This is a genomic window from Mesorhizobium sp. CNPSo 4670, assembly GCF_057784235.1.
In genome coordinates, this window is record NZ_JBWJFQ010000020.1 from 57,672 (window position 1) to 115,342 (window position 57,671).

49 protein-coding genes and 2 tRNA genes (1 of these 51 only partly in view) are annotated in these 57,671 nt (G+C 62.5%); 24 read left to right on the forward strand and 27 right to left on the reverse strand.

What is annotated here, in order from left to right:
- Nucleotides 1–230: 230 nt before the first annotated feature.
- Nucleotides 231–929, reverse strand: a complete 699-nt coding sequence (locus tag AC0ZT5_RS27355; RefSeq protein ID WP_184872102.1) for a GntR family transcriptional regulator — start codon at nt 927–929, stop codon at nt 231–233.
- 109 nt (nt 930–1,038) lie between these two features.
- On the opposite strand from AC0ZT5_RS27355, the gene AC0ZT5_RS27360 reads away from it, so the two are divergent.
- Both AC0ZT5_RS27360 and AC0ZT5_RS27365 read left to right on the forward strand, forming a co-directional pair.
- Nucleotides 1,039–2,598, forward strand: a complete 1,560-nt coding sequence (locus AC0ZT5_RS27360) for an amidase (protein ID WP_488498969.1) — start codon at nt 1,039–1,041, stop codon at nt 2,596–2,598.
- Nucleotides 2,549–3,685: an alpha-hydroxy acid oxidase gene (locus tag AC0ZT5_RS27365; protein WP_488498970.1), complete on the forward strand. Its 1,137-nt coding sequence runs from the start codon at nt 2,549–2,551 to the stop codon at nt 3,683–3,685. The genes AC0ZT5_RS27360 and AC0ZT5_RS27365 overlap by 50 nt, the downstream gene beginning before the upstream one ends.
- Nucleotides 3,686–3,745: 60 nt before the next feature.
- On the opposite strand, the gene AC0ZT5_RS27370 is transcribed toward AC0ZT5_RS27365, so the two are convergent.
- The 7 genes from AC0ZT5_RS27370 to AC0ZT5_RS27400 form a co-directional block, all read right to left on the reverse strand.
- Nucleotides 3,746–4,474, reverse strand: coding sequence for a GNAT family N-acetyltransferase (locus tag AC0ZT5_RS27370; RefSeq protein ID WP_488498971.1), 729 nt, complete (start codon nt 4,472–4,474; stop codon nt 3,746–3,748).
- A gap of 121 nt (nt 4,475–4,595) precedes the next feature.
- Complete coding sequence (locus AC0ZT5_RS27375; RefSeq protein WP_488498972.1) at nt 4,596–5,336, reverse strand: class I SAM-dependent methyltransferase; 741 nt, start codon at nt 5,334–5,336, stop codon at nt 4,596–4,598.
- 33 nt (nt 5,337–5,369) lie between these two features.
- Nucleotides 5,370–6,287, reverse strand: a complete 918-nt coding sequence (locus AC0ZT5_RS27380; RefSeq protein ID WP_488498973.1) for a ketopantoate reductase family protein — start codon at nt 6,285–6,287, stop codon at nt 5,370–5,372.
- A gap of 161 nt (nt 6,288–6,448) precedes the next feature.
- On the reverse strand, nt 6,449–8,185 hold the full coding sequence (locus tag AC0ZT5_RS27385; RefSeq protein WP_488498974.1) for an adenylate/guanylate cyclase domain-containing protein: 1,737 nt from the start codon (nt 8,183–8,185) through the stop codon (nt 6,449–6,451).
- 256 nt (nt 8,186–8,441) lie between these two features.
- A complete protein-coding gene (locus AC0ZT5_RS27390) occupies nt 8,442–8,735 on the reverse strand; it encodes a GYD domain-containing protein (RefSeq protein ID WP_142869763.1) in 294 nt (97 codons plus the stop codon).
- 112 nt (nt 8,736–8,847) lie between these two features.
- Nucleotides 8,848–10,998 carry an alpha/beta fold hydrolase gene (locus AC0ZT5_RS27395; protein WP_488498975.1) on the reverse strand — a complete coding sequence of 717 codons (2,151 nt, stop codon included), beginning with the start codon at nt 10,996–10,998 and terminating at the stop codon, nt 8,848–8,850.
- 720 nt (nt 10,999–11,718) lie between these two features.
- Nucleotides 11,719–11,793: transfer RNA gene (locus AC0ZT5_RS27400), tRNA-Thr, on the reverse strand.
- Nucleotides 11,794–11,954: 161 nt separating this feature from the next.
- On the opposite strand from AC0ZT5_RS27400, the gene AC0ZT5_RS27405 reads away from it, so the two are divergent.
- The 9 genes from AC0ZT5_RS27405 to yacG all read left to right on the forward strand — a co-directional run bounded on the left by AC0ZT5_RS27405 (nt 11,955) and on the right by yacG (nt 17,576).
- Nucleotides 11,955–12,131 carry a hypothetical protein gene (locus tag AC0ZT5_RS27405; protein WP_488498976.1) on the forward strand — a complete coding sequence of 59 codons (177 nt, stop codon included), beginning with the start codon at nt 11,955–11,957 and terminating at the stop codon, nt 12,129–12,131.
- Between the two features lie 128 nt (nt 12,132–12,259).
- The gene (gene murA, locus AC0ZT5_RS27410; protein ID WP_477225412.1) at nt 12,260–13,552 is read left to right on the forward strand and encodes a UDP-N-acetylglucosamine 1-carboxyvinyltransferase; all 1,293 of its coding nucleotides are present in this window, start codon (nt 12,260–12,262) and stop codon (nt 13,550–13,552) included.
- A gap of 194 nt (nt 13,553–13,746) precedes the next feature.
- Nucleotides 13,747–14,181: a DUF2948 family protein gene (locus tag AC0ZT5_RS27415; RefSeq protein WP_488498977.1), complete on the forward strand. Its 435-nt coding sequence runs from the start codon at nt 13,747–13,749 to the stop codon at nt 14,179–14,181.
- A gap of 7 nt (nt 14,182–14,188) precedes the next feature.
- Entirely contained in the window at nt 14,189–15,481 is a 1,293-nt protein-coding gene (gene hisD / locus AC0ZT5_RS27420; RefSeq protein ID WP_488498978.1) for a histidinol dehydrogenase, read from the forward strand.
- Between the two features lie 6 nt (nt 15,482–15,487).
- Nucleotides 15,488–15,973 (forward strand): UPF0262 family protein, encoded by a 486-nt coding sequence (locus AC0ZT5_RS27425; RefSeq protein WP_457151821.1) that lies wholly within the window; start codon nt 15,488–15,490, stop codon nt 15,971–15,973.
- Nucleotides 15,961–16,425 carry an arsenate-mycothiol transferase ArsC gene (locus AC0ZT5_RS27430; protein WP_488499021.1) on the forward strand — a complete coding sequence of 155 codons (465 nt, stop codon included), beginning with the start codon at nt 15,961–15,963 and terminating at the stop codon, nt 16,423–16,425. The genes AC0ZT5_RS27425 and AC0ZT5_RS27430 overlap by 13 nt, the downstream gene beginning before the upstream one ends.
- An 87-nt stretch (nt 16,426–16,512) precedes the next feature.
- Nucleotides 16,513–16,731: a translation initiation factor IF-1 gene (gene infA, locus AC0ZT5_RS27435; protein WP_006200926.1), complete on the forward strand. Its 219-nt coding sequence runs from the start codon at nt 16,513–16,515 to the stop codon at nt 16,729–16,731.
- 21 nt (nt 16,732–16,752) lie between these two features.
- A complete protein-coding gene (locus tag AC0ZT5_RS27440; protein ID WP_488498979.1) occupies nt 16,753–17,382 on the forward strand; it encodes a Maf-like protein in 630 nt (209 codons plus the stop codon).
- Entirely contained in the window at nt 17,379–17,576 is a 198-nt protein-coding gene (gene yacG / locus AC0ZT5_RS27445) for a DNA gyrase inhibitor YacG (RefSeq protein WP_095088647.1), read from the forward strand. Before AC0ZT5_RS27440 ends, yacG begins: the two co-directional genes overlap by 4 nt.
- Nucleotides 17,577–17,587: 11 nt before the next feature.
- Here the strand turns inward: yacG and melA (AC0ZT5_RS27450) are convergent, their stop codons facing one another.
- From melA (AC0ZT5_RS27450) to melA (AC0ZT5_RS27475), 6 genes are all read right to left on the reverse strand, one after another.
- Nucleotides 17,588–18,958 (reverse strand): alpha-galactosidase, encoded by a 1,371-nt coding sequence (gene melA, locus AC0ZT5_RS27450; protein WP_488498980.1) that lies wholly within the window; start codon nt 18,956–18,958, stop codon nt 17,588–17,590.
- A 19-nt stretch (nt 18,959–18,977) separates the two neighbouring features.
- Entirely contained in the window at nt 18,978–20,645 is a 1,668-nt protein-coding gene (locus tag AC0ZT5_RS27455) for an ABC transporter ATP-binding protein (RefSeq protein WP_488498981.1), read from the reverse strand.
- A gap of 10 nt (nt 20,646–20,655) precedes the next feature.
- Nucleotides 20,656–21,795, reverse strand: coding sequence for an ABC transporter permease (locus AC0ZT5_RS27460; protein ID WP_477289637.1), 1,140 nt, complete (start codon nt 21,793–21,795; stop codon nt 20,656–20,658).
- On the reverse strand, nt 21,796–22,803 hold the full coding sequence (locus AC0ZT5_RS27465; protein WP_095088651.1) for an ABC transporter permease: 1,008 nt from the start codon (nt 22,801–22,803) through the stop codon (nt 21,796–21,798). It abuts the gene before it with no gap.
- A gap of 115 nt (nt 22,804–22,918) precedes the next feature.
- Nucleotides 22,919–25,000 (reverse strand): ABC transporter substrate-binding protein, encoded by a 2,082-nt coding sequence (locus tag AC0ZT5_RS27470; RefSeq protein WP_488498982.1) that lies wholly within the window; start codon nt 24,998–25,000, stop codon nt 22,919–22,921.
- Nucleotides 25,001–25,119: 119 nt separating this feature from the next.
- Nucleotides 25,120–26,586 (reverse strand): alpha-galactosidase, encoded by a 1,467-nt coding sequence (gene melA, locus AC0ZT5_RS27475; protein WP_488498983.1) that lies wholly within the window; start codon nt 26,584–26,586, stop codon nt 25,120–25,122.
- 211 nt (nt 26,587–26,797) lie between these two features.
- On the opposite strand from melA (AC0ZT5_RS27475), the gene AC0ZT5_RS27480 reads away from it, so the two are divergent.
- On the forward strand, nt 26,798–27,703 hold the full coding sequence (locus AC0ZT5_RS27480; RefSeq protein WP_488498984.1) for an AraC family ligand binding domain-containing protein: 906 nt from the start codon (nt 26,798–26,800) through the stop codon (nt 27,701–27,703).
- A 25-nt stretch (nt 27,704–27,728) separates the two neighbouring features.
- Here the strand turns inward: AC0ZT5_RS27480 and AC0ZT5_RS27485 are convergent, their stop codons facing one another.
- The 5 genes from AC0ZT5_RS27485 to AC0ZT5_RS27505 all read right to left on the reverse strand — a co-directional run bounded on the left by AC0ZT5_RS27485 (nt 27,729) and on the right by AC0ZT5_RS27505 (nt 33,951).
- The gene (locus AC0ZT5_RS27485; protein ID WP_488498985.1) at nt 27,729–29,756 is read right to left on the reverse strand and encodes an aldo/keto reductase; all 2,028 of its coding nucleotides are present in this window, start codon (nt 29,754–29,756) and stop codon (nt 27,729–27,731) included.
- Between the two features lie 35 nt (nt 29,757–29,791).
- Nucleotides 29,792–30,871, reverse strand: coding sequence for an ABC transporter ATP-binding protein (locus AC0ZT5_RS27490; RefSeq protein ID WP_488498986.1), 1,080 nt, complete (start codon nt 30,869–30,871; stop codon nt 29,792–29,794).
- Nucleotides 30,872–30,879: 8 nt separating this feature from the next.
- Nucleotides 30,880–31,716, reverse strand: coding sequence for a carbohydrate ABC transporter permease (locus AC0ZT5_RS27495; RefSeq protein WP_095088662.1), 837 nt, complete (start codon nt 31,714–31,716; stop codon nt 30,880–30,882).
- Complete coding sequence (locus tag AC0ZT5_RS27500; protein ID WP_184872124.1) at nt 31,713–32,573, reverse strand: carbohydrate ABC transporter permease; 861 nt, start codon at nt 32,571–32,573, stop codon at nt 31,713–31,715. The genes AC0ZT5_RS27495 and AC0ZT5_RS27500 overlap by 4 nt, the downstream gene beginning before the upstream one ends.
- 106 nt (nt 32,574–32,679) lie before the next feature.
- Nucleotides 32,680–33,951, reverse strand: a complete 1,272-nt coding sequence (locus AC0ZT5_RS27505; protein WP_488498987.1) for an ABC transporter substrate-binding protein — start codon at nt 33,949–33,951, stop codon at nt 32,680–32,682.
- 85 nt (nt 33,952–34,036) lie between these two features.
- On the opposite strand from AC0ZT5_RS27505, the gene AC0ZT5_RS27510 reads away from it, so the two are divergent.
- The 4 genes from AC0ZT5_RS27510 (at nt 34,037) to AC0ZT5_RS27525 (ending at nt 37,527) form a co-directional block, all read left to right on the forward strand.
- Complete coding sequence (locus AC0ZT5_RS27510) at nt 34,037–34,930, forward strand: helix-turn-helix domain-containing protein (RefSeq protein ID WP_488498988.1); 894 nt, start codon at nt 34,037–34,039, stop codon at nt 34,928–34,930.
- 328 nt (nt 34,931–35,258) lie between these two features.
- Nucleotides 35,259–35,334 (forward strand) — tRNA-Phe (locus AC0ZT5_RS27515).
- Nucleotides 35,335–36,217: 883 nt separating this feature from the next.
- Entirely contained in the window at nt 36,218–36,655 is a 438-nt protein-coding gene (locus AC0ZT5_RS27520; protein WP_488498989.1) for a hypothetical protein, read from the forward strand.
- Nucleotides 36,656–37,272: 617 nt separating this feature from the next.
- Complete coding sequence (locus AC0ZT5_RS27525) at nt 37,273–37,527, forward strand: hypothetical protein (protein ID WP_184872292.1); 255 nt, start codon at nt 37,273–37,275, stop codon at nt 37,525–37,527.
- A 24-nt stretch (nt 37,528–37,551) separates the two neighbouring features.
- Here AC0ZT5_RS27525 and ggt read toward each other — a convergent pair whose 3' ends face one another.
- The 3 genes from ggt to AC0ZT5_RS27540 all read right to left on the reverse strand — a co-directional run bounded on the left by ggt (nt 37,552) and on the right by AC0ZT5_RS27540 (nt 42,893).
- Nucleotides 37,552–39,291 carry a gamma-glutamyltransferase gene (ggt, locus tag AC0ZT5_RS27530; protein WP_488498990.1) on the reverse strand — a complete coding sequence of 580 codons (1,740 nt, stop codon included), beginning with the start codon at nt 39,289–39,291 and terminating at the stop codon, nt 37,552–37,554.
- 92 nt (nt 39,292–39,383) lie between these two features.
- Nucleotides 39,384–40,676 (reverse strand): L-rhamnose catabolism isomerase, encoded by a 1,293-nt coding sequence (gene rhaI, locus AC0ZT5_RS27535; protein ID WP_488498991.1) that lies wholly within the window; start codon nt 40,674–40,676, stop codon nt 39,384–39,386.
- A 114-nt stretch (nt 40,677–40,790) separates the two neighbouring features.
- Nucleotides 40,791–42,893, reverse strand: coding sequence for a bifunctional rhamnulose-1-phosphate aldolase/short-chain dehydrogenase (locus tag AC0ZT5_RS27540; protein WP_488498992.1), 2,103 nt, complete (start codon nt 42,891–42,893; stop codon nt 40,791–40,793).
- Nucleotides 42,894–43,078: 185 nt separating this feature from the next.
- Here AC0ZT5_RS27540 and AC0ZT5_RS27545 point away from each other — a divergent pair, with 185 nt between their 5' ends.
- The 7 genes from AC0ZT5_RS27545 (at nt 43,079) to AC0ZT5_RS27575 (ending at nt 50,269) form a co-directional block, all read left to right on the forward strand.
- Nucleotides 43,079–43,888: a DeoR/GlpR family DNA-binding transcription regulator gene (locus AC0ZT5_RS27545; protein ID WP_457151000.1), complete on the forward strand. Its 810-nt coding sequence runs from the start codon at nt 43,079–43,081 to the stop codon at nt 43,886–43,888.
- A 55-nt stretch (nt 43,889–43,943) separates the two neighbouring features.
- Nucleotides 43,944–44,939: a rhamnose ABC transporter substrate-binding protein gene (rhaS, locus tag AC0ZT5_RS27550; protein WP_027055502.1), complete on the forward strand. Its 996-nt coding sequence runs from the start codon at nt 43,944–43,946 to the stop codon at nt 44,937–44,939.
- Between the two features lie 114 nt (nt 44,940–45,053).
- Nucleotides 45,054–46,610, forward strand: coding sequence for a sugar ABC transporter ATP-binding protein (locus AC0ZT5_RS27555; RefSeq protein ID WP_488498993.1), 1,557 nt, complete (start codon nt 45,054–45,056; stop codon nt 46,608–46,610).
- Nucleotides 46,607–47,587 carry an ABC transporter permease gene (locus AC0ZT5_RS27560; protein ID WP_488498994.1) on the forward strand — a complete coding sequence of 327 codons (981 nt, stop codon included), beginning with the start codon at nt 46,607–46,609 and terminating at the stop codon, nt 47,585–47,587. Before AC0ZT5_RS27555 ends, AC0ZT5_RS27560 begins: the two co-directional genes overlap by 4 nt.
- Nucleotides 47,584–48,579: an ABC transporter permease gene (locus AC0ZT5_RS27565; protein WP_488498995.1), complete on the forward strand. Its 996-nt coding sequence runs from the start codon at nt 47,584–47,586 to the stop codon at nt 48,577–48,579. The genes AC0ZT5_RS27560 and AC0ZT5_RS27565 overlap by 4 nt, the downstream gene beginning before the upstream one ends.
- On the forward strand, nt 48,579–48,896 hold the full coding sequence (gene rhaM, locus AC0ZT5_RS27570; RefSeq protein WP_477289862.1) for an L-rhamnose mutarotase: 318 nt from the start codon (nt 48,579–48,581) through the stop codon (nt 48,894–48,896). Before AC0ZT5_RS27565 ends, rhaM begins: the two co-directional genes overlap by 1 nt.
- Nucleotides 48,893–50,269: an FGGY-family carbohydrate kinase gene (locus AC0ZT5_RS27575; RefSeq protein WP_488498996.1), complete on the forward strand. Its 1,377-nt coding sequence runs from the start codon at nt 48,893–48,895 to the stop codon at nt 50,267–50,269. Before rhaM ends, AC0ZT5_RS27575 begins: the two co-directional genes overlap by 4 nt.
- Here the strand turns inward: AC0ZT5_RS27575 and AC0ZT5_RS27580 are convergent, their stop codons facing one another.
- The 3 genes from AC0ZT5_RS27580 to galE all read right to left on the reverse strand — a co-directional run bounded on the left by AC0ZT5_RS27580 (nt 50,270) and on the right by galE (nt 54,442).
- Nucleotides 50,270–52,096, reverse strand: coding sequence for an alanine racemase (locus tag AC0ZT5_RS27580; RefSeq protein ID WP_488498997.1), 1,827 nt, complete (start codon nt 52,094–52,096; stop codon nt 50,270–50,272).
- A gap of 2 nt (nt 52,097–52,098) precedes the next feature.
- The gene (locus tag AC0ZT5_RS27585; RefSeq protein ID WP_488498998.1) at nt 52,099–53,349 is read right to left on the reverse strand and encodes a D-amino acid dehydrogenase; all 1,251 of its coding nucleotides are present in this window, start codon (nt 53,347–53,349) and stop codon (nt 52,099–52,101) included.
- A 97-nt stretch (nt 53,350–53,446) separates the two neighbouring features.
- Complete coding sequence (gene galE, locus AC0ZT5_RS27590) at nt 53,447–54,442, reverse strand: UDP-glucose 4-epimerase GalE (RefSeq protein ID WP_488498999.1); 996 nt, start codon at nt 54,440–54,442, stop codon at nt 53,447–53,449.
- A 276-nt stretch (nt 54,443–54,718) separates the two neighbouring features.
- On the opposite strand from galE, the gene hemA reads away from it, so the two are divergent.
- Nucleotides 54,719–55,996, forward strand: a complete 1,278-nt coding sequence (hemA, locus tag AC0ZT5_RS27595) for a 5-aminolevulinate synthase (protein ID WP_488499000.1) — start codon at nt 54,719–54,721, stop codon at nt 55,994–55,996.
- Between the two features lie 27 nt (nt 55,997–56,023).
- Here hemA and AC0ZT5_RS27600 read toward each other — a convergent pair whose 3' ends face one another.
- Both AC0ZT5_RS27600 and mscL read right to left on the reverse strand, forming a co-directional pair.
- A complete protein-coding gene (locus AC0ZT5_RS27600) occupies nt 56,024–57,190 on the reverse strand; it encodes a pyridoxal phosphate-dependent aminotransferase (protein WP_488499001.1) in 1,167 nt (388 codons plus the stop codon).
- A 111-nt stretch (nt 57,191–57,301) separates the two neighbouring features.
- Nucleotides 57,302–57,671, reverse strand: the 3' portion of a protein-coding gene (gene mscL, locus AC0ZT5_RS27605) for a large conductance mechanosensitive channel protein MscL (protein ID WP_488499002.1). 53 nt of this gene lie beyond the right edge of the window; only the last 370 of its 423 coding nucleotides appear in the window; its start codon lies off the right edge, out of view; the stop codon is at nt 57,302–57,304.

Below are 57,671 nucleotides of genomic sequence, written 5' to 3' on the forward strand. Positions count from 1 at the left end.
ATGCCGGAAGCGCCTCGAACCGGCTACTGGCAAGACCTTCAGGATGAGACGCCGACCGCACCTCAACTGTTCAGTTCGCCGGCCGCCGCAATCACTTCGGACACTATTTCGAGCACATCGTTGTCTGTCGTCCGGTGATTGACGAAGCATGCCCGCAAGACGAACTGGTTGCCGATTGTCGCGTTAGAGAGATACACGCGCCCGCGATCACGCCTATCGGCGTCGGCGGTTCACAGCGTGACGGAAAGGATGTTGCCAAGGGCGTTCATGACGAGTTCACGGCTATGCTGCACATGCCGCAGGGCCGCATCCTCCGATGCCTTGGGGTCTCCTGCCACAAGCGCGTCGATCAATTCCTCATGCTGTTGTCGTTGAAGCTCATGGTCCAGCAGCAGACGCCGCCGATCTCGGTTGGAGAACAATCCGATGTGAAGCAATCGTTGCATTTCATCGAGCAAAGACTCAATGACCCGGACCATCCGCTCGTTTCCGGACGCCCGGGCGATCGCAACGTGAAAGTCTCTGTTGTTTCTCAGGAATTGCAGATCGTCTGGCGCATTGTCCCGAAGGAAGGGGCCGGCCCCCAGCGTGCGAAGCATCTTCTCATCGACACGCCCCGCGGCTGCCCGTGCCGCGGCAGGTTCAAGCAGTACCCTAAGGTCGAAGACGTCGTTCGCCGTCCTGCCACTGACCGGAGCAATGATGTAGCCGCGTCGCGGGACGGTGTTGACCAGCCCTTCCTGGCTAAGTCTCGACAGAGCTGAGCGTATGGGTGCCAGACCGAGTCCATAGTGGCTGGCCAGTCCCGCTTCGGTGACGTCAGCCCCGGGCTTCAATCTACACAGGATCACATCGTTTTTGATGAGGTCGTAGGCCTCGTCGGTCAAACGTCGCCGCGCCGGCAATGCGAAAATACCTTCGTTGTTCATCGTTCAACCGTGGTTGGCCGCAGTGGAGCCCGTCGATCGGACACACTTGACACATTCGGTCGTTAGGCGCTAGAAGAAATATCGGTGAAATGTTACAAAAATTTCAGCTTTGACCCAGGTCATCGACATGGTCGGAGAGATGAAAGACGACCCTGCCGGTACTGAAAACGGTACAGATGTTCGACACGGTGGTGCCGCGACGATTTTGGACGCTGATATCTTGTGCCGGCTTACTGCCTCCGAGCTTGCTGGCCTCTATCTGAAGAGACAGGCATCCCCTGTCGACGTCGTCCAGGCCGTGCTCACCAGAGCGGCGAGCATCAACGCACGGTTCAATGCCTTTGCCCTCCTGGACGATGAGGGGGCGATAGCCGCCGCCAAAGCATCCGAGCGCAGATGGCTAGACGGGGCGGCGCTTGGCCCCCTCGACGGAATTCCAGCTACGATCAAGGATTTGATGACGGTCAAGAACTGGCCCACCCGCTTTGGCAGTGGGGTAACTGCTGGTGCGCGTTCTCAAGCTGATGCGCCTTCCGTCGCAGCACTGCGAGCGAAAGGCGTCTTGTTGGTAGGGGCGACTACAACGCCTGAGTTCGGCTGGAAGGCAGTCACCGATAGTCCGATGTTCGGAGCGACGTCGAACCCATGGAACCCGGCGTTGACATGCGGCGGATCGTCCGGAGGCGCGGCTGTTGCCGCGCGCACCGGTTGTGGGAACCTGCATCTCGGCACAGACGGGGGCGGGTCAGTGCGGATACCTGCCGCCTTCACCGGGGTAGTCGGCCACAAGCCGAGCTTTGGCCGAGTGCCATATTATCCGCCGAGCGCGTTCGGCACTCTCGGTCACCTAGGACCGATCGCTCGCACGGTCGAGGATGCCACGCTGATGCTCGACGCCATGACGGTCCGCGACGCCCGGGACTGGAACCAGCCTGCAATAGAATTTGCATCTGCGGTGCTCAGCCGGCAGCGGGAATGGCGGGGTTTGCGGATCGGCCTATGGTCAACACCGATCGTTGGCGAAGTCGCCCCAGAAATCCTCGCTGCAGTCGTTCGCGTCGCCCGCCTGCTGGAGGAGGCGGGCGCAGCAGTCGAGCCGATCACCCTGCCGGGTGGAAACATATTGGCGACGTTCAACATCCTCTGGTTTGCAGGTGCGGCAAACAGGGTGTCCAAGATCGCCGAGAAAGACCGGTTTCAAATGGACCCAGGTTTGCTTCGTGCAGCGGAAATCGGTGGACGATTCTCAGCATCTGAGTACGCGGAAGCGTTGTTACAGCGTTCGGCCTTCGGCGCCGAAATGGATCAGCTTCTCAGGATCTACGATTTGGTGATCTCACCGACCACGCCGGTCGCGGCGTTTCCGCTCATGCACGATGTTCCGCCTGGATCCATCTATCAGGAATGGACCGAGTGGGCATGTTTCAACTTTCCCATAAACCTCAGTAAGCAGCCCGCATGTTCTGTGCCAATTGGTCTAACAAATAGAGGACTTCCGATCGGGTTTCAGATTGTCGGTGCAAGGGGGGCCGATGCGGACGTATTGAGTGCGGCCATGCAGGTGATGGAACTTGTCGGGTGGATGGACAGTCCTTCTCAGTCGAGCGGAGGAAAAAGACATGAACTCAAAAACGATCACTTGTATCGAAGATCTCCGGCAGCTTCATAAGAAAAGGGTGCCAAAAGCATTTTTCGACTATGTCGACCGCGGTTCGTATAGCGAGCAGACCTTGCATGCGAATCGAGCGGATTTCGAAAACATCAAATTACGGCAGCGGGTCCTCGTCGACGTATCCAAGAGGAGCACGTCTACCGTGCTCCTGGGCGAGGCAATTTCAATGCCGCTGGTTCTGGCGCCTGTCGGCTTGGGAGGGCTTCAATATGCCGATGGAGAGATCCACGCGTGTCGCGCGGCGCAGGCGGCGGGCATCCCCTTTACATTATCGATCATGTCCATCTGCTCGATGGAGGATGTTGCAGGTGCTGTCAAAAAGCCCTTCTGGTTTCAGCTGAGTTTGTTAAAGGACCGCGGCTTCGTCAAATCGCTCGTAGAACGCGCGATTGCCGTGAAATGCGACGCAATTGTCTTGACGGTAGACTTGCCTGTGTTGGCGCAACGCCATGCCGATATCAAGAACGGCATGACGGTGCCGCCGAGGTGGACTTTCGGCAAATTCGTCGACTTTGCGAGCAAGCCAGCATGGGTTTCCAGCGTAATGCGCAGCAAGAGGAAAACGTTCGGAAATCTCGCCGGACAATCCGGCAACTCGAAAATGGAATCGCTTGCCGCCTGGATGAATGAGCAATTCAATACGAGCCCAACTTTGAAGGACGTGGAGTGGGTTCGAAGCATATGGCCTGGAAAACTGATCATTAAAGGCATCGGCGACGCCAGGGATGCGCGTGACCTGGCGAAAATTGGGGCGCATGGCCTAGTGGTTTCGAACCATGGGGGACGTCAACTTGACGGCGGCAGGTCAACGATCTCTGTGCTGCCCGAAATTGCGGATGCGGTGGGGGCCGACCTTGAGGTTCTGGTAGATGGAGGCGTTCGCTCCGGCCAAGACGTCATGCGAGCGTTGGCTCTTGGGGCAAAGGCGTGCATGATCGGCCGGGCCTATGTTCACGGTCTGGGTGCTGCCGGCGAACAAGGCGTCGCCAAGGCCATCGATCTCATCGGTAAAGAATTCGAAGTGACAATGGGCCTGACCGGGGTTGTCCGCGTTGATGAAATAGATCGCCGAATACTGGCCTAGTTGGCTGTAACGAAAGCGAACAGGCCGGTCTGTTGCCGCCGGGCAAAAGATGCTAGAGGACTAGGCGCTGCATGATACGCTTTCGCTAGCATAACCTTTAGCGCCGAGGCCGCTCCTGATCTCGGCAACCGAGCGAAGCTGCCGCTCGGCGTCGAAATTTCCGGGATCAAGCCAGGCCTCAAAAGCTGAGCGATGGGCTGGCCATTCGCTGGAAAGCATCGAATAGACGCAGATGTCGCAAGGTTTGCCCTTCAGGAACAGGCCCTGGCGCAGCGTGCCCTCATAGACAAAGCCGAGCCGATCGGCCGCCTTGCGCGAGCGCAGGTTGGTCGAGGTGCAGGTCCATTCGAGGCGCCGGTAGCCAAGATCGTCGAAGACATGGCGCAGGATCAGGTAGAGCGCCTCGGTGGCGAGCCGTGTGCGTTGCAGCGGCGGCGTGTAGAGCACATAGCCGAGCTCGACGACATGATGGGCGGGTCTTGCTTCCATGAGGCAGAGCCACCCCAGCGGCTTGTCGTCGAGGCCGGCGACGGCAAAGAAGGCGCGTTTCTTGTCGGCCACCAGTTCGGCGACGTGGTCGGCGAACGCTTGCTCACTGGCGAACGGGCCAACCTTCATGTCGACCCAAGTGGCATTCGTGTGCTCGTCATGCGACAGCGGGTAGAGACAGGATGCGTCTCGCCCGGCGTCGAGCGGGCGCAGGCGGCCCCAGCGGCCGACCAGCACGACGGCGGCGGGAACCGGAGCGTCGCCCGGCGGGATCTCACCCGGTTTCAGATCTGATGACATGGTCGCCCCGACGCACTGGCTAGAGCAATTCCAGGAAAAGTGTGAAACGGTTTTCCGTCCGGAATTGCGTCAAAACAAAGAGTTAGAGCCGTTCGCCGTTTCCGTGAAACGGTAAACTGCTCTAGTTCCAGTAGCGGAATACCCTGCCCATTCTGTTCGGCATCATGAAGATCTCCTCGGCGCGGCGAAACCCGGCATCCCGCCCCATGCCGAGCCAAGTGTCGGCGGTTTCAGGGAAATCGGCCAGTAGCATATGCCGTTCCATGGAAGAGAATTCCTCGTCGGAAACGGCCGACCATTTGTCTCGCAGCAACGAGAAGCGGGCGAGCCAGGCGGCGCGATCTTCTCCCTCGAACAGGGCCGGCTCCCAGATGACGAACAGGCCCACGCCGCCCAAGGCCCTGCGGGCGTGCCGCATCAGCTTCGCCTTGCCCTCGGTCGGCAGATGGTGCAGCGACATACCGATCCAGATTACGTCGACGGGTTCCGACCAGTTCGCCATCGCTTGCGCGAAATCGCCGCAGCGCAGCTCGACCGGGCATGGGAGCCCTTCGAGCGCGCGAGCGGCAAGCGCTAGCGACGCTTCCGACAGGTCGATGCCGACATAGCCGCCGATCGCGGACGTCTTCAGCATCGCGGCAGAGGCAGCGGCATCGCCGCACGCCACGTCAAGGAATCGAAACGACCCTGGTGCATGCTCAACGAGCACATCGCGCAGGAGCCCGTAGACCTCGCGGTGGAACATGAGGTTTGTGGCCACGATCCTGCGGTACGTCTCCAGCTCCTTGTTGAACATGTCCTGGGAGCCGGTAGCCTCGTTAACGGTCGCCACCGGCATGCTCTCGCTCGACGAACTGGCCATGATATCCTCCCAAGGAACGTTGACGGGGCGCCGCTACGGAGCTGCACCCTCTGCGTAGAGATGCAGGGCGCGGAAGACCGCCGTGTGGCCGGGGGTCGCAACACCGAACCTGATGCCCAATTCGTGCATGCGCCCGGACAGCCAGGCGACCTCGATTGGCTTGCCCCTTTCGAGGTCGTTGGCCATCGACGATTTTACGTGCGGTGGGAATGCGGTCCACCTGGTCACAACGCGCCCTTCGAACCCCTCGGCCATGGGATGACCGGCCGCGGCCGCGACCGCCATCCCCTCGTCGCGCAGTTGCTCGATGAAGATACGAGCCTCGGGGTCGTCGAGGATCCGACCGATCCCAGAGCGCATGAGCGACGTTCCTCCGGAAAAGGCCGCGAGTGTCACGAACTTCTCCCACAGCACATTGTCGATGTCGGCAACCGGCTTCAGCTCAAGCCCAACAGCACGATCGCAGAGCGCCTGAAGGTCCTTGATGAGAGGCTCGCGGTGCCCGCCGACCAGGATGTGACGCAGCCCGCCAGCGTGGACGACTTCTCCCGGCTGTTTGATGAATGCGGACAAGTAGGTGGCGCCGCCAATCACCTGGTCGCCGGGAACATGGCGGCCTAGAATCTCGACGCCGTCGATGCCGTTCTGCAACGTCACGACACGCGTATTCCTGCCGATGAGCGGTCCGAGCGCGGCGGCGGCCTTCTCACTGTCGTAGAGCTTCACCGCGAAAATCACGAGATCGACGGGACCGATGTCGGCCGGCGCGTCGCTCGCGGACACATTGGGGAGAAAGACGTTGCCGATATCGCTTTGAATTCGCAGGCCGTCCCGGCGCATTGCCTGCAAGTGGGCACCGCGAGCGATGAAGCTGACGTCGCCCCCCGCCTCGGCGAGCCTTGCGCCGAGATAGCCGCCGATGCCGCCCGCCCCGATCATTGCGATCCGCATGCGTCCCCCTCGACATCAGCTGCCGCCATGGGCCGAGCGAAGCTGGAACGGCATCCGCCGGCCCGATGTCTATTAGCATTTACTTGAATACAAGGCCAGCCGACGGGGTTCGAGTGCGACGGCAAGCGATCACGACGGGTCCTCGGCTACTTCACCGCCCGTCACGCCGGCAATCCGGCCTTGATGAGCCCTTCACGGAGAAGCTCCCGGTCTTCGGCGTGTTCAAGGAGGACGCTCTCGCGCATGTATTCAGCCGTAGAGAAATCAGGCTGCAAGCGCAGGACCTCCGCCACTGCTGCCTGTGCCGCTTCGGTCCGTTCGAGCTGGGCGTAGCAGGCCGCCAACCGTGCACTCGACCACGAGCTTGGCAGGGGCATTTTTTTGAACGCCTGAGCGGCCTCTGCAAAGCGCCGAAGCGAATAAAGGGCGATGCCGAAGTGAACATCGTACCAGCGAAAGTGTAGTGGGTTCAGGCGACCAGCAGCTTCCAAGCAAACCAGTGCTTCTTCCGGCCTGCCACGAAAGGCCAGCAAGCGGCCCTTCATGATCAGTCCGTCTGCATCATTGGGATTGAGGTCGAATGCCCGGCGGAGATATTGCTCGGCCATGTCGTATTCACGACGGTAGAGACAGATGGTCGACAGTATGCGGTGGCAACGGCTCTCCAGAGGGTCGAGTGCGATCGCGTGCTTAGCCTCGTTGAACGCCGCGTCCAGCACCTCGGCCGGTGCGGCGGCGTGACCGTGCTGTGCCACCTTCACGAATGCACGATACGAATGCGCCACGGCATACCGCGCGTCGAGGGCCACCGCCTTCTCGAACATCTCAAGCGCTTGCCGATTGGCATCCGTGTCACTCCGAAAGTGGGCCATGCCCCGCAGCAAGCAGTCGTAGGCGGCAAGGCTGGTTGTCGGCTTCCGGAGCGATTGCTGAAGTGTCGCATCTTCAATTCGCCCAACCAGCGTCGACACAATGGTCTGCGCAACTTCGTCCTGCACCGTGAAGACGTCGTCGAGGCCGCGGTCATAGCGTTCGGCCCAAAGATGCGCGCCGGTCGCCGCCTCGATGAGCTGCGCAGTGATCCGCACGCGCGCTCCGGCGCGCCGCACGCTGCCTTCGAGAAGATAGGACACCCCAAGCCGCCGGCCGATCTCGGCAAGGTCGATCGACTTGCCGCGAAAGGCGAAGGAGGAGTTGCGGGCAATCACGAACAGCGAGCGGAAGTGCGCCAGCCCGGTGACGATGTCTTCGGTGATGCCGTCGCTGAAGTACGTCTCCTCCGGCTGCCCGCTCAGATTGTCGAACGGAAGCACTGCGATTGAGGGTCTGTCGGGCAAGGATAGCGGCGCACCGGCGGCAGGCGGTGCCGATCCCTTGGACCAGCACCAAACGCGGACCGGCTGCGCGATGTTCTTCAGCTTGCGCTCGCCGGTGTCTTCAAAGGCGAAGTCAATCTTGCCGGCCAGCTGCTTCTGCACCGCATCGGCAATGCAAATGCCCCCAGGCTCCGCCAGTGCCTCAAGCCGTGCCGCGATGTTGACGCCATCCCCGAGCAGGTCACCGTCCTCCACGACAACGTCACCGACGTTGATGCCGATGCGGAACACGATGCGGCTCTCGGGCGGGACCTCCCGCTGATGCTCCGCCATCCCTTCCTGCATTGCGACGGCACAGGCCACGGCCTCAACAACGGAGCCAAACTCAACGATTGCGCCGTCGCCCATTAGTTTGGCAACGCGGCCCCTATGGTCTGCGATCAGCGGGTCTACCACTTGGGAGCGAAGGGTCCTGATCGACGCGAGTGTACGGGCCTCATCTACTTCGATCAGGCGTGAATAGGCCACGATGTCGGCGGCCATGATCGCAGCGAGCCGCCGCTCCACCCGAACAACTGGCATAAGATGCCTTCCAGTACATCGCTAAGCGAACGCCCAATCTTCGCAGCTTCAAGTACGACCCGCAATCCGAACAGCAATGGCTTCAAGGTAGCCGCTATGCGGCTGGCTACGGTTGCGATTAGACCAAAATATCGAGTTGAACCGCACTCATAAAAAACCCTGGCCTCGTCCCAGGGTTTTCTCTTCAAGGATATGAGCGAGGCCGCCGTTCCCCTCGCCAGCGGGCTTCGATCGCCCGTTCACGGCAGAGTGGCGGTCAGGCCATCTTTGCCATTATCTTGGCCATATCCGCGGCGTCGAACGCCCTCAATGTCTGGGTTCTGATGTTACCTAGCGATGCGATCGACAAGGCTAGTGCGGTCGCAGCAATGTCGTCGTCGGCTTCTGCAATCGCCACGACATCATGCTGGCCAAGCGTCCACAACAAGGTGTGAACCTTGATGCCGTTCTTGCTGGCCATCGCCTTGAAGGCCTCCGCGCGCTTCTGGGTATCCTTTATGCTCTTGATGCCTTGATCTGTGAAATTTGAGAGCAATACGTAGTAAGCCATTTTTTCCTCCCATTGTGGGAGCGGGCGGGCACTCACGGCGCGTCCGCCGTCTCCCGCAACGACGATACCACGAGTCAGGTGCGCGAACCACTTGCGTCAAGGATCATCGCCGTCAGGCTGGCCCACCGACGGAGAAAAGCTGCAAGCTCCCGGGAAGCCCGGCAAGTTCCGTATCGCCGCGCTCTTCAAACATCAGGCCGGAGCCAACCACGAGATCACGAACCGTCCGCGAGGCAATGATCTCGCCTGGCCGCGCATGATCGAGCAGCCGCGATGACAGCTCGATCGCCATCCCGGTGAAATCATCGCCGCGCTCCTCGCATTCGCCGGTATGGACTGCCGAGCGGACATCGAGACCGGATTGCTTCAGGCGTTGACGGATCGCGATCGCGCACTGGATCGATCGCGTCGGGCCTTGGAATACGGCAACAAATCCGCTTGCCGTGCGTCTGATCCGCCTGCCTTCGGCGCCGAGCAGATCGCTACGGATCTCTTCGGCGTGTCGCTCAATCAGATCCGTGCCGGCACCAGAGGAAGGGCCTTCTATCTCTACGGACAGCACCGACACCAGGAGCCGCTTGCCCGGCACCGCCGGCAAAGCGCCGGTGACAAAAGCCTGGATCTCGTCCACGAGTCGATCGGAATTCTCTCCCCAGATCACGTGGTCCCGGCCGGCAAGCTCGATGTATCGGGCACCTTCGATATGCGTTGCCAGGTAGCGTCCTTCTTCCTGCTTTACCCAGCGGTCGCCCGTCGTCTGAGCGATGAGCGTCGGAACGTGAATGGCCGGCAGAATATCGCGAACGTCGATTTCGGTTCCCCAGCGCCAGAGCGCTATCGCGTCGGCGGGAGAGGCTGAATTCCTGAGGTAGGCGGCGAACCATTCTCTCTCGAAACTGTCGTTCATCAGGCTGGGCGCCGCGTTGCTCATGTCCGCCGGCTCTCCCCACTCTCGCTCGACGACCGCCAGATCTTGTTCCACCTGCTCGCTTGTTCTCGCCCAGGGGTAATCGTTCGACCATCTGCCGCTGGCATAGGCTCCGTTGAGCACGAGCGCCGCCGTGCGCTCGGGATAGGTCGCTGCGAACAGCATGCACATGGGGCCGCCCTCGGAGCTGCCGAACAGAACCGTACGCTTCGAACCGACCGCATCCAGCACTGCCCGCACGTCTTCCATCCGCTCTTCCATCGTCGGCAGACCGACATTGCGGTCGGATAGCCCCGTGCCGCGCTTGTCCATGCGGATCAGGCGGCAGAAGCTGCCGAGGCGCCGGAGTACATGCGCCAGCCGCGGCGATGACCAGGAAAGGTCGAGGTTGGAGACCCATCCAGGCACATAAATCAGGTCGATCGGCCCGTCGCCGGTCACCTGATAAGCGATGTTGATCCCCGCCGACTTGACGTAGTGCGTCGGCGGGCTGATGGGCTGGCCAGAGAAATCCGGACGCCTATCGGCTTGGGATCGCGTCTGTTGCGAAGGTGAAACTCCGGGCGCTGGAAAAGCCGCGTCCGGTGTCATGCGGCGCGCCCGAAGGTCGTCATACAGCTTCCGGGTTTCGTGCTCGGGCTGCAAGCCGAGCTGCCGCTGCAAGGCATCGCGGCAGCGCTCATATTGCTTCAGGGCGAGGTTGACGCGACCCTGGGCTGCATAGGCCCGCATCAAGGCGCGGTGAATGTCTTCCCGTAGGGGTTCAAAAGCTAGTAAGCGCGTGGCCGCCCGCACGCATGATGCAAGATCGCTTGTCGCGGAATGGTGTGCGACGAGCTTCTCCAGCACAGCTATGGAGATTGCCCTCAATCGCTCGCGCTCGAACCTCAGCCAGTCTTCGAACGGCTCCTCCTTGAGATCGAAGCCGTCGAGGAGGTCGCCACGATAGACAGCAAGCGCCTGCTCGAGCTGCTCGGGGGCGGAGCCCGCAGCCAGCGCCTCGAACCGCGCGACATCGAAATCGAGATCGTCGAGATTGAGGCTGATGGTGTCGCCCTCGGTGAGGAACCTCCCGCCCCCTGATGCGTGAGTGGCCTTCCTGACGGCAGACAAGGCCTGCCGCAGGTTCGTCCGGGCCTGGGACTCGCTGTTGCAACCCCACAAAAGGGAAGCGAGTTTCTCGCGCGATTGCGAGCGTCCGGACTGGAGGGCCAGGTAAGCTATCATGGCACGCGCCTTGCGGCCGAGGAGCGGAACCGTCGCTGCATCGTTGGCAAAATCGAAACCACCGAGCAGACAGAGATGAGGGTGCGTCATCGAATCCGCCACAGCCATAGCTCCCACCGGCAATCATTTCCCCTACCTGCCCCTATTTCAATCGCGATTTTGCCGGCGTGACGCTTTTCACGAATTCATCACGCGGGTTCCAACGCAATTCTCACGGGCGGGGACGAGATTGCCCGGACGAGGCAGCCCTTGCCTCAGGAGGAGGATGCTATGCTGCACCCGAATGAGTGGCCCATCTGGCATGATGATCCCGGGCAGAACCCGCGGCTGTGGAATGCGGTTGCGCCGCAACGCCACGAAATTGCACTCGCGCGCTATCTTGAGAAGCAGCGGGCTGGCCGAGAATCAATGGTCCGCTCGTTCGATCTTCGGACCGCGACGATCCGCGCATGTGTGCTGATAGCAGATGCCGGGAGGGACTTTCTCAGGCGCTTGGTCGCTCCCGTCGGAGCGCCGAGAACTCACCGTCGCTAACCGGGTCAGCATCATTCAGCGGTCCAGCGATCCCACGCCGGAGCTGTGCAACAACGCGCTCATGATGATGAGCAGCGACAGCGCCTGGCAGTGCCTTGTGAGCCGTCCTGTAACCAGGCCCAAGGCGTGTTCGTAGCCCCTGTCCTGCACTCCAAAAAGGGCCGAAGGTCTTGGGGATTGCAAGCCTGGTGGACAGCGGCCGTCTCGATTTCCGTCTTGTGACGTCATTTGTAACGTCAGAATAGACGGAACGCGTAGCGCGCCAATGGCTTCAGCGATTTCAACGGGATGGACTGGTGCTGCGAGAGAGGATTGAACTCTCGACCTCTCCCTTACCAAGGGAGTGCTCTACCACTGAGCTACCGCAGCCGCCGATGGCGGGGCTTCTGCCATATCGAACCGGCAAGCGCAAGGCCAAGTGCAACGCTTCTGTGAAAGCCTTTGCCGGATCGCTTTTGATGACATGGCGGCGCCACAATGTTGGCTATCCCTGAATAGCGGGCTGGCTGGTCGCCGGCCGGGGCGGGACAATGAACGACAAGACAATTCCAGTGAAAAAGGGCAGCACAAACCGCAAGGACAGGCTCGCGGAGCAATTGCGCGCCAATCTGCAGAAACGCAAGGCGCAGTCGCGCTCGCGGCGTATCGGCGAAGCCGACCAACGACCGGACGGGCTCGGCTCGGCGAAGGAAATGCAAAAAGATTAACTCAAATCGGCCACTCTTGGTTCAGATATCAGGAAATCCTATTTCTTGAACCAGACCGGCCAATGGTCTAGAGGGGCCGATACTCAACCGATTGAACCGGCTTTTTTGGCCGAGAGGGACGTTCTTCCATGGATCGCATCAGAATTGTCGGCGGCAACAAGCTTGCCGGAAGCATTCCGATCTCGGGCGCCAAAAACGCCGCACTTCCCTTGATGATCGCCTCGCTCCTGACCGACGACACGCTGACGCTGGAAAACGTGCCGCATCTGGCCGATGTCGAGCAGTTGATCCGCATCCTCGGCAATCACGGCGTCGACTATTCGGTCAACGGCCGCCGCGAAAAGCAGAATGAGGGCTATTCGCGCACCATCAATTTCTCGGCCCGCAACATCGTCGACACCACGGCCCCTTACGAGCTCGTGTCGAAGATGCGGGCGTCGTTCTGGGTGATCGGCCCGCTGCTGGCGCGCATGGGCGAGGCCAAGGTGTCGCTGCCGGGCGGTTGCGCCATCGGCACGCGCCCGGTCGATCTTTTCCTCGAAGGCCTGCAGGTGCTGGGCGCCGATATCGACGTCGACACCGGCTACGTCATCGCCAAGACCCGGAACGGCCGACTTGTCGGCAACCGCTACGTGTTCCCGAAGGTCTCGGTCGGCGCCACCCATGTGCTGATGATGGCGGCCTCGCTGGCCAAGGGCGAGACGGTGCTTGAAAACGCCGCCTGCGAGCCCGAGATCGTCAACCTCGCCGAGTGCCTCAATGCCATGGGCGCGAAGATTTCCGGCGCCGGCACGCCAACCATCACCATCGATGGCGTCGAATCGCTGTCGGGCGCCCGCGTGCGCGTCATTCCCGACCGCATCGAGACCGGCACCTATGCCATGGCCGTCGCCATGACCGGCGGCGACGTGGTGCTCGAAGGCGCGCGACCCGAACTGCTGCAGACCGCGCTCGACGTGATTTCGCAGACCGGCGCCGAGATCACTCCGACCAATTCCGGCATTCGCGTCAGGCGCAACGGCGCCGGCATTTCGCCGGTCGATGTGACGACGGCGCCATTCCCGGCCTTCCCGACCGATCTGCAGGCGCAGTTCATGGGCCTTATGACCATGGCCAAGGGCAAGTCGCGCATCACCGAGACGATCTTCGAGAACCGCTTCATGCATGTGCAGGAGCTGGCCCGGCTCGGCGCCCACATCACGCTTTCGGGCCAAACGGCGATCGTCGACGGCGTGCCTAAGCTGAAGGGAGCGCCGGTCATGGCGACCGATCTTCGCGCCTCCGTGTCGCTGGTCATCGCCGGCCTGGCAGCTGAAGGCGAGACCACGGTCAACCGCGTCTACCATCTCGACCGCGGCTTCGAGCGGCTGGAGGAAAAGCTTTCCAATTGCGGCGCGGTGATCGAGCGGATTTCGGCGTAGGCCAATCGCCAGGCCTCGCAGCGCGGTTGCGCGGACGGGAAAGACCCGCCTGGAGCCTGTTTCATCTCGATTAAGGTCGAGATGAGGCTCCAGATTCCTGTCTGAGCATGATCTTTTGCGAAAACCGGTTTCCACTTTTCGGGATCATGCTCTAACAGAAGGCTGAACAATCAACCTTCAGGTGCGAAATCCGCATGACCGCCCTTAAGCTTATCGCACTCGACGACCAGGATCTGAGCATCGTTTCGGCCCATGTCCAGGATGCCGTGATGAAGGTCTCGGACCTCGAGTTCCTGCCTTCGGCAAAGCGTTTCGTGCTGACCATGAACCGCTTTGTCTGGGAGGCCAAATCCAGCCTGTTTCGCCAGCACAATGAGCGGCGGCAGGCGGTGCTGCATTTCGACCGCGTGCTCGGCGCCAAGACCAATGGCATTGCCCGCGACAAGCCGGCCGAGATCCTGTCGCTGCTGGCCGTCAGTTTCATCGAGATAAGCAAGCCGGCCGGTATCGTCGAGCTGATCTTTTCTGGCGGCGGCACCATCATACTCGATGTCGAATGCATCGAGGCCCGCCTTGCCGACATCGGCGGCGCGTGGGAAGCCACCTCGCGTCCCGTCCACAAGGCTTGAGCGTCCGATGGCCATCACGCTTCGTCAGTCCGATGCCGATTTCGAGCAGCGTTTCGCCGCCTTCCTTTTGACCAAGCGAGAGGTGTCGGCCGATGTCGATGCCGCGGTGCGCGACATCATCGCGCGCGTGCGCGCCGAGGGCGACGCGGCGCTGATCGACTACACCAGGAAATTCGACCACGCCGACCTCGGAAGTCTCGGCATTGCCGTTTCGAAGGACGACATCGCCCGGGCTTACAAGGCCGCCGACCCTAAGACGATCGAGGCGCTGGAATTCGCGCGCGACCGTATCCGCTCGCATCACGAGCGGCAGCGGCCCAAGGATGATCGCTATACGGATGCCGCCGGCGTAGAGCTCGGCTCGCGCTGGACGGCGATCGAGGCAGTCGGGCTCTATGTACCGGGCGGCACCGCGAGCTATCCAAGCTCGGTGCTGATGAACGCCATCCCGGCCAGAGTGGCCGGCGTCGAGCGCGTCGTCATGGTGGTGCCGGCACCCGGCGGCATCATCAATCCGCTGGTGCTGGTGGCGGCTGATATCGCTGGCGTGTCGGAGATTTATCGCGTCGGCGGCGCGCAGGCGATCGCCGCGCTTGCCTACGGCACCGAAACGATCAAGCCCGTCGCCAAGATCGTCGGACCCGGCAATGCCTATGTCGCAGCGGCCAAGCGCCAAGTGTTCGGCACTGTCGGCATCGACATGATCGCCGGCCCCTCGGAAGTGCTCGTCGTGGCCGACGGCAGCAACGATCCGGACTGGATCGCCGCCGACCTGCTGGCCCAGGCCGAGCACGATGCGTCGGCGCAGTCGATCCTGGTCACCAACGATCCGGCCTTCGGTCGTGCCGTCGAACAGGCCGTGGAACGCCAGTTGCAGAGCCTGCCGCGCGCCGAGACGGCAGCGGCGAGTTGGCGCGATTTCGGGGCGGTGGTCGAGGTCGCCACGATCGACGCCGCGCTGCCGCTGGTCGACCGCATCGCCGCCGAACATGTCGAACTTGCCATCGACGATGCCGAGGGGTTTCTGGCGCGGATGCGCAATGCCGGTGCCGTGTTTCTCGGCCGCCACACGCCAGAGGCCATCGGCGACTATGTCGGCGGCTCCAACCACGTGCTGCCCACGGCACGCTCGGCGCGCTTCTCGTCGGGCCTGTCCGTGCTCGACTTCGTCAAGCGCACCTCGATCCTGAAGCTTGGACCGGAGCAGCTGCGGATCTTGGCGCCGGCGGCGATCGCGCTCGCCCAGGCGGAAGGCCTAGATGCGCACGGCCGCTCCGTCGCCATACGGCTGAACATGTAGGCCGCCATGTCGGACTCCGATCAAACCCGCGCCAGGCTGATCGATGTCGAACTCGATGAATCGATCGGCCGTTCGACGCCCGATGTCGAGCATGAGCGTGCGGTGGCGATCTTCGACCTGATCGAGGAGAACAGTTTTCAACCCGTCAATGACAACGGCGCCGGCCCCTACCGGCTGAAGCTGTCACTGGCCGAGCAGCGCCTGGTCTTTGCCGTGGCGCGCGAGGACGGGGCTGCCGTCGTCACCCACATCCTGTCGCTGACGCCGCTCAGGCGCATCGTCAAGGATTACTACATGATCTGCGAAAGCTATTACGACGCCATCCGCTCCTCGACGCCGAGCCATATCGAGGCGATCGACATGGGCCGCCGCGGCCTGCACAATGAGGGCTCGCAAACGCTGATGGACCGGCTGGCCGGCAAGATCGACATCGATTTCGATACGGCGCGCCGGCTGTTCACGCTGGTCTGCGTGCTGCACTGGCGGGGCTAGCCCTGGCTGCCCTGCCCCGCTCGATCCTGTTCCTGTGCGGCATGAACGCCGTGCGCTCGCCAATGGCCGAACAGCTGGCGCGGCGGGCGCTGCCGGCCACTGTCTTCGTCGCTTCGGCCGGCGTTCGCGCCGGCGAGCGCGATCCGTTCGTCGATGCGGTGCTGGCCGAGGAAGGGCTGTCGCTGGGCGAGCGTCACCCAAGGACGATGCACGATCTCGAGGACGACTATTTCGACCTCATCGTCACGCTGGCGCCGGAAGCACACCATGCGGCGCTCGAACTCACCCGCTCGCTCGCGGTCGAGGTCGAATACTGGCCGACGCCGGACCCGACCGACGCCGCCGGCACGCGCGAACAGATCATGGCCAGCTATCGTGACGTACGCGATCGGCTGAAAGCGCGCATAGGTCGGCGTTTTTTGCTTCCAGAAGCAAAAACCGAGACGGATTAAGCGTGTTCACAAGCGGGCGTTTATCATATAGGTTCCGCCGAAATTCCGGCCAGGGCGCTGGAACTACCATCCAAGCAAAGGTATCGAATGCCGAAGGAAGAAGTCCTCGAGTTTCCGGGTGTCGTGACGGAATTGTTGCCCAACGCGATGTTCAGGGTGAAACTCGAAAACGAACACGAGATCATCGCCCATACAGCCGGCCGCATGCGCAAGAACCGCATCCGCGTGCTGACCGGCGACAAGGTTCTGGTCGAGATGACGCCATACGACCTGACCAAGGGCCGCATCACCTATCGTTTCAAGTAAGCAAAGCCCGACTGGTCCGCGATGAGCATTTTGCAGAAGCTGGTGCTTGCCTCGGGTTCGCCGCGCCGGATCGAGCTCTTGCAGCAGGCCGGCATCGAGCCGGACCGCGTGCTGCCGGCCAATGTCGATGAGACGCCACTGCGCGCCGAGCATCCGCGCTCTCTGGCCAAGCGGCTGTCGAAGGAAAAGGCCGAGAAGGCGTTCGCCTCGCTGACGGCCGAGGCCGACTATGCGCCTGGCTTCGTGCTGGCCGCCGATACGGTGGTCGCCGTCGGGCGGCGCATCCTGCCCAAGGCTGAAACCCTCGACGACGCCGCCAATTGCCTCGGGCTGCTGTCAGGCCGTTCGCACCGGGTCTATTCCGGCATCTGCCTGATCACGCCGGGCGGCAAACTGCGCCAGCGACTGGTCGAGACGCGTGTGCGCTTCAAGCGGCTGCCGCGCGAGGAAATCGACGCCTACGTGGCATCGGGTGAATGGCGCGGCAAGGCGGGCGGCTATGCCGTCCAGGGTCTCGCCGGTGCCTTCGTCGTCAAGCTGGTCGGTTCCTACACCAACATCGTCGGCCTGCCACTCTATGAGACGGTAGCGCTGCTTTCCGGCGAGGGCTTCAAGGTGCATCGCGGCTGGCAGGTGGGAGCCCGGCCGTGAGCCTGGACGACAAGGTCACGCCGCTGCGGCCGAAGCGCCCCTGCCCCGAATGCGGCAAGCCCTCGGCGCGCGAGACGTATCCGTTCTGTTCGACGCGCTGCAAGGACATCGACCTCAACCGCTGGCTGAAGGGCGCCTATGTCATCTCCGCCCGCGACGACGAGGAAGAAACGGACGCCGACGAGCCGAAGTGAGGCTGGGGCGATCAGGCGGCCTCGTTCTTGCGCCCCACACGTGCCCAGGTCGGCAGCCAGTCGCCGTGAGCGGCGAGGAGATCGTCGACCAGTGACCAGATCTGGTCGAGATCGAGTTCGGCTGATGTGTGCGGATCCATCATCGCCGCATGGTAGATGTGCTCGCGGTTCTCGCTCATCAGCGCCCGCACCGTCAGCTCCTGCACGTTGATGTTGGTGCGGATCAGCGCCGTCAATTGTGGCGGCAGGTCGCCGATGTAAGTCGGCTGGATGCCGGAGGCGTCGACCAGGCACGGCACTTCGGCAGCGCAATCCCGGGGCAGCGAGGTGATGCAGCCATTGTTGCGGACATTGCCGTAGATCACCGAGGGTTCGCCCGTCCACACCGAGTTCATGATCGAGGAGGCATACTCCTTCGACTCCTCGACCTCGATCCGCTGGGCCGAGCGGTAGGCCTGCGCCTGATCTTTCCAGCGCTCGATCTGCTCGATGCAGCGTTTGGGATATTCGTCGAGCGGAATGCCGTATTTCTCGATCAAATCGGGGCGGCCTTCCTTGATGAAATAGGGTGTGTATTCGGCGAAATGCTCCGAGCTTTCGGTGACGAAATAGCCCAGCCGCGTCAGCATCTCGTAGCGCACCTTGTTGGGGCAGCGCGGATTCCAGCCGGGCTTGGGCGCGCGGCCTTCGCGATAGGCGCGCACGAGATCAGGATAGAGGTCGCGGTAGGAACCGTCCGGCTGGCGATGCTCGAATTTCAGGTAAAAGGCCATGTGGTTGATGCCGGCCGAGCGATAGCGGATCTCTTCGTAGGGAAGGTCGAGATCGTGCGCCAGCTCCATTGCCGTACCCTGCACCGAATGACAGAGCCCGACCTGCCTGATCTCAGGATATTTCTCTGATATCGCCCAGGTGTTGATCGCCATCGGGTTGACGTATTGCAGCATGATTGCCTGCGGGCAGACGGCGAGCATGTCCTCGCAGATCTTCCACAGATGCGGCACGGTCCTCAGACCGCGCATGATGCCGCCGACGCCAAGCGTGTCGGCGATCGTCTGGCGCAGGCCGTATTTCTTCGGCACTTCGAAGTCGGTGACCGTGCAGGGCTCGTACCCGCCGATCTGGAAGGCGACGACGACGAAGTCGGCGCCCGCCAGCGCCTTGCGCTGGTCGGAATGGGTCTCGGCCTTCGCCTTGACGCCGAGCGTCGCGATCAGCTTGTTGACGACGATGGCGCTCTCTTCGAGCCGCTGCGGATTGATGTCCATCAGCGCGATCGTCGCGCCCGAAAGCGACGGCCGCTGCAGCACGTCGCCGACAATGTTCTTCATGAACACCGTCGAGCCGGCGCCGATGAATGTGATCTTGGGATTTCTTGCCACGCTAACCTCCGGCATATGTTCAAGCCACATCGAAAGCGGCCCTGACGAGCCGTTCGGTGTAGGCGGTCTTTGGATTGGTGAGGACCTCGTCGACGGGGCCCTGTTCGACGATCTTGCCGTGCTGCATGACGATGACGCGGTGGCACAGCGCGCGCACCACCTTGAGGTCGTGCGAGATGAACAGGTAGCTCAAGCCACGCTCGTCCTGCAGCTTGCGCAGGAGGTCAATGATCTGCGCCTGGACGGAGAGGTCCAGCGCCGATGTCGGCTCGTCGAGCAGGATGAATTCGGGCTCGAGCGCGATGGCGCGGGCGATCGCGACGCGCTGGCGCTGACCGCCCGAGAATTCGTGCGGGAAACGCGACAGGATATCGCCCGGCATGCCGGCACTGACCAGCGCCTCCCGCACCCGGTCGACCCGCTCGGCCCGCGTCGCGCCTATGCTGTTGACGACCAGCCCTTCCTCGATGATCTGGCCAATCGTCATGCGCGGATTGAGCGAAGAGAAAGGATCCTGGAAAACGATCTGCATGCGCGCGCGCAGCGGCCGCATCTCGTTGCGTGACAGGCCCTGGATCGGTTGGCCGTCGAAACGGATTTCGCCGCGCTTGGTGTCGATCAATCTCAGCAGCGCCTGGCCGAATGTGGTCTTGCCGGAACCGGATTCGCCGACCAGCCCCAGCGTCTCATGGCGGCAAAGCTTGAGGCCGAGATCGCCGACGGCGACCAGCTCGCGCCAGTCCGGCCTCAGGAAACTGCCGTGACGCAGCATGAAGCAGACGCGCACATCATTCGCTTCGAGGATGGCGCCGCTGCCCTCGGGAAGCGGTTGCGGACGCCCGCGCGGCTCCGCCGCGAGCAGCCGCTGCGTGTAGGGATGCTGTGGGTCCGCAAACAGCCGTTCGGTGACGTTGTGCTCGCACATCGCGCCATGCTGCATGACGTAGACATAGTCGGAGAATTTGCGCACCACGGTAAGATCGTGGGTGATCAGGATCACCGCCATCCGCAGTTCTTTTTGCAGATTGCGGATCAGGTTCAGGATTTGCGCCTGGACGGTGACGTCGAGCGCGGTGGTCGGCTCATCGGCAATCAACACGTCAGGATCGTTGGCCAGCGCCATGGCGATCATTACGCGCTGCCGCTGACCGCCCGAAAGCTGGTGCGGATACTGTTTGAGCCGCGCCTCCGGCTCGGGGATCTGGACGTGCCGCAAGAGTTCGAGCGCCCGTGCCCAGGCCTGCCTGCGGCTCACCTTACGGTGCACCCGGATCGCCTCGACGATCTGGCTGCCGACCGTATAGATCGGGTTGAGCGAGCTCATCGGCTCCTGGAAGATCATCGAGATGCGGTTGCCGCGCAGCTTACGCCGCTCGCTCTCGGGGAATTTCAGGATGTCCTGGCCGTCGTAACAGATGCTCGATTTCGGCGACACGGTGGCCCGGCGCGACAGCAGCCCCATGACGGCGCGCGCCGTCACCGACTTGCCGGAACCGGATTCGCCGACGATGGCGATCGTCTCGCCGCGATAGAGCTGGAACGAGATGTCCTTGACCGCTTCGACAACGCCGTGCTCGACCTTGAAGGCGACCTCGATGTTGCGGGCGTCGATGATGGGCTGGTCCTGGCGCCCGTCATGGTCATGACGGACGGTAGGGGCGAAGGATTCGGCGAGTGCGACGGTCATCCCAGCCACCTCAATACGGATCGACGGCATCGCGCAGGCCGTCGCCCAGCGCGTTGAAGGCAAAAACGGTGGCGAGCACGAAACCGACCGGCGACAGGATCCAGGGATAGGTGCCGATCACGGAATAGGTCGCGGTGTCCTGCAGCATCAGGCCCCACGAGATCAGCGGAGGCTTGACCGCAAAGCCGAGGAACCCGAGGAAGCATTCGAGCAGCACCACCGTCGGGATCGCCAAGGTGACGGCGACAATCACGTGGCTCATCACATTGGGCAAGATGTGCTGCAGGATGATGCGCCGGTCGGTGGCGCCGACCGCCATTGCGGCGCGCACATACTCGATGCGCGCCAGCGCCAACGTCTTGCCGCGCACCTCGCGCGACATCTGCGCCCAGCCCAGCGCCGACATGACGACGATGACAAAGCCGAGGAAGACATTGGTCGGCGCGGTGACGGGGATCAGCGTCGTCAGCGCAAGATAGAGCGGCAGCTGCGGGAAGGCGAGCACCAGTTCGACGAAGCGCTGCATCCAGATATCGAACCGACCGCCGAAATAGCCGGAAACCATGCCGACGGTGGTGCCTATGACGGTGATGATGAAGACGACCGTCAGCGCGATCATCAGCGAGACGCGCGAGCCATGAATGGCGCGCGACAGGATATCGCGGCCGAACTTGTCGGTACCGAGGAAATGCACAGGCTGGCCGTCCATCGAGGCGAAGAAATGCCGGTCCGCCGGGACCAGCCCGAAGAGCTTGTAGGGCGCGCCTTCGACAAAGAAGCCAAGCAGCCTCGGATGGTCGTAGTCGGGGCCGACGACGGGCTGGAAGGTGACCGGATCGAGGTCGGCCGAATCGGCCAGCGCATAGACCCGTGGCCGCGCGACGAAATTGCCGTCCTTGTCGTGGAAGGAGGGCAGTTGCGGCGGAGCGAAGCCGACATCGGTAGCCTTCGGGTCCATCGGCGCCAGGAATTCGGCGAACACGGCCATCACCAGCAACAGAACGACGAGCCCAAGCCCGGCCATGCCGGTCCAGGAGCGCTTCAACCGACGCCAGACGAGCGCGAGATAGCTCTCATTGCCGCGCGCCGGTTTGGCGACGATGGGTCCTTCCGCCGGCAGCGGTGGAGGTGATGGATCGCGGGCCAGCATCTAGCTCTCTCCGTATTGGCGGATGCGCGGGTCGAGCAGGACGAGCAGCATGTCGGCGATGATGTTGCCGACGATCAGTGTCGCCGACAGCACCATCATGAAGGTGGCAGTGACATAGACATCGCCGACCGCCATCGAACCGACGATCGCGGGGCCGACGGTCGGGAGCGCGAAGATGATCGCCGTCTCGATCTCGCCGGTGAGCATGTAGGGCAACACCACACCCTGATACATGACGAGTGGATGCAGCGCATTGGGCACGGCGTGCCGCATGACGACGGCGCTACCGGTCAGGCCCTTGGCTCTCGCCGTCTCGACATATTGCGCGTTAAGCGTATCCAGCAGATTGCCGCGCATGACGCGCATATTGTAGGCGAGGCCGCCGAAAGTGGCGATCGCCACCACCGGCCAGACATGCTTGACCAGGTCGACGAACTTCGCCCAAGACCATGGCGCGCCGCCATATTGCGGCGAGAAGAATGAGCCGATCTCCGACAGGTTGAACTGGAAGACGAGGAGATAGACGATGATCAGCGCCATCAGGAAGCGCGGCACGGTCATGCCGAGGAAGGCGATGGCCGAGAGCGTCGAGTCGATCCACGTGTATTGCCTTGTCGCCGCCCATATGCCGAACGTGATGCCCAGCACCGAGGCGAGCAGATGGCAGACCAGCGCCAGGAGCAGCGTTCTCGGCAGGCGCTCGCCGACGACATCGGCCACCGGCTTGTTGTAGTAGAGGCTGTAGCCGAAATCGCCGCGAGTAATGATTCCGCCGATCCAGTTGAGATACTGGACGGGCAGCGGCTTATCGAGGCCGTGTTCGACGCGGTAGGCCTGGGCCTGCGCATCGGCCTCGGCGAAGGACGCGCCGCCCTGGTTGATCAGCTGCGAACGGATGTAGTCGGCATAGTCACCAGGTGGCGCCTGGATGATGGCGAAGGTGACGAGGCTCAAGATTGCGAGGACCGGTATTGCCGACGCTATGCGCATAAGCAGGAATCGCAGCATGGACGGTCGGCTTCCTCATTTCGCCGGACGCTCCCATTGAGGGTCGTTCGGAGGTTGGTTTGCCCCGGCCGCGCCAGCGGCGCGGCCGGGTCTCTCTTGGTCAGGGGAGGTAAACTTACATCGGACCCTTGTCTCCGGGCTTGCCCGGGAGCTCCTGCGGGAACAATTCGTATTTCGCCTGCTTGTCGGCCGCGACGAAGACGCGTTCTCGGACGATCGAATCCTCGGCCCAGTTGAACATGAAGATCGGCGTGCCCTGCGGAATGTTCGAGAAGCGCTTGTTGACGATCAGCGCGCCGGGATATTCCGTCAGGCCGATATTGTAGACGTGTTCGGTCGAGATCTTCTGGAACTCTTTCATCAGGCTTGCGCGCTTGTCGTTGTCCTCTGACGCGACGAACTTGTTGACGATGTCGACGAGGTCTTTTTCGAAAGGCATCAGGTCGACCTCGCCGCTTTCCGGCGCACGGTGATTCCAGCTGGTTTTCGGGCCGACAGGCGCAAGCTGTTCTGTGTTCTGCACAACCGAGGTCAGTTCCTGGTCGTTGCGCCGGACCAACCAGTCGAAACGGCCGGAATACTGCGAGGCGTCGCGCTGGGTACCGTTGAGGCCGTTCAGCACGACCCTCAAGCCCAGCTTTTCCATTTGCGCGACGACACCTTCGGCAAGGCTTTTGTCGGTGCCGTAGTCGTTGTTGACCAGCATCACGATCTCGACGTTCTTACCGCCGGCAGTGCCCGCCGGGAAGTTCACGAAACCGTCGCCGTCGGTATCCTTGAGGCCGGCCTTGGCGAGCTCGGCCTTGGCGCCCGCGAGGTCGAATGGATAGTAGACGGTAGACTTGCGGTCATAGAAGCTTGTGCCCGAGGAGAAGCCGCCGGGATAGATGGCGGTGAACGGCCCCTTGACCAGGGAGTCGCCCAGCGCCTTGCGGTCGAGTGCCATGGTGACAGCCTTGCGGAAGTCCTCATTGCGGTTCAGCTCACGGACTGCCTGGCTTCGCTCGTCCGGGTTGCCCCAGCCATTGGCGGAATAGTTCACGCGAAGATTGTAGCCGATGAGGCGAGGACCAAAGGCGAGCCGTGCCGGCGCGTTGGCTTCAGCGGCGCGCTTCAGCGAGGCGACAAAGTTTTCCGGCTGCTCCAGATTGGAGAAGTCGCCCGAGCCGGCGACCGCCTGGACGTCTCGGTCGGCCCAGGTCGACAGCTTGTACTGCAGTTCGTTGAGATAGGGCAGCTGGTTGCCCTTTTCGTCGACCTTCCAGTAGTAGGGGTTGCGGCGCATGACGATGATGTCGTCGGGCCGGTATTCGACCGGCACCCAGGCGCCCATCACCGGCATGTTCATATATTCCGGCGGAAAGGCGTTCTTGAACTGGTCGTAGGTGTTCTTCGAATATTTCGGATGCTGCGGCTTCAGAATGTGCGCGGGGCCGGGGCAGAAGGTACCATAGGCCATGGCGTAGAGGTACTGTTTCGGGAAGGCGTCCTTGAACGTCCACTCGACAGTGTAGTCGTCGATCTTCTTCAACGTCGTGCCGACACCGAAGGTTTCCGGCGTCGCGCCATTGAGCGGCGAGACGTTCGGGTCGACCACCTCGTCATCCCAATAGAACATGACGTCGTCGGCGTTGAAGGCCACGCCATCAGACCATTTGGCGCCCTCGATCAGATGCATGGTCAGCTTGTGGCCGTCCTTCGACCAGTCCCAGCTTTTGGCAAGGTTCGGCAGCGGCTCGGTGTCCTTGGCTTCGACCTGGAACAGTGGCGCCGTGCGCGTCAGGCATTCGGAAAGGCCAATATCGATGCCGCCCCAGCCTTGCGTCTGGCCGGCACCATAGTTCCAGCCTTCCGGCCGGCCGCCGATGACATGGCGCATCGTATCGCCATAGACGCCGACGCCGTCAGGCATGTTGGCCGTCTTGAAGACCAGCGGCTCCTTCGGCAGCCTATCCTTCACCGGCGGCAGCTTGCCGGTCTTGACGTATTTTTCGGTGACCCAGTCGGGCTCGTGATATTGCGGCAGCGCCTTGAACTCCAGAATGGAGTCGCGCGCCACATATTTGATCTTGCCCTCGGCGGGGAACGGTGTCGGCGCCGGCGGAACCGTCGGCTCGGAAGCGTATGCATTGAGTGCCGAGACCGAGACGCTCAGCGCCAGTCCGGCAGCAAGACCGATATTGCGTAAATTCCTCACTGTCTCTCTCCCTCTTGTTTGTTCCGGAGCTTTTGTACCTGCTCCGCTTCTCCTCGAATCCAAACGGCTTCGTGGCAGTGGATCCACCTCCCGTAGATCCACCATCACCGCATGAAAATTCAGCCGGCCTGTTTCACCGCGGCTTTTTCGGCGCGCAATTCCTCGATCGAGCGCACACTGCGCCGCGCCGCGCCCGCCCATTCGCGGGTCTTGACCCCGGATGTCGACAGCCGCGCCCGGGCGGCCGGAACCGCATGGGCATATTGCGGCAGCCAGGCTGCCTGGGCGACGACCATTTCGTCGACCATCTGCCAGACCTCCTCCGGGGTTGAAACCGCGCCGACCAGCGGGTCATGCAACACGGCGAGCTTGAGCAGATCGATGTCGCCGGCGATAGCGGCATGGACCGACATGCGCTGGACGTTGATCGAGGCGATGCAGGTGGCCGCACAGGCTTCCGGCAAGGTGATGCCGGCGGACATGTTGATGCCGAAGCGGTCGACGAAACCGGGCGACTCGATGATGGCGTCCTGCGGCAAATTGGTGATCACGCCATTGTTCTTGACGTTGAAGTGGCCGCGATAAACGCGATTGGTCTCCAGCGCCTCCAGGATGTGGCTGGCATGCTCGTTGGAGCGCTTCTTGGAATCGATCGGCTGTGACGCCGCTTCGAGGAACTGCGGGTATTCCGTTTCGAACCAGTTGCGGGTTTCGGTCGAGTGGCGGAGATAGCCGCCCGTCTCGCCATGGATCCAGTCGGACATGTCGATCCAGCGCGTGATCTCGTCGGGTCGTTTGCGGTACCAAGGCAGATATTCGGAAAGATGGCCGTTGCTTTCGGTCGAATAGACACCGAAGCGCTTCAAGACATCGATGCGCAGCTTCTCCTGCCTGGAATAGACCGGGTGCGCCTCGAAGGCGGCGACCAGTTCGTCTTTGCCGATCTCGCGGCCGTTCAGGCGCAAATCGATGAACCAGGTCTGGTGGTTGATGCCGGAACAGACATAGTCGAGCTCCTGCCTGGACTTCGCGCCCAGCACCTCGGCGATCTGCTCGGCGCCGTGCTGAACACCGTGGCAGAGCCCGACGGTGTCGACCTTACCGTACTCGATCGCAGCCCAGGTGTTCATCGCCATCGGGTTGGCGTAATTCAGGAATTTGGCGTTCGTCTCGGCGACCTCGCGTATGTCCTTGCAGAAATCCAGGATCACCGGAATGTTGCGCTGGCCATAGAGAATGCCGCCGGCGCAGATCGTGTCGCCGACGCATTGATCGATGCCGTATTTCAGGGGAATCCTGATATCGTCGGCATAGGCTTCGAGGCCCCCGACCCGCACGCAGCTGATGACGTAGCGCGCGCCTTCGAGCGCCTTGCGGCGGTCGGTGGTGGCCGTCACCTTGGTCGGCAATTTGTTTGCCTCGACAATCCGGTCGAGGATCGCCTTGATCATCTCAAGATTGTGCGCACTGACGTCGGTCAGCGCGAATTCGATGTCCTTGAATTCGGACACGCATAGGATGTCGGTGAACAGCTTCTTGGTGAATCCAACGCTGCCGGCACCAATGATAGCGATTTTGAAACTCATCAGCCGGACCTCATTTCGTTCGAATGGCAGGCAAAGAACGACAAGGAAGGTTTCGCCACATGCGGTGGCATGCGCACAGGACAAGCCGGAATCCAGCCTGCCAACCTCCCTGTCCGCTCCTCGACTGCGGATCTCTCTCGCTTTTCGAGGGGGAGTATGCGCTTATTCGCGAGCGCGACCAGAGAAGGATTATGCTTTCAAGGGTAATTTTGTGCTGCAGGATCTGATAGCCAACGGACAGTCGATGCGGACGATCTCGCTGCCGCGCGGTCGCCAGCGCCTGCACGCCATGCCGACGAGCACGGGCTATGAAGTGCGCGAGGACGAAATCTACGACTGGGATGGGCGCAGGCGCGGCCAGACACCGTTCACCGTGCTCCAGCACACGATCAGCGGGACCGGCCGGCTGCGCTATGAGAACCGTAATTATCGCCTGCAAAAGAGCGACACATTGCTGGTGCTGGTGCCGCACAACCACCGTTACTGGCTGGCCAAGGATGAGCGTTGGGAATATTTCTGGATTTCGATGAACGGCGAGGAGGCGCTGCGCATCCACAAATCCATACTCGGTACCTCGGGTCCGGTGTTTCGGCTGCAGCCAGCGACGGTGGACCATCTCGCCGATTGCAGCCTGCGTCTCATCAAGGGAGCCGCTTCGCCGGGTGCCGCTTCCGCCGTCGCCTACGAAGCCGCGATGGCGCTCTATGACGATGTCTTCGGCTCACATGCCTTTGCCGAAAAGCAGAGTGCCATGCAGCCGGTCATCGATCACATCAGCGCCAATCTCGACAGGCCGCTACCGGTGGCGGACCTGGTCCAGATCAGTGGCCTCAGCCGGGCCCATTTCTCGCGCTGTTTCGCCGAGAGCGAAGGCCTGCCGCCCGCCGAGTTCGTGCTGCAGCAGCGCCTGCAACGCGCGGCGAAGCTGCTGACCAAGGTGGACTTCCTGCCGGTGAAGGAAGTCGCCATCCTGTGCGGTTTCGAGGACGCGAATTATTTTTCGAAGGTCTTCCGCCGCTGCTACGGCATCACGCCCAGCCAATTCCGCACCACCGGCATGTATGCCAGCATGAGAACCCCGGCCAGACACGGCGCCAGGCTCTCGGACGAGACCTGACACCGCCTGGGGTTCTCAACATGCATCAGGCGGCGTGCCGGCTGCCGCCATCCAGCCATTCGAGATCGGCCGGCGAAAGCGTGACGTCGAGTGCGCGCAGGCTGTCGTCCAACTCGCCCAGCGTGCGGGGCCCGATCAGCGGAATGGATGGGAAGGGCTGATTGAGCACATAGGCCAGTGCAATATGGATCGGGCTCTTGCCCAGCCGCGCGGCAAGTTCGATCGCTCGGTCGCGGCGGCCGAAATTCCGTTCCGAGTACCAGACGCGCACCAGTTCCTCATTGTCGTGCCTGTCGCGCCCGGCGCGATCGGTGAAGAAGCCGCGCCCCTGGCTCGACCAAGCGAAATTCGGCATCTGGCGGGACCTCAGCCAGGCCTTCCATGCGTCGCTGGACGAGGTCACGCAGCCGGCCCAGATCGGCTCCAGCATTTCGGCCAGCGAAAAATTGTTGGAAAGCGCGCCAGGCTTCTGTTTGCCGGTCCGCTCGGCATAGGCAATAGCCTCGTCCATGCGTTCCATCGTCCAGTTCGAGCCGCCGAACGGGCCGCGGATGCGGCCTGCTTTCACCTCGCGATCCATCGCATCGATGAATTCGCCGACCGGCACATCGGGATTGTCGCGATGCATGAAATAGACATCGACATGGTCGGTTTGCAGTCGATCCAGTGACTGTTCAAGCTGCTTGCCGATCACATCGGGATAACAGAGCGGCGAATGCGCGCCCTTGGCGATAACCACCGATTGCTCGCGTACACCACGGCTTCTCAGCCACTCGCCAAGCAGCGCCTCGGTGTAACCGCCGCCGTAGACATAGCCGGTGTCGAAGAGATTGCCGCCGGCCTCAAAAAAGGCATCGAGCAGGATCGACCCGGAAGAAAAGGTGCGGAAATCCTCGAAGCCGAGCGCCACCACGGACGCCGGCTTCGACAGGCCCGGAATGGTGCGCTTGGCGATCGCCGTTCCGCCGGAGCGCAAAGCCCGGCCGGAGATGGTTTCGGTTCGCTGCGGGGCCTTCTCGATCCCGTATTCCAGGCCCGCCGCCGCCCGCCATCTGTCGAGGACGCGCAAGGTGCCGAGACTGTCGGCCCAGTCCATGCCCGGCCAGGCGAATTCCTGGCGCCCGGCGAGGATGGCTTCGCCGGCGGCGTCGACCTCGAAGGAATAGACATGGCGCTTTTCGTCGACGCTGATGGTCTCGCGCGCGCCGTCGGATCCGATCACGTCGATCTGGCCCAGGCCGACGTCGCGGTTGCCGCCGGCGAACCAGAAGTCCGGCACCTCGATGCGACCCCTGGTGCCGAAGATTCTGAGCACATTGTCCTGGTTGAGCGAGATGCTGCAGGAAACTTCGGCGATGATGCCGCCCGGGAAATGCAGCACCGCCGATGCCCATTCGTCGACACCGGACTGGCCAAGGTGGGCCGTACCAACCACCTTGTCCGGCTCGGCGAAGGGGAGGCCCGCCGCCGCCCCGGCAATCAGCCGCGCCATCGAAACCGGATAGCCGCCGACATCCAGAATGCCGCCGCCGGCAAGATCGTTGGCATAGAGCCTATGCTCCGGCATGAAGGCCGGCATGGCAAAGCCGAAACTCGACTTGATCATCCTGATATCGCCGATGACGCCCGATCTGATCAGTTCCACCAGCTTCAGCGTCTGCGGGTGCAGCCGGTACATGAAGGCTTCGCCGAGAAAGGTGCCGGCCTTGCGCGCCGCATGGATCATGGCGTCGGCCTCGAATGCGGTCAGCGCCAGCGGCTTTTCGCAAAGCACGTGTTTGCCGGCTTCCGCCGCCCTGATCGCCCATTGCGCATGGCCGGGATGCGGTATCGAAATGTAGATGGCGTCGATGTCGGGATCGGCGAGCAGCGTATCGTAACCGTGAAGGATGCGGGCGCCGGGAAAACTCTCGGCGAGGCCTGGCTTGGCGGGGTTGCGCGCGCCGATGGCAACCAGCTTGCCGGTGCGCGAAGCGGCCGCGCCGCCGGCAAAGGCCTGGGCGATGCTGCCCGGGCCGAGAATGCCCCAGCGAATGGGCGTGGTTGAAGTCATTGTCATTCTCCTTGAAGGCTGGAAAGGGCGGCCGGTCAGCGCAGCCGCAGCCCTTTTTCGTCGAACAGGTAGGATTTGCGGATGGAAACGGTGACCTCGGACGTATCGGGAACCTTTGCCGCGTCGCGCTGGATCACCACGTCTTCACCGTTCGTCGTTCTGGCATAGAGAAAACTTGTGCCGCCCAGGTGCTCGACCACGTCGATGCGTACCATAAGGTCGGTGTCGCCCTCCCCGGCGCTGCCGAAATGTTCTGGACGCACGCCTACCATGACCTTGCTTCCTGCTTCGGGTGCAGTGCCCGTCAGCGGTTGCGTGATGTGTGTCTTCTCCTGACCCGCCAGCTCGACCACGACACCATGTGCATCGCGCCCGACAATGCGGCCGTTGATGAAGTTCATCTTCGGCGAGCCGACAAAGCCCGCCACAAACTGATTGTCGGGATTGTCATAAAGATCGAGCGGGCGGCCGATCTGCTCGATATGGCCAGCGCGCATCACGACGATCCTGTCGGCGAGTGTCATCGCCTCGGTCTGGTCGTGCGTGACATAGATCATGGTGGTGCCGAGTTCCTTGTGCAGCCGCGATATCTCGACCCGCATCTGGACGCGCAATTCGGCGTCGAGATTGGAAAGCGGCTCGTCGAACAGGAACACATGCGGTTCGCGCACGATGGCACGGCCGATGGCAACGCGCTGGCGCTGGCCGCCCGACAATTGCTTGGGACGTCGCTTCATCAGCTCGTTTATGCGCAGGATTTCGGCGGCTCGCTTGACGCGCCGGTCGGTGTCGGCCTTCGGATTGCCGGTCATCCTGAGCCCGAAACTCAGATTCTGTTCGACACTCATGTGCGGATAGAGCGCGTAGGACTGGAAGACCATGGCGATGCCGCGGTCGGCCGGCTCGACATCATTGACGAGCTTGCCGCCGATGGCGATCTCGCCGCCGCTGATGTCCTCGAGCCCGGCGATCATCCTGAGCAGCGTCGATTTTCCACAGCCGGAGGGGCCGACGAAGACGACGAACTCGCCGTCCTTGACGTCGATGTTGGCGCCATGGACAACCTCGAAGACGCCGAAGCGCTTGATGACATTGTTGAGCGTGACTGTCGCCATGCTGTCCCTTACTTGATCGCGCCGGCGGCGATGCCGGCGATGAAATGGCGCTGCAGCAGCACGAAGACGACAAGCATCGGCACCGTCAGCATCACCGCGCCCGCCATGATGCCGCCCCACGACACCTTGGTCAGGCCGATCAGCGTGCCGAGCGCCACCGGCGCCGTCATCGAACCGGGCTGGCTGTTGATCAGGAGCGGCCACAAATAGTTGTTCCAGGAAGCGAGGAACAGGATGATGGCGAGCGCCGCCAGCATCGGCCGCGCCAGCGGCAGCGCGACGAACAGGAAGATGCGCCATTCCTTCACCCCCTCGACGCGCGCCGCATCGAAAAGATCGTCCGGCATCATCGAGAAGCTCTGCCGCATGAACAGCACGCCGAGCGAATTGAACAGCGGCGGCACGATCAGCGCCACCCAGGTGTTGGCGAGCTTGAAATCGCGCGCCACCATGATGAATTGCGGGATCAGAACCACCGCATAGGGCAGCGTGATGGTGCCGAGGATGATGGCGACGACCACGCCCTTGCCGACGAACCTGTAGCGGGCCAGCGCCCAGCCGGCCATCGACGTCAGCAGCACCGACAGGAACGTGTAGGTCACCGCCACGGAGACCGAAATTCCGATAGCGCCGACGAAGTCGGTGTCACGCTGCAGATTGTTGAAATTGTCCATGAAATTGCCATGCGGCAAAAGCTCGATGCCGGGGCTGAAGATGCCGTTGTCCGGCATGGTCGAGAATACCACCATCATCCACAGTGGAAACAGCCAGATCAGCGCCAGCGGCGTCAGGAACAGATGCAGCGCGATGCTGCGTCCCAGCCTTGCCGAGGAGAGTGAACTCATTTCGGTTCCCTCGTCAGCCACAGTTGCACCAGCGTGATCGCGATCGCCAGCCCGGCCATGGTGTAGGCAACGGCCGACGCGTAGCCGAAATTGAGCGACCGAAATCCCTGGCGGTAGAGCAACAGGCCAAGCGTCTCGGTGCCGCCGCCGGGCCCGCCGCGCTCTGTGATCAGGAAGGGCTCGGTGAACAGCTGCATGGTGCCAATGATCGACAGCACAAGGCAGAACACGATGACCGGCTTCAGGAGCGGCAGTGTGATGAAGAAGAACTGCTTGAGCTTGCTGACCCGGTCAAGCGTCGCCGCCTCGTAGACATCTTCGGGGATGGACTGCATGCCGGCGAGCAGGATGATGGCGTTGTAGCCGGCCCAGCGCCAGGTGACCGCGATCATGATCAGCGCCATCGCCGGCGTGACGTTGGAAAACCAGTCGACGCTGGGCAGGCCGACGCTGTTCAAGAGCTTGTTGATGATGCCGAAATTGAGGTTGAACATCAGCCGGAAGACCGCCGAGTAGGCAACTTCGCCGACCACGACCGGGGCGAAGAAAGCAAAGCGATACAGGCCGCGCGCCTTGAGCAGCGGCGAGTTCAACAGCACCGCCATCACCAGCGCCAGCGTGATCATCACCGGCACCTGGATGACGAGTATGAGCAGCGTGTTCTTCAGTGCGTTGAAGAAGGCGGGGTCGCCGATCAACCGGCCCCAGTTGAAGGTGGGCGCGAACCGCCATGGCACGGTACGTGTCGCCTGGAAGGAGATCATGAAGGAATCGATGATCGGCCACACCCAGAAGATTGCAAAGATCAGCAGATACGGCGCGAGGAAGCGATACGCCGTGGCATTCTGATAGCGCATTGTAGCCTCCTTTCCGCGTTCAAGGGGGTGGCGTGCCCGTGCCGAGACACGTGGCGCGTTCGGCCCCGGACAGCATCAATGCCGCCCGGGACCGTCTCGGTCCAGATCAAGATTTGACGGGCAATCCGGTCGCCGCGGCGATCTGGCTTGCGGCATCGTCGAGTGCTGCCTTGGCGTCGGGGTAGCCGCCGGCCAGATATTTCGTCTGCACGGCGCGAACGATGATTTCGGCGTCGCTCTGGAATTGCGTGCCGCGGCTCGGAACAACCTTGGGCAAGGTGCCGAGGATGTCCTTCCACACTGCCTGGCCGCCCCAGTAGGGCAGGCCTTGCGCGACATAGGGGTCATCGAGCGCCGACACCAGCGAGGGCACAAGGCCGAAGTCCTTCAGCATGGTGATCTGGCCTTCATTGGTTCCGAGCGTGTATTTCAGATAGGCGTAGGCGGCCTCCTTGTTCTTGGACGCCGAGGTGATGGCCAGCGAGGAGCCGCCGAGATTGGCAGCGCGCGGGCCGTCGGCGGTGAGGCTTGGCATCAGGTAGACGCCCCATTTGCCGTTTTCACCAGCCGATTCGGTGCGAATGGTACCTTCATACCAGCCGCCATAGACCTGGGTGGCGACGGTGCCGGCGGTGTTGTTGGTGATCTTGGTGCCCCAGTCGGCGGAAGAGACGATACCGGCGTCCTTCATCTCCTTGACCTTGGTCATGGCATCGACGCATTTGGGCTGGTTGATCGTGATCGACTGGCCGTCCTCGGCGAAATAGGCGCAGCCCTGTTCGTTGGAAATCATGCGGAAGAATTCGCTGTCGCCGTTGAAATCCGCATTGGTCATCGAGACGCCCGGGTTGGCGGCCTGGATCTTCTTGCCGGCGGCGATGAAATCGTCCCAGGTCTTGATCGATGCCGGATCGACGCCGGCCTTTTCGTAGAAGTCGCGGCGGTAAAAGGCCGCCACAGGACCCGAATCCCACGGCATTGCATAGGCCTTGTCGCCGACTTCGAGTTCGGTGCGCTTGAAGTCGGGGAATTTCTTCTGGTCCTCGGCGGTATAGCCCAGCGTATGCAGGTCGACGAAGCAGTCGGGGAACTGGCTCCAGTAATTCTCGGCCTCGCCGTTCTCGATGGTGACGATATCGGGCAGGCCGGCGCCTCCGGCGGCGCAGCCGGCGATCGACTTGTCGTAGGTCGGCTGGTTGCCGAGATCCTGGACCGTCACCTTGACGTCGGGAAATTGCTTGTTGAAGCCGGCAACGGTCGCCTTCAGCGATGAAGCCGCGACATTCCAGCTCCAGATCGTGATTTCGCCGGATTGCGCAAAGGCCGGGGCAGAGCCCAGGGCGAGCGCGAGCGCGGCGCAGGTCATTGTGATGCGCATTGAAATCCTCCCATTCCATTTGCTCTCTCACTGTGAGCGTGGCTAGACTATGCAGTGGGCAGGGGCTGTCGCCGTCAAAGGGAATATGAAATTGGCGGAAAGTAAGATGCCGGAACGACCGTTTTACCAGCCTGGAGCCAGCAGCGTGGAAGGCCTGCCGCTGCTGCTGCAGATGTTTCACACTAGTCCTCTGGTGATGCTCAAACCACATTGGCATGCCCAGGTCGAAGTGAATTTCATCGTGCGCGGCAGCGTGCATTACCGCATGAACGACCACGAGATTTCGCTGTCTGCCGGCGAGATGTGCCTGTTCTGGGGCGGCCTGCCGCACCAGATGGACGATCTGTCCGACGACGCCGTCTATGCCGGCGCGCATCTGCCGCTGGTGCATTTCTTCCGGCTGCACCTGCCGACGGATATCCGGCACCGGCTGATGACGGGCGCGACGCTGGTGACCGGCGCCACCGACCAGTCCGACAACCACAATTTCGAGCGCTGGAACCGCTACGCCCGGTCCGGCGACCAGGCCAAGGCGGAACACGCCGTCAACGAATTGCTGCTGCGGCTGGAGCGGGTACGGTTCGAGCCCTACCGGCTCGTATCCGCAACCCCGATCGGCCAGGAAACCGGCAGCGCCTTCGACCAGCAATCGTCGCGCAATGTCGGGCGTATGTGCGATTTCATCGCCGAGAACTTCCTCTACGACATCGATTGCGTGAACATCGCGGCGGCCGCCGACATCCATCCCAAATACGCCATGAGCCTGTTCAAGAAATCGACCGGCATGACGCTCAACGAGTACGTCAACCTTTTGCGGCTGAGCTACGCGCAGGCGCTGTTGATGCACCAGGACGCCAATGTGCTGCGCGTCGCCATGGATTCGGGCTTCGGCTCGCTCAGCGCCTTCAACAAATCGTTCCGCAAGCTGGCCGGCATGTCGCCCTCCGATTTTCGCAGAGGGGTGTCCGGCGCCAGATAGAGCCCGGCGACCAGGCGGTGCTTGCCCGGCGCCGCGAATGCATTGGCGCATCTCGATCGCCGGCTAAAAGACGGGTCGCGCCGTTGCGTGCCCGCGACGGCAAACGCGGACAAGGGCGCCGCCGACCGAAATAGGACCGCGCTGCACCCCGTTCCGGCCATCGCCACGGCACCGGAACCGGGCCATTGCACGGCGTCTCATTTCCTGTCTGAAATCGCCATCTGGGCGCTGGACAGGCCGGATTCCCGTGCTATAACCCACGCGCTTTCAAGGGGCGCCCATGGCGCTTCATGAGATCCGGTGCACGAGATTTCGTTTGCCGGAACAGGCCCAGATAGCTCAGTTGGTAGAGCAGCGGACTGAAAATCCGCGTGTCGGTGGTTCGAATCCGCCTCTGGGCACCATTTATCTATCTGAAATCGCTTAATAATTTGTCGCACTGCGCACTCGGCTTCCCTTGCAGTCGTTTGCCTTGACGCGCTCATGAATGAGAAGTTCTTCGTGGGCAGAGGTTCACGTCGGCACGCACCAACTGAAATGCCAAGCGTGGCGCCCGATCCCATGAAATTCCCCGCCGCTTTTTGAATTTAGCGCGATGATCGCCGCATTGGTCGATATGGTACCGATTTGCCAGCCACAGCCTGCTAAGAGTACGCGAAAACAGATCAAGAAATCTCTACCCCCCACTACTACCTTTAGACATGGTGTCCCGCCTCCCAATATCCGTTAAATTCAAGTACGCCGCAGCGTTGCTTGGCATTCAAGCTACCGCTGGACTAAAGGGGCGCGTTATGCACCAAGTCAAAGTCGTGTGCCCTAACTGCCAGATGCCGGGCGCTGGACCACTGAGGATGAACTGCACAAAGTGCGGCGGAACCGGCTTTGTCTACGAGTCGAGAATGGATCCCGGTCCAGCTAGGGGCTTCCTCCGGCTGGTTGTTATCGGCGCCGCTATCATGCTGACGTATTGGTACGTTACCGGCATCACCTACCATGGGTATTAAACCGCCAAGCCGCCTTCCGCCTGTGCGCTATCGCCCTTGACGGTCGGGGTGCATTTCCCCTCATGCGCGCGATCCCAGACTGACGCGCGAAAAATCCGCCTGACTCGGGCGGCTTCGCGGCGCATCTCTACACCTTAACGGAGACGCGGAAGCCCGCCTCGCGCCGTCATAGCACATCGTCGAGTGAAACAACTTTGCGCTCGTTGGCCCACCAGCGGATTTGATTTGCTTGGTGATCCCCCAACCTTAGGGCAAACTGCCTGTCGGGGCTCCAGGAGGAGAAATGAGAGCACGCGCTGCAACGCTCGGGGATCTCGAGGATGTCTTTCGCGGCCTGTCGAAGCGGATGTCGGACGAATACGTCGCTGCCGGCAAGGACAGCAAGATCGCGTACGACAATCTGATGATGAACTTGAAAGAAGGCCGTGCGCATGCGCTTGTCGAGGGCGACAAGACCGTGGCGATCATCGCCTGGCATGAGAATAGCGACGCTGCCAATACGCTGTTCGCCGCACAGGAGGATTTCTTCCGTGCCGCGACCATTCGCTTCTGCAAGCGGCATATCAGGCACATCCAAGCGCTCGCCGGCAACCTGCCCATTCACTCGCGCAGCTGGCTGCAGGGGTCGGATGTCGCAAGATGGTTTCACCTGATCGGCTATGTCGAACGCGGCAGGGAGAACGGCGCCACTGTATTCGAGCTGCCACCTGCTCGCGGATAGAAATCATGGGTGTCGAGCAGAGGTTTGGCGGCCGCATGCCTTGGTGATCAATGGATATTGTCACGCTTCGTCATCCTGGGCTGCGGAACAAAGGGCGAAGCGACGCGTCGCAGACCGTCCGCGGCTTGAAACGCGGCGCATGAAACTGTGACGATGCGACGCGTCCTGGGCGATCAGGCGTGCGGCCGCGCAACCATGTTGGCGGCGACGGCAAGGCGATTCGGCCACGCCAGGCCCAGTGCGACGTCACGTCCCACCGAAAATCGCCGCACGGATGACCAATCCATGTTCGGCATCATTTTTCCTCCACGAATTCGTTCCATGATGGGATGGTCCACGGCAGCCTTCGGGCAGGTGTGCCCAGGATTATCCGAGATCAAAGACGGCCAGGGGCACGAATCAAAAAAGTCGGCGGCACGCTGCGGCGGAAAGGTGTAGAAGACCGTGCCGAACGCATCGAGGGCAGCGCGATCGGGTTGCGCTCGGCAAGGCTTGATGATTTGTTGCCGCTATACGGAGAACGAGTAATGCGAGAGCCTGCCGGTCAAGACGAATATGGGTCGAGCAATCCCTTCGACCCGGACGATCTCCCGACGTTGAATGCGATAGGTCCAAGCATGGGAAGCGGCAACGACTTCGAGAAATATGCGGTTGCCGTGATCATCGTGTTCGGCGCGCTGATCATTGGCGGGTTGATGGCAGCGTCGATGACCTTCGGGCACCGCAATGGGTTCCTCTTTGCACTGGGCGGCGCCACATCGGCCTGGGTATCGGGAAACGCGCTGCTGCTCGACCGGCCGCGCATTTACGCGCTGTTTGTCGGCATCGCCGCGTTGTTGCTGATAGCGTCGACCGTCACGCTGATTTCGTGACGGTCCGGCTTGTGAATTAAGACATCAATATCCGAGCGCTTCGCCCGATGCGGCACGGCTGTCTATAGCGCCATTGTAGCGCGCGCCGCCGCCCTTCTCGATCTCCGCCAGGCTCTTGCCGCCGACCAGGATGCCCGCAGCCTGGCCCCAGGTCTTATCACCGAGATCGAGGTGGTAGCCCATGCCGGCCAGCAGTTTTTCGGTGTCTGGCGACAGGCCGAACGGCTCGATGTAAACCGTGTCGGGGAGCCACTGGTGGTGGATGCGCGGCGCGTCGATCGCCTCCTGGATGTTCATGCCGTGGTCGACGACGTTGACGATGGCCTCCAGCGTGATGGTGATGATGCGCGAACCGCCCGGGCTGCCGATGACCATGAACGGCTTGCCGTCCTTGGCCACCACGGTCGGGCTCATCGACGACAGCGGCGTCTTCTTCGGCTGGATGGCATTGGCCTCGCCCTGGACCAGACCATAGAGGTTGGGCACGCCAGGTTTCTGGGTGAAATCGTCCATCTCGTTGTTGAGCAGGATGCCGGTGCCGTCGGCGACGACGCCGGCGCCGAAGGAACCATTCAGCGTATAGGTAACGGCGACCGCATTGCCGTCATTGTCGATGATCGAATAATGCGTCGTCTGCTTGCTCTCCCCAAAGCCCTTCGGCATCAGGTCCTGCGACACGCCGGCCCGGAACGGATCGATCTTGTCGCGGATGTCCTTGGCGTAAGCCTTGTCCAGCAGTTTCGAGACCGGATTGTCGACGAAATCGGGGTCGCCGAGTGCTGAATTGCGGTCGACATAGGCATGGCGCATCGCCTCGACCATGACATGGACCGTCTCGGCCGAACCGGCGCCAAGGTAAGACAACGGATAACCTTCCAGCACGTTGAGGATTTCGCAGATGATGACGCCGCCGGAGCTTGGCGGTGGCGACGACGTGATCTCATAGCCGCGATAGGTGCAGGTCACGGGCTTCAGTTCGCGAACCGCATATTGCTCGAAGTCCGGCTTGGCCAGGATGCCGCCCTTGGCGCCGCTTGCCTTGACGATGGCGTCGGCAATGGCACCTTTGTAGAAGGCATCAGCGCCTTTCTCGGAAATGGCGGCCAGCGAGGCGGCAAGGTCCGGCTGGATCAGGCGCTCGCCGATGCCATAGGGCTTGGCATCGGGTTTCAGGAAGATGGCGGCAGCCGCGGCGTCCTTCGCCAACCTGTCGGCGCTGCCGGCAAAGGAGGCGGTGTCGCCCTGATTGAGGACGAATCCGTCCTTGGCATAGCCGATGGCGGGCGCCATCAGATCCTGTCTGGACAAGGTGCCGTATTTTTCGCGCGCCATCTCGAAGCCGGCGACGGAACCAGGCACGCCGACCGCGAGATAGCCATCGAGGCTGGCTCCCTTCACCGGGTTACCGTCCTTGTCGAGATACATGGTCTTGGTCGCCGCCAGCGGCGCCCGTTCGCGAAAGTCGAGGAAGGTCGATCTGCCGTCCCTGAAGCGGATGGTCATGAAGCCGCCGCCGCCGATATTGCCGGCATTGGGGTAGACGACGGCGAGCGCATAGCCGACGGCGACTGCCGCATCGACCGCATTGCCGCCCTTCTTCAGGATCTCGACACCGACTTCAGACGCCAGATGCTGGGCTGTCACCACCATGCCGTGCTCGCCCTTGGCCGGCGCGGGTGACGCGGCGAAGGCGTTCGTCAATGGCGCCAGGACGAAGGCGATGGAAAGACTGGCGGCGATCAGTGTTCGACGGTTGAGAGGCATGGCGGTTCTCCGGGCGGGGGGACGCCTAGAAGAACCCGTTGGGGTCACCGAGTCCACCCGTCAATGATGGACCAGACGGATCAATTCAGATGTCAGACAATGCCGCCCGAGCCGCCGGCGACCGCCGGGCGTTCCGCCGCCACCTTGGCGCGGTAGCCGGCGGCCCGGTAGGCGGCGACCGGATCGATGGCGCCACCGGTCTTCAGCCGCGCCATGGCGAGGATGGGCTCGACATCGGTGCGGTAGGCGGCCTTCAGCGCCTGCGTTGCCATCAGCGCGTCATTGCCGTCCTGATAGCCCTCCAGCGCCTTGCGGTCGACCAGCAGCGCCTGCGCATAGGCGCGCTGCACCTCGACCGCCGACAGCATCAGGCTTTCGATCGGATCGGTGACGTTGTGGCTCTGGTCGAGCATGTGGGCCGGGTCAAAACCCTCGGCGTCCGAAAGCTCGGCATCGACCAGTTCGTTGAAGACGAGGAACAGCCGGTAGGGATCGATCGAACCGGCATCGAGGTCGTCGTCACCATATTTCGAATCGTTGAAATGGAAGCCGCCGAGCTTTTTGAACTGGATCAGCCGCGACACGATCATCTCGATGTTGACGTTGGGCGCATGGTGGCCAAGGTCGACGAGGCAGAACGCCTTGTCGCCCAGCTCCTGCGCGATCATGTAGTTGGTGCCCCAATCCTGCACGACGGTGGAGTAGAAGGCCGGTTCGTACATCTTGTGCTCGGTGAACAGCTTCCAGCCGTCGGGCAGTCCGGCATAGATCTCCTTCATGGCGTCGAGATAGCGCTCGAAGGCTCTGGCGAAATTCACCTGGCCGGGGAAGTTCGACCCGTCGCCGATCCACACCGTCAGCGCCCTGGAGCCAAGCGTCTTGCCAATCTCGATGCATTCGAGATTGTGCTCGACCGCTTGCCGGCGCGTGCCGGCATCGGCATGCGACAGCGAGCCGAATTTGTAGGAAAGCGGCTGGTCCTTCGCATCGGAGAAGGTGTTGGAATTCATGGCGTCGAAGCCGAGGCCGAAGCGCGAGGCCGCCTGCTTCAGCCGGTTCGGGTCGGCCTTGTCCCACGGAATGTGCAGGGACACCGTCGGCGTCGCCTGCGTCAATTGCCTGATGACGGCGCAGTCCTCGATCTTGTCGAAAATGTCGCGCGGCTCGCCGGCACCGGGAAAACGAGCAAAGCGGGTGCCGCCGGTGCCGACGCCCCAGGAGGGGATCGCCACGGCAAATTTCTCGACCTTGTCGCGGATGGCGTCGATGGCGATGCCGCGACGGTCGAGGCGCTCGCCGAGCGAGGCGTAGTCACGCTCGAGATCAGCCTTGCGCGCGGCATTGTCCTTGTCGACGAGGTCGGCGGAGATGATGGATTCGGACACTGTTGTTTCCTCCCAGATAGCGTTCTGTCGGCGCTGCCCCTCATCCGCCTGCCGGCACCTTCCCCCGTATAGAGACGGGGAGAAGGGAAGCGCTCCGGCATCGCCTTCAAACGATTATCGCGTAAAACTCTGGGCGTTGCCGGCGTCGACATTGATGATGTTGCCGGTCGACTTGGCCGACATGTCGGAGGCGAAGAAATAGATGGCTTCGGCGATGTCCTCGGGAAACACCGAGCGCTTCAGCATCGAGCGCGAGCGGTAATGCTCCTCCAGGTCGTCGGTCGACATCTTGTAGGCGGCGGCGCGCTGTTCCTTCCACTCGCCGGTCCAGATCTTCGAGCCGCGCAGCACGGCGTCCGGGTTGACGACATTGACCCTGATCTGCGCTTCTGCGCCTTCCAGCGCCAGGCAACGCGCCAGATGGATCTCGGCGGCCTTGGCGGTGCAGTACGCTGCGGCATTGGGCGAGGCGGCAAGGCCGTTCTTGGAGGCGACGAAGACGACGTTGCCGCCGATCTTCTGCACCCGGAACAGCCGGAACGCTTCCCGCGAGACCAGGAAATAGCCGGTCGATAGGATGTCCATGTTCTTGTTCCACAGCGCCAGCGTCGTCTCCTCGATCGGCGCCGAGGACGCCAGGCCGGCATTCGACACAAGAATGTCGATGCCGCCGAACTCGACCGCCGTCTCGGCGAAGCCCGCGATCACTTGATCCTCCGAGGTGACATTGATCAGCACCGGCCGGACGAAATCCTTGCCGTAGGCCTTGGCCAGTTCGTCATTGGCGCTGGCGAGCGCTGTCTCGTCGATGTCGGCCAGCACGACGCAGGCGCCTTCGCGCAGCAGCCGGCTGGCGGTAGCGCGGCCGATGCCGCCGGCACCGCCGGTGACCAGCGCGATCTGGCCGGCGAGCGCCTTCGGCTTCGGCATGCGCTGCAGTTTCAGATCCTCGAGCAGCCAGTATTCGATGTCGAAGGCTTCCTGTGCTGGCAGGCCGACATAGGACGAGACCGTCGAGGCGCCGCGCATGACATTGATGGCGTTGACATAGAATTCGCCCGAAATGCGTGCAGTCGCCTTGTCGCCGGCGAAGGTGAACATGCCGACGCCGGGCATCAGGTAGACCACCGAATTGGGATCGCGGATCGCGGGGGAATCCGGATGCTTGCAGCTGTCATAGTAGGCCTGGTAGCCGATCCGATAGGCGGCGACATCGTCGGCGAGACGCGCGATGACCGCATCGACATCGGGCTTGGCCGGATCGAATTCGATCACCAGCGGGCGGATCTTGGTGCGCAGGAAATGGTCCGGGCATGAGGTGCCGAGTGCAGCCAGCGGGCGCAAATCCCTGGAGTTGACGAATTCGAGCACGGCGGGCTGGTCGTCGAAATGACCGAGCTTGTGGCTCTTTTCCGAAATCAGGCCGCGGATCCTGGGCATCAGCTTCGCGGCGATGGCGCGGCGTTCGGCGGCGTCGAGCGATTTGACCGCTTCGCCACCGAAGATGGCCAGGCCCTCGGAGCGCCGCTCGAACCACTCGATCGCCTGATTGATGACCGAAATCGTCGTCTCGTAGCATTCCCGAGGAGTGTCGCCCCAGGTGAACAGGCCATGGCTTTCCAGGATGACGCCCTTGGCGGCGGGATGTTCGAGGCAGAACTTCTCCAGCCACAGGCCGAGTTCGAAGCCCGGACGCTTCCACGGCAGCCAGCCGATGGCGTCACCGAAAATCTCCCTGGTCAGCGCCTTGGAATCCTTCGCGGCGGCGATGGCTATGATCGCGTCGGGATGCATGTGATCGACAAAAGGCTTCGGCACGAACGCGTGCAGTGGCGTGTCGATCGAGGCCGCGCGCGGGTTAAGATTGAAGGTGCAGTGCGGCAGGAAGCCAACCATCTCGTCTTCATGCGCAAGGCCGCGATAAAGCCCCTTCAACGCCCGCAACTTGTCCATGTAGAGGGTGGCAAAACCGTCTGTTTTAATCGAGGCGCTGTCGCCGCCAGAGCCCTTGACCCAAAGCACTTCGACGTCCTCGCCGGTCAGCGGATCTTTCTGCCAAATCTTCGAGGACGTGTTGCCGCCGCCATAGTTGGTGACGCGCTTGTCGGAACCGAGCACATTGGAGCGATAGACGAGCCGCTCCGGCTCGCTCATCGATTGAGCCTTGGCCTCGTCCCACAGATTGGCGAGGCGCGCGCCGGTGCGCTTGTCGAGCATAGGGTATCCTCCCGAAGGCACGCAAACGGTGCGGCCCATTTGGTCCGAATTTCCACGGAAGCGTCCGCCTTGTCAATCACAAACGATCATTATCGATCATATTGCACTGCACAATGAAATTATATGATCGGAAATGATTGACACTGCGCGTTTTGGGTGCCTAGATGTTTGGGCAGGGAGGAACCATGCACGAAAAAGAGCGCCACAGGATCATTCTGTCCGCCGTCCAGGAAAAGCCTGTGGTGACGGTGCAGGAGATGGTCGACCTGACGGAGTCCTCCGAGGCGACGATCCGGCGCGACATCGCTGCACTCCACGTGCAGAAGCGCCTGCGCCGTGTGCGCGGCGGCGCCGAAGCGATCTCGCCGCCGCAGTTCATCGGCCTCGCCGGCCGGCCCTTTTCCGTCAACGAAACGCTCAACGCCGCGCAGAAACGGGCGATCGCCCGCGAAGCGGTCGAGCTTTGCAAGGACGGCGAACCGATCATCATCAATGGCGGCACCACCACCTTCCAGATGGTGCATTTCCTGACCGGCCGCCGCATGCCGATCTTCACCAATTCGTTCCCAATCGCCGAGCATCTGCTCAAGCATTCCAAGAACACGGTCATGCTGTCGGGCGGCACCATCTACCGCGAACAGAACATCATCCTGTCGCCCTTCGACAATGACGTGACCCGCAATTTCTACGCACGCCGCATGTTCATGGGCGCGCAGGGTCTTGGGCCGCTCGGGCTGATGGAAGGCGACCCGCTGTTGATCCAGGCGGAGCAGAAGCTGATCGACCAGGCCGACGAACTGGTGGTGCTGGTCGATTCCTCGAAATTCCGCAAACGCTCCAGCCTGATCCTGTGCGGCCTGTCGCGCATCGCCACCGTCATCACCGATGACGGCATCGAGGATCGTGAAGCGAAAATGCTCGAGACCGCCGGGGTGGCGCTGATCGTCGCCCGCAAGTCGGCAACCAACAAGGAAGAATCTTCACTGCAGGCCTGAGACCAACTCACGCCCGCAGCGGCGATGGAATGCAACGCTCAAGGGAGGATATTCGATGAGCTTTTTGAAGAAATTGATGGTGACGGCGGCATTCTCGGCCGCCATGTTCGTGAATGCAGCCTACGCGGAAAACGTCAAGATCGCGCTGGTGGTGAAGTCGCTCGGCAACGGCTTCTTCGATGCCGCCAACAAGGGCGCCGAAGAGGCGGCCAAGGAGCTCGGCGATGTCGACATCATCTATACCGGCCCGACCAAGGCGACCGCCGAGGCGCAGATCGAAGTGGTCAATTCGCTGATCGCCCAGAAGGTCAACGCCATCGCCATTTCGGCCAATGACGCCGATGCGCTGGTGCCGGTCCTGAAGAAGGCCATGGAGCGAGGCATCACCGTCATCTCCTGGGATTCGGGCGTCGCCAAGGAAGGCCGCCAGCTTCACCTCAACCCGTCCGACACCGGCCTGATCGGCGAGACCATCATCAAGCTTGCCGCCGACTATCTGCCAGAAGGCGGCGACGTCGCCATCCTGTCGGCGTCTTCCACCGCGACCAACCAGAACGCCTGGATCGACGCGGCCAAGAAAATCCTGCCGGAGAAATTCCCCAAGATCAAACTCGTAGCCACCGTCTATGGCGATGACGATTCGGCCAAAAGCACGGACGAAGCCAAGGGCCTGCTGAAGTCCTACCCGAACCTCAAGGCGATCATCGCACCGACCACCGTCGGCGTTGTTGCAGCCGCCCAGGTGGTGACTGACGAGAACCTGATCGGCAAGGTCAACGTCACCGGTCTCGCACTGCCGTCCGAGTTCAAGAAGTTCATCGACAATGGCGCCTCGCAGGCGGTTGCGCTGTGGAACCCGATCGACCTCGGCTACTCCGCCGTCTACCTCGCGCATGATCTGGCGGTGAAGAAGGAAGAGGCCAAGCCGGGCGCCACGCTGTCGATCGGCCGCGTCGGCAAGGTCACGCTCGACGACACCAACTCGGCTGCGATGGCTCCGCCCTTCCAGTTCGACAAGAGCAACATCGAGAAGTTCTCCAAGATCTATTGATCTCGGACGCTTGCACCCTCCCCCTTGCGGGGAGGGTCGGCGAGCCGGCTTTGCGCAGCAAGATCGACGAGACGGGGTGGGGGTGGCCACATCTCCACACACCAGGACCTTGATATGCTAGACAACACCCACCCCGCTCACATTGTTCGCGACCCTCTCCACAAGGGGGAGGGTAATGCAGCCCCACGCCTGACGCTGTCCCGCGTCTCCAAGAGCTTTCCCGGCGTGCGCGCGCTGCACGATGTCAGCCTGTCGCTCTATCCGGGCCAGGTGACAGCCCTGATCGGCGAAAACGGCGCCGGCAAGTCGACGCTGGTCAAGATCATGACCGGCATCTACCAGCCCGATACGGGGACCATCAGCATAGACGGCCAGGCGGTCGCTCTGCCCAGCGCGCACGCCGCTTTCGGCTATGGCGTCACCGCCATCCATCAGGAAACCGTGCTGTTCGACGACCTGACGGTGGCTGAAAACATCTTTCTCGGCCACGCGCCGCGCACGCGCTTCGGCACCATCGACTGGCGCACGATGCGCAAAAATGCGCGCGAAGTTCTTGATACCATGCACGCCGGCCATATCGACGCCGATACAAGGCTGAAGGACCTCGGCATCGCCAACAAGCATCTCGTCGCCGTCGCCCGCGCGATGTCGATCGACGCCCAGATCGTCATCATGGACGAGCCGACGGCCGCGCTTTCGATGAAGGAGATCGAGGAGCTTTTCCTGCTCATCGAGTTCCTCAAGAGCGAAGGCAAGGCGATCCTGTTCATCAGCCACAAGTTCGACGAGATCTACCGCATCGCCGACCGCTACACGGTGTTTCGCGATGGCGAGATGGTTGGTGAAGGGTTGATCAAGGATGCCGGGCAGAGCCAGATCGTGCGCATGATGGTCGGCCGTTCGGTCGACCACATCTTTCCGCAGCGCAAGGCCGAAATCGGCGCGCCGGTGCTTTCTGTTTCCGGCCTGTCGCACCCGACCGAATTCAACGACATCGGCTTCGAATTGCACAGGGGCGAGATCCTCGGCTTCTATGGCCTTGTCGGCGCCGGGCGCAGCGAGGTGATGCAGGCGATCTCCGGCATCACCCGCACCACAGGCGGCACGATCACCCTGGAAGGCAAGACGATCACGCCGAAATCGGCGGCGGATTCGATCGCTGCCGGCATCGTCTACGTGCCGGAGGAGCGCGGCAAGCAAGGCGTGGTGATCGGCCTGCCGATCTTCCAGAACGTCTCGCTGCCTTCGCTCAAGCGTACCTCCAAATCCGGCCTGCTGCGGCTGTCGGAGGAGTTCGCGCTCGCCCGCTCCTACACCGAGCGGCTCGACCTGCGCGCCTCCTCGCTCAGCCAGGATGTCGGTACGCTGTCGGGCGGCAACCAGCAGAAGATCGTCATCGCCAAATGGCTGGCGACCGCGCCCAAGGTGATCATCCTTGACGAGCCGACCAAGGGCATCGACATCGGCTCGAAGGCTGCCGTGCACGGCTTCATGGCCGAACTGGTGGCGCAAGGCCTGTCGGTGATCATGGTGTCGTCCGAATTGCCCGAAATCCTCGGCATGTCCGACCGCGTCGTCGTCATGCGCGAAGGCCTCGTCGCGGCGGTCTACGACAACAAGGAACTGAACGCCGAGACGCTGGTCAGGACGGCAGCGGGGATCGCGGCATGAAAGCCTTTCTCAAATACCGCGAAATCTGGCTGCTCGCGGCAATCATCGTGCTGATCGGACTGATCTCGACACGCTTCCCGGCCTTCGCCGATCCCGGCAATCTGCGCCAGGTGTTCAACGACACCTCGATCCTGATGATCCTGGCCCTCGGCCAGATGGTCGTCATCCTGACCCGGTCGATCGATCTGTCGATGGCGTCCAACCTCTGCTTCACCGGCATGGTGGTGGCGATGCTGAACGCCGCGCACCCGGCAATCCCGATCCCGCTGCTAATCGTCATCGCGCTGGCCGTCGGTCTGGTGCTCGGCGCCATCAACGGCCTGCTGGTCTGGCGGCTGAACATCCCCTCGATCGTGGTGACATTGGGCACGCTGACCATCTATCGCGGCGCCACTTTCGTCCTGTCCGGCGGCGCCTGGGTCAATGCCGACAAGATGAGCCCCGACTTCATCGGCTTTCAACGCGCGGCCTTCCTCGGCATTCCGGTGCTGTCATGGATCGCCATTCTGGTGATCGCGCTGTTCTTCGTCCTGATGACGCGCACGGCACTCGGCCGCTCGATCTACGCCATCGGCGTCAACCCGACGGCATCGGTCTATGCCGGCATCGATGTCGGCCGGACGAAATTCATCGTCTTCTGCATCTCCGGCATGATCGGCGGCCTTTCCGGCTACCTCTGGATATCGCGCTATGTGATCGCCTCGGTCGAGGTCGCCAATGGCTATGAGCTCAACATCATCGCCGCATGCGTCATCGGCGGCATTTCGATCGCCGGCGGCATCGGCTCGGTCGGCGGCGCGGTGCTCGGCGCGCTGTTCCTCGGCATTATTTCCAACGCGCTGCCGGTCATCAACATCTCGCCCTTCTGGCAAATGGCGATTTCGGGCAGCGCCATCATTCTCGCCGTCGTGCTCAACGCGCGCAGCGAACGCCAGCAGGGCCGCATCATCCTCAAAAAAGTGGAGGTGGTGACATGACCGAAATCCCTGCCCCGCGCCACATTCCCGACCGGCTCGACAAGCCACTGAGCTCAGCGATCTTCTCCTGGGAAACGCTGCTGGTCGTGGTGGCCGTCGCCATCTTCGCCATCAACAGCTTCGCCTCGCCCTATTTCCTCGACCCCTATTCGCTGTCGGATCTCACCTTCAATTTCACCGAGAAGGGTCTGATCGCCTTCGCCATGGCGCTGCTGATCATTTCCGGCGAGATTGATCTCTCGGTCGCCGCTATCATCGCGCTGGCGTCGACCATGATGGGCATGGCGGTACAGGCCGGCGCCGGCACGCCGGTGCTGGTACTGATCGGCATCGTCGTCGGGCTCGGCTGTGGCGCTTTCAACGGCTTGCTGGTGACACGGCTGGGGTTGCCGTCGATCGTCGTCACCATCGGCACGATGAGCCTGTTTCGCGGTATCGCCTTCATCATCCTCGGCGACCAGGCCTACAAGGGTTACCCCGAAAGCTTTGCCTTCTTCGGCCAGGGTTATGTCTGGTGGGTGGTGTCGTTCGAGCTGGTCCTCTTCCTCGTCGCGGCTATCGTCTACTGGCTCGCGCTGCACCGGACGAGTTTCGGCCGCCGCGTCTTTGCCGTCGGCAACAATCCAGTCGCGGCGCAGTTTTCCGGCGTGCGGGTCGGCCGCATCAAGTTCATCCTGTTTTGCCTCACCGGGCTGATGTCTGGCATCGCCTCGGTGCTGATCACCTCGCGGCTCGGCTCGACACGGCCGTCGATCGCTCAGGGCTATGAGCTCGAAGTCATCACCATGGTGGTGCTCGGCGGCGTCAGCATCCTGGGCGGCGCCGGCAGCATTTTGGGTGTCGTGCTTGCCGCCTTCATCATGGGGCTGGTGACCTTCGGACTCGGCCTGCTCAACGTGCCCGGCATCGTCATGTCGATCTTCATCGGCCTGCTGCTGATTGTCGTCATCGCGCTGCCGATCATCTGGCGGCGCCTGCGCGGAGGACGATGATGGCTGAGAAATACGCGTTCAAGATGAAGCTCAAGCCGGGCATGAAAGCTGAGTACAAGAGCCGCCACGACGAGATCTGGCCATCGCTGGTCGCGCTCCTGAAGCAGGCCGGCGTTTCCGACTACTCGATCCACCTCGACGAAGAGACCAATATCCTGTTTGGCGTGCTGTGGCGGCGAGACAATCACGGCATGTACGATCTGCCGAAGCATCCGGTGATGCAGCGCTGGTGGGCTCACATGGCCGACATCATGGAGACCAAGCCGGACAACGAGCCGGTGGCCGTGCCGCTGGAAACCGTGTTCCACATGGCATGAGCGCGATGCGCCACATCGCCGTCATCGACATCGGCAAGACCAATGCCAAGGTGGCGCTGGTCGATCTAGCCACGTTGAGCGAGGTCGCGCTGCGCCGCATGGCGAATGCGCCGGTGCGGCAGGCGCCCTACCCGCATCACGGTGTCGAGGCGTTGTGGACGTTCATCCTCGACAGCCTTGCCGGCCTCAACCGCGAACAGCGCATCGACGCCATATCCATCACCACGCATGGCGCGACGGGCGTGCTGGTCGACGCCGCGGGCGAACTTGTGCTGCCAGTGCTCGACTATGAATTCGACGGCCCCGACGGGCTGGCAGCGGACTATGACGCGATCCGCCCACCCTTTGCCGAGACCGGCACGCCGCGGCTGCCGCTCGGCCTCAATCTCGGCGCGCAATTCTTCTGGCAGCAGAAAAGCTTCCCGGCGGAGTTCGCGAAGGCCGCTGCGATGCTGATGTATCCGCAATACTGGGCCTTGCGCCTGACCGGTGTCGCCGCCAACGAGGTGACCTCTCTCGGCTGCCACACCGATCTGTGGAACCCATGGACAGCCGACTTTTCATCGCTGGTCGATCGTCTGGATTGGCGCGAGCTAATGGCGCCGGTGCGGGCAGCCAAGGACCGCCTCGGCCCTATCCTGCCTGCGCTGGCCGCGCGAACCGGGCTCGATCCGCAGACGCCGGTGTTCTGCGGCCTGCATGATTCCAACGCCTCGCTGCTCCCGCATCTCCTGTCCGACGCGCCACCCTTTTCCGTGGTCTCGACCGGCACCTGGGTGGTGTCGATGGCGGTCGGCGGCAAACAGATCGTGCTGGACGCGGCGCGCGATACGCTGGTCAATGTCAGCGCGTTGGGCGATCCTGTTCCCTCGGCGCGGTTCATGGGCGGCCGCGAGTTTTCCATGCTGACGGATGGCCAGCCGGACAACTGGACCGAAGATGATGTCGGCGCCGTGCTGACGCAAAAGACGTTGCTGCTGCCCTCGACCCAGCAAGGGTCGGGACCGTTCCCGCATCATGCCGCGACATGGCTCAACACCGACGGCATGAGCAACGGCCAGCGCTTTGCCGCCATCTCGTTCTATCTGGCGCTGATGACCACGACCTGCCTCGACCTGATCGGCGCCGACGGCCCGACCACGGTCGAGGGGCCCTTTGCCCGCAACCGGCTCTTCGTCGGCATGTTGGCGGCAAGCACGGCGCGCGCCGTTGTCGCGTCGGAGGCCGCCACCGGCACCGGCATCGGCGCCGCGTTGCTGGCAACGGACCGGGCGACGGCCCACGGCCAAGGCGAAAGAATCGAGCCGCCGACCGATCCGGCCTGGGCCGACTACGTCAGCGCATGGCGGGCGGCGGTCGAAGCGCAATGCTGATCACAATATCCGCTTGCCGAAGGCCGACATGACGAAGTTGACCGTGTCGGTGCCGATCCGAGGCTCCAGATCCGCGGTCAAGCCCGAAACATCCATCGACAACAGCCCGCCGGAGAGCGCAATCGCCTCCATCGCCTGATGGGTTTCGCGCACGGTCAGCCCACCAGAGCCGGCCGCCCAGCCGGCGAATTCGGTGACATCAGGCGAATAGCTGACATGAAAACCCTGCGTGCCTGAGGTGGCGATGCGGATCGCTTCGTGCATCAGGTCGCGCATGCCCATGGCGTCGATGTCGGTCATGGTGAAGGCCGAGACGCGCGAATCCTTGAGCACCCGCGCTTCCGCCGGATCGGCGTGACGCAGGCCGATGATGACGACATTTTCCGGCGACAGCTGCGGCTGCACCGCGCCCGCCTTGTGGTCGAGGCCGAGCGCGCGGGCCAGCACCGAGCGCTCCGGCAGGTCGATGCCGTCCTCGTCCTCGGGCATCAGGGCGGCGATGGAATCGATCCAGATCAGGCCGAAGGAGTGGGTCGCGCGCGCCGTTGCGGTCAGCGCCTTGTGTGCGATACGGCGGTCGGCACCGGCAGCCAGCCGGATCAGCCCCGATGGCGGCCGCTCGATATCGGCCAGCTCGACGACATCGAAATTCATCGCTTCTAGCCGCGCGCCGGTTCCTTCCCGGGCCAGGATGCCAGCGGCGCCCTGTTCCGCCAGTATCGACACCATCTTGCGGCCGGAAAAGTCCTCGACATCGTGCATCGGGGCCTTTTCGACATATTCCGAGGTCATCGCCAGCAGCATGGCGCCATAGCTCATGCGGAAGGCGACGCGGTCGCCGACGGCCGGCGGCGGGTCGGCGTCGGCCACATCCAAAAGCAGATGGTCGCTGGAGGCGCCGAGCACCCGCACCCCCTTGGCGATCGGCGTCAGTCCTTCGACCAACACATCCTCACGGCCGATATTGGCGATGGCGCGCAGCCTGTCGCCCTCGTCAGGGAAAACCGGCTGGTTGCCGAAGGCGTCGTAGCCGGATTGCCCGATCGGCCGTGACGGCTTGAGCTTAACCTCGATGATGTCGCTGGTCAGGCGGCAGGCGTCGGGTTCGAGTTCAGCCCACGGCACATCGCGGAAGGTTTCGACGCCGCCTTGCAGGATCGCTTCGCCGACGCGCAGATTGTTGATGCCGGCTGGCAGCTTGCCTTCGAGCAGCAGCGGCAGCGATGACGAGGCGCCGCCGGAAATCCAGTCGAGGCTTTTGCCGGACAGGCGCTCGGTCTTGTAGGCGTGGGCGACGAGCTGGCCGAGATTTTCCTGCGTCGGCATGATGGCGCCGAAACAGCCGAGATTGGTGCCGATGCCGGCGATGCGCACGCCCTTGAACTGCAATATCTGCTCGACCGTTGGGATCAGATCGCTCGGCCAGATGCCTTCGCGGAGATCGCCGAGGTCGATCATCAGCATGATGTCGTGGACGCGGCCCATGCGCTCGGCGATGCGTGAAATCTCGCGGATGATGGTCAGTTCCGACTGCAGGCTGATGTCGACCGTGCGCACCACTTCCTCGACACGCGCCATCGGTGGGCTGCGCAGCAGCATGATTGGCGCGTTGATGCCGCTGTCACGCAGCCGGCGGATGTTTTCGAAACGCGACTCGGCGATGCCGGCGACGCCGCCGCGCAGCATGGCGCGTGCCACCTGCGGCATGCCGCAGGTGCCCTTGGTGACGCCGAACACCTTGATGCCCGATAGCGCGCAGCGCTCGACGATCGTGCGCGCATTGCGCTCGATGCGGCCAAGGTCGATAGCGACTTGCGGTCCGGACATTCCTAGCCTCCGTAGACCAGTCCCTGCGGGTCGATCTCGGGCTTGCGGCCGGCGACTAGGTCGGCAAGGAATTTCCCCGAGCCGCAAGCCATGGTCCAGCCGACATGACCGTGGCCGGTGTCGAGATAGAGATTCTCGTAGCGCGCCTGGCCGATGACCGGCACGGAGTTCGGCATCATCGGCCGCAGGCCCGCCCAGAGTTCGGCCTTCTTCTCGTCGAAGGCGCCGGGGAAGAGATCCTTGCCGGTCCTGAACATGGCGGCGAAGTCGCTTGGCCTGTGGGTGCGGTCGAAGCCGGTGAATTCGGCGGTTGAGGCGAGCCGCAGCCGGTTGCCCAACCTGGAATAGGCAATCAGCTGGTCCTCGTCGGCGCCGCCCATGGTCGGACCCTTGCTCTCGTCCTCCAGGGGAATCGTCGCCGTATAGCCCTTCACGGGATAGACAGGCAGGTCGATGCCGTAATGGCGGCCGAGCAAGCCGCTTTCCGGCCCCATCGAGATGACCACGGCATCGCCGGCCACCGGTCCGGCCGAGGTCATCACCGCACCCACCCGGTCGCCCTCGATGGCCAGGCCTTCGACCGTCGTGCCGTAGAGAAATCTCACGCCGAGCTTTTCGGCGGCGTGGGCGGCGAGCTTTTCCACGAACTGCCGAGAATCGCCGGTCTGGTCGATCGGCGAATAGACGCCACCGGCGATCTTTTCCTTCACGCCGGCAAGACCCGGTTCGAGCTCGATCAGCCGGTCGCGGCCGACGACCTCGATCGGCAGGCCATGCTCGGCCAGATAGCGGTAATTGTCGGTGCCGGTGTCGAGACTGTGCTGCGAGCGAAAGAAATAGAGGATGCCCTTCTTGCGCTCGTCATAGCCGATCCCGGTATCGGAGGAGATGGCGTTGATGCAGTCGCGGGAATAGAGCGCCAGGCGCAGCTTGACCCGGCTGTTGGCGCGCAAGCGCTCTTTCGTGCACTGGCGCAGGAAGCGCAGGCTCCAGGCGAGGAAATAGGGATCGAATCGCAGCCGCACCTTGATGCCGAGATCATGATTGTAGAGCGCGCGCAGGAAGGTCTTCAGCGCCGCCGGAGAGGCCCAGGCGGTGGCGTCGCCCGGCGATACCAGGCCGGCATTCGACTGGCTGGTGCCCCGCGCCGGCGCCGGATGGCGCTCGATCACGGTGACCTCGTGGCCGTCGCTGGCCAGATAGTAGGCGGCCGCAGTGCCGACAACGCCGGCTCCAAGCACGGTTATTTTCATGCCATCCCCCAAAGCTCTTCGCGGCGCAGCGCCCCTGCCGTGAATGCCTTCAATAGCGCTTCGCTGGGCGCCTTGCGAGCCCTGAGGAGGACCCGGCTCAGCCCCGTGCGGAGTTCTTGCCGGTCAGAATGCGCTCCCAGGCGAGAGCGTCGGCAACGATCTGGTCGAGATCGTCGCGTTGCGGGGTCCAGCCGAGTTCGGCGCGGGCGAGATCCGAATTGGCGACCACCGCCGCGGCATCGCCGGGACGGCGAGCGCCCATCTTCACCTCGAAATCATGGCCAAAGGCGCGGCGCACGCTGTCGATGACCTCGAGCACCGAATAGCCATGGCTGTAGCCGCAATTGGCAACGAGGCGTGCGCCGCCGTCGCGCAGCCGCTGCAGGGCAAGGCGATGCGCCGCCGCCAGATCGCTGACATGGATATAGTCGCGCATGCAGGTGCCGTCCGGCGTCGGATAATCGGTGCCGAACACCTGCATGAATGGGCGCTTGCCGAGCGCCGTTTCGCAAGCGACCTTGATCAGATGGGTGGCGCCCGGCGTCGACTGGCCGGTACGGCCCTTCGGATCGGCACCGGCGACGTTGAAGTAGCGCAGCGCGGTGTAGCGGAGCCCATGCGCGATCGCCGCATCGCGCAGCATCCATTCGCTCATCAGCTTGGACAGGCCATAGGGCGATTCCGGCGCCAGGCGGGCATCCTCGCGCACCGGCTCCAGTCCGGCGCCGCCATAAACGGCGGCGGTCGAGGAAAAGATGAAATTGGGCACGCCCTCGCGCACCGCGGTTTCGATCAGAGTGCGCGTCTTGCAGGTGTTGTTCTCGTAATAGCCGAGCGGATCGGCGACCGATTCCGGCACCACGATGGAACCAGCGAAATGGATGATCGCGTCGACCTTGTTATCCCTGATGATCGAGCCGACCAGTTCCTTGTCGGCGACATCGCCGACGACCAGCTTTGCCTCGGGCGCCACCGCCCATTCGAAGCCGGTCGAAAGGCGGTCGAGAACGACCACGCTCTCGCCGGCATCCAGCAACTCCCAGACCATATGGCTGCCGATATAGCCGGCACCGCCTGTCACCAAAACTGTCATCCGCATCCTCGCATCTCAAGATTTATCGGAAACTGTCTCAAAAGCCGCCTTATTGGAAAGCTTGCCGCAGGGCCATACAAGACCAAAATGTTAAATCCGTAACAGTCTCTCCGGCTCAAGGCATCGTACTGAAACAAAGTTGATCCACATCAAGGGAATAGGCCACGATCCGTGGTCGTTAGGAACAGGTCCGGGGCGTGGCATTTTGACCAAATTGGCCCGGTGGACGACCAATGGGGCAATGATTATGATCCCGCGCAAAATTGGGAAGTCGACATGAACTATCAGCGGTTCTTCGAGGAAGCGATCGACCAGCTCCATGCCGAGCGTCGCTACCGCGTCTTCGCCGACCTCGAACGCATTGCAGGCAAGTTTCCGCGCGCCATCTGGCGTTCCAATGGCCGCGCGGAGGAAATCACCGTCTGGTGCTCCAACGACTATCTCGGCATGGGCCAGCATCCCGATGTCATCGCCGCGTTCCAGAATGCGGCGGGCAAGATGGGCTCCGGCGCCGGCGGCACCCGCAACATTTCCGGCACCAGCAACCCGCTGGTCGAGCTGGAACTGGAGCTTGCCGACCTGCACGACAAGGAAGCCGCACTCGTCTTCACCTCCGGCTTCGTCTCCAACGAAGCGTCGATCTCGACGATCGCGCGGCTTTTGCCCAATTGCCTGATCATCTCGGACGAGCTGAACCACGCTTCGATGATCGAAGGCGTGCGGCGCTCGGGGGCTGAAAAGAAGATCTTCCGTCACAATGACGTCGCGCACCTGGAAAGCCTGCTGCAGGCGGCGGGCCGCGAACGCGCCAAGCTGATCGTCTTCGAAAGCGTCTATTCGATGGATGGCGACATCGCGCCGATCAAACAGATCGTCGAGCTCGCCGAGCGCCACAACGCCATGACCTATATCGACGAGGTCCACGCCGTCGGCATGTACGGATCGCGCGGCGGCGGCATCACCGAGCGCGAAGGGCTGGCCGACCGCATCGACATCATCGAAGGCACGCTGGCCAAGGCATTCGGCACGCTGGGCGGCTACATCACCGGCACCAGTGCTGTCATCGACGCCGTGCGCTCCTATGCGCCGGGCTTCATCTTCACCACGGCATTGCCGCCGGCGATCGCCGCCGCCGCGACCACGTCCATCCGCCATCTCAAGCGCTCGCAGGCCGAGCGCGACGCGCAGCAGCGGCAGGCGACGCGAACCAAGCAGATCCTCTCGGCCGCCGGCCTGCCGGTGATGGAGTCGCCGACGCATATCGTGCCACTGCTAGTCGGCGACCCGGAACTCTGCAAGATGGCCAGCGACCGCCTGCTTGGCGTGCACGGCATCTACATCCAGCCGATCAACTATCCGACCGTGCCGCGCGGCACGGAGCGGCTGCGTATCACGCCGACACCGTTTCATTCCGATGTGCTGATCGCCGAACTGCAGGACGCGCTGGTCGAGACCTGGGATGCGCTGGGCATACCCTATGGCTCCGCTGGTCGCCCCTCCGTCGCCAAGAGCGACCGGATTATTCCACTGCTGGTGCCCAAGTCAGGCGGCTGAAGCCAGGCGGCGGAAGCCGCCGCCTTCTCAAACGCTTTTCATCCACTTCGCCAGCCGGTGCGCCGCTTCCTCGACCTGGTCGAGGCGGCGGTGGAAGCACAGTCTGAGGAAGGCTTCGCCACCGGGGCCGAAGGCCGTGCCGGGCGCCAGGCCGACATTAGCCTTGTCGACGATGTCGAAAGCGGCGGTGCGTGAATCGGTGATGCCGTCGACCGTGAAGAACAGATAGAACGCGCCCTGCGGCACGGTGAACCGGGCGCGGTCGGTAGCCCCGAGAATGCCGCAGGCCAGGTCCCGGGCCTTCCTCGCCCGCTCGACCTGTTCGGCAATGAAACCATCACCCTCATCAAGGGCGGCGACCGCGCCGCGCTGCATGAACTGGGCGACGCCCGAGTTGGAATACTGGATCAGGTTCTCGAACACCTGCTGCAAGGCAGGATGGGTCTTGATCCAGCCAACGCGCCAGCCGGTCATCGCCCAGTTCTTGGAGAAGCTGTTGACGAACAGGATGCGGTCTTCAGCCACCGCGATGTCGAGGAAGGACGGCGCCCGGCCATGGCCGTAGTGGAACAGCGAATAGATCTCGTCGGCGATGATCCAGAGATTTTTGGCGCGAGCAAGATCGAGGATCGTCTGCAAGGTCTCGTGGTCCGCGGTCCAGCCGGTCGGGTTCGACGGCGTGTTGATGAACAGCGCCTTGGTGCGCGGCGTGATGGCCGCCGCGATCTTCTCGACGTCGCATGACCAGCCATTGCCGGAGTGATCGAGCGTGACCGGCACCGGAACGGCTCCCGAAATCGCCGCGGCAGCGTCGAAATTCGGCCAAGCCGGCGACAGATAGACAACCTCGTCGCCGGCGCCGGCGAGCGCGTCGAGCGCCAGCTGAATGGCATGCATGCCGGACCCGGTGACGATGAACTGTTCCTCGGGGAAGGTCTTGCCGAAGTGCCTGGCAAAGTAGCGGGAAAGCGCCTGCCTGAGATCGGGGATGCCTCTTTGCCAGGTGTAGAACGTTTCGCCGCCGGCCAGCGCCTTCGACGCGGCATCGGTGATGAAAGCAGGCGTCGGCAGGTCACCCTCACCGGCCCAGAGCGGGATCATGCCCTCGCGCAGGCGGCCGTAATTGACGACGGCGACAATGCCGCTTTCGGGCGCCGCACGGGCTTCCGCGCGCAAGCTGTCGAACAAGGTCATGGCGGGTTCGTTCCAATCTCGAGCGTCAATCAGCGCTCCATACCAGATGCGAAAACAGAAAACCCGGCCGCAAACGACCGGGGTTTTGGTCCAGCAAAGCCGCCCGAGAGGTTAGCGCTTGGCGAGCAGGTCGCGAATTTCGGTCAGGAGCGCAACATCGGCGGGCGGCGCCGCCGCAGGTGCCGCAGGCTTCTCGGCCTCAAGCCGCTTGCGCAGGTTGTTCACCGCCTTGACCATGAGGAAGACGATGAAGGCGAGGATGAGGAAGTTCAGCACCGCGGTGATGAAGCTGCCATAGGCGAAAACAGCGCCTTGCTTTTTGGCGTCCGCCAGCGCGGTGGCGTTGACTGCCGAGGACAGTCCAAAGAAATAGTTGTTGAAGTCCAGTCCGCCGAAGATCGCACCGACAATCGGCATGATGACGTCATCGACCAGCGAAGTGACGATCTTGCCGAAGGCCGCGCCGATAATGACGCCGACC

Bases quoted from the DNA above. Each gene is read 5' to 3' on its own strand.
- AC0ZT5_RS27425 (WP_457151821.1), top strand. From the start codon at position 15,488: ATGTCGGACTCCGATCAAACCCGCGCCAGGCTGATCGATGTCGAACTC.
- AC0ZT5_RS27465 (WP_095088651.1), bottom strand. From the start codon at position 22,803: ATGCTGCGATTCCTGCTTATGCGCATAGCGTCGGCAATACCGGTCCTC.
- AC0ZT5_RS27485 (WP_488498985.1), bottom strand. From the start codon at position 29,756: ATGACTTCAACCACGCCCATTCGCTGGGGCATTCTCGGCCCGGGCAGC.
- AC0ZT5_RS27365 (WP_488498970.1), top strand. From the start codon at position 2,549: ATGAACTCAAAAACGATCACTTGTATCGAAGATCTCCGGCAGCTTCAT.
- hisD (WP_488498978.1), top strand. From the start codon at position 14,189: ATGGCCATCACGCTTCGTCAGTCCGATGCCGATTTCGAGCAGCGTTTC.
- AC0ZT5_RS27520 (WP_488498989.1), top strand. From the start codon at position 36,218: ATGAGAGCACGCGCTGCAACGCTCGGGGATCTCGAGGATGTCTTTCGC.
- AC0ZT5_RS27575 (WP_488498996.1), top strand. From the start codon at position 48,893: ATGAGCGCGATGCGCCACATCGCCGTCATCGACATCGGCAAGACCAAT.
- hemA (WP_488499000.1), top strand. From the start codon at position 54,719: ATGAACTATCAGCGGTTCTTCGAGGAAGCGATCGACCAGCTCCATGCC.
- AC0ZT5_RS27375 (WP_488498972.1), bottom strand. From the start codon at position 5,336: ATGGCCAGTTCGTCGAGCGAGAGCATGCCGGTGGCGACCGTTAACGAG.
- murA (WP_477225412.1), top strand. From the start codon at position 12,260: ATGGATCGCATCAGAATTGTCGGCGGCAACAAGCTTGCCGGAAGCATT.
- AC0ZT5_RS27440 (WP_488498979.1), top strand. From the start codon at position 16,753: ATGAGCATTTTGCAGAAGCTGGTGCTTGCCTCGGGTTCGCCGCGCCGG.
- AC0ZT5_RS27510 (WP_488498988.1), top strand. From the start codon at position 34,037: ATGAAATTGGCGGAAAGTAAGATGCCGGAACGACCGTTTTACCAGCCT.
- AC0ZT5_RS27555 (WP_488498993.1), top strand. From the start codon at position 45,054: ATGCTAGACAACACCCACCCCGCTCACATTGTTCGCGACCCTCTCCAC.
- AC0ZT5_RS27585 (WP_488498998.1), bottom strand. From the start codon at position 53,349: ATGAAAATAACCGTGCTTGGAGCCGGCGTTGTCGGCACTGCGGCCGCC.
- AC0ZT5_RS27395 (WP_488498975.1), bottom strand. From the start codon at position 10,998: ATGGCTGTGGCGGATTCGATGACGCACCCTCATCTCTGTCTGCTCGGT.
- AC0ZT5_RS27525 (WP_184872292.1), top strand. From the start codon at position 37,273: ATGGGAAGCGGCAACGACTTCGAGAAATATGCGGTTGCCGTGATCATC.
- AC0ZT5_RS27490 (WP_488498986.1), bottom strand. From the start codon at position 30,871: ATGGCGACAGTCACGCTCAACAATGTCATCAAGCGCTTCGGCGTCTTC.
- AC0ZT5_RS27540 (WP_488498992.1), bottom strand. From the start codon at position 42,893: ATGCTCGACAAGCGCACCGGCGCGCGCCTCGCCAATCTGTGGGACGAG.
- AC0ZT5_RS27380 (WP_488498973.1), bottom strand. From the start codon at position 6,287: ATGCGGATCGCAATGATCGGGGCGGGCGGCATCGGCGGCTATCTCGGC.
- melA (WP_488498983.1), bottom strand. From the start codon at position 26,586: ATGAGTTTCAAAATCGCTATCATTGGTGCCGGCAGCGTTGGATTCACC.
- AC0ZT5_RS27385 (WP_488498974.1), bottom strand. From the start codon at position 8,185: ATGCCAGTTGTTCGGGTGGAGCGGCGGCTCGCTGCGATCATGGCCGCC.
- AC0ZT5_RS27580 (WP_488498997.1), bottom strand. From the start codon at position 52,096: ATGTCCGGACCGCAAGTCGCTATCGACCTTGGCCGCATCGAGCGCAAT.
- AC0ZT5_RS27560 (WP_488498994.1), top strand. From the start codon at position 46,607: ATGAAAGCCTTTCTCAAATACCGCGAAATCTGGCTGCTCGCGGCAATC.
- AC0ZT5_RS27355 (WP_184872102.1), bottom strand. From the start codon at position 929: ATGAACAACGAAGGTATTTTCGCATTGCCGGCGCGGCGACGTTTGACC.
- galE (WP_488498999.1), bottom strand. From the start codon at position 54,442: ATGACAGTTTTGGTGACAGGCGGTGCCGGCTATATCGGCAGCCATATG.
- AC0ZT5_RS27505 (WP_488498987.1), bottom strand. From the start codon at position 33,951: ATGCGCATCACAATGACCTGCGCCGCGCTCGCGCTCGCCCTGGGCTCT.
- AC0ZT5_RS27455 (WP_488498981.1), bottom strand. From the start codon at position 20,645: ATGACCGTCGCACTCGCCGAATCCTTCGCCCCTACCGTCCGTCATGAC.
- AC0ZT5_RS27500 (WP_184872124.1), bottom strand. From the start codon at position 32,573: ATGCGCTATCAGAATGCCACGGCGTATCGCTTCCTCGCGCCGTATCTG.
- AC0ZT5_RS27565 (WP_488498995.1), top strand. From the start codon at position 47,584: ATGACCGAAATCCCTGCCCCGCGCCACATTCCCGACCGGCTCGACAAG.
- rhaM (WP_477289862.1), top strand. From the start codon at position 48,579: ATGGCTGAGAAATACGCGTTCAAGATGAAGCTCAAGCCGGGCATGAAA.
- ggt (WP_488498990.1), bottom strand. From the start codon at position 39,291: ATGCCTCTCAACCGTCGAACACTGATCGCCGCCAGTCTTTCCATCGCC.
- AC0ZT5_RS27495 (WP_095088662.1), bottom strand. From the start codon at position 31,716: ATGAGTTCACTCTCCTCGGCAAGGCTGGGACGCAGCATCGCGCTGCAT.
- AC0ZT5_RS27415 (WP_488498977.1), top strand. From the start codon at position 13,747: ATGACCGCCCTTAAGCTTATCGCACTCGACGACCAGGATCTGAGCATC.
- rhaS (WP_027055502.1), top strand. From the start codon at position 43,944: ATGAGCTTTTTGAAGAAATTGATGGTGACGGCGGCATTCTCGGCCGCC.
- infA (WP_006200926.1), top strand. From the start codon at position 16,513: ATGCCGAAGGAAGAAGTCCTCGAGTTTCCGGGTGTCGTGACGGAATTG.
- AC0ZT5_RS27405 (WP_488498976.1), top strand. From the start codon at position 11,955: ATGAACGACAAGACAATTCCAGTGAAAAAGGGCAGCACAAACCGCAAG.
- AC0ZT5_RS27390 (WP_142869763.1), bottom strand. From the start codon at position 8,735: ATGGCTTACTACGTATTGCTCTCAAATTTCACAGATCAAGGCATCAAG.
- AC0ZT5_RS27460 (WP_477289637.1), bottom strand. From the start codon at position 21,795: ATGCTGGCCCGCGATCCATCACCTCCACCGCTGCCGGCGGAAGGACCC.
- AC0ZT5_RS27545 (WP_457151000.1), top strand. From the start codon at position 43,079: ATGCACGAAAAAGAGCGCCACAGGATCATTCTGTCCGCCGTCCAGGAA.
- AC0ZT5_RS27600 (WP_488499001.1), bottom strand. From the start codon at position 57,190: ATGACCTTGTTCGACAGCTTGCGCGCGGAAGCCCGTGCGGCGCCCGAA.
- AC0ZT5_RS27370 (WP_488498971.1), bottom strand. From the start codon at position 4,474: ATGTCATCAGATCTGAAACCGGGTGAGATCCCGCCGGGCGACGCTCCG.